Raw genomic sequence first — 57307 nt, 5'->3', positions numbered from 1 at the left:
TCCGGGTAGGGGTCCTGCCCGAGGACACCTCGTACCTCGACATCAACAGCGTTGAGCTCGCTCTGCAGCTCCGCAGGGACAAGCGGCGTCCTTACACCTACATCAACCAGCTCATCGCCATCGAGGACGAACTCGGCAGCGGGCGTCGTGAGGAAGACGTAGCCCGTGACTTCAACATCAAGACCAGTACGCTCCACCAGGACCGATGGGTCTACCAGCTGATCCGTGACGCCATCGACCGGAGTAGGACCGCCGGCGACGCGGCACTGCGGCTCGTGGACTTCGAGGATCACCAGGAGAAGCTTCGCGAGCTGTACCGCGACTTCACCAAGCTGTCCAAGACCGACCCCGATGCGGCGGAACAGCTCAAGGAATCGCGCCTGGCGATGGTGGTGCTGAACTACCCGAAGACAACCGTGCGTCTGGCCGAGTCCGACTTCCACATGCGTTACCTCAACGAGCGGCTGCCGGAGGAACTGCGCCCGTCTGAGCAGCAGTCTGCCGCAGTCGCGATCCCGGGACTGCCTGGTGTTGAAGTGCAGGACGGGACGGCGGCCGTGAAGACGACGCGAGCGCTTACGGATGCCCTCCTCCAGGCCAAGGCCGCTTCCCAGGCGAACGGCAGGCTGGATGACGCGTCGATCGCCGCCGCGGACAAGATAGTCAAGACGGCGCGCAAGACCTTTGACGTGGCGGTGAAGCTCGCCGGGCAGAACGCTGAGCTCAAGAAGCGCCAGATCGCTGTCCCGGAACGGCTTACGGACGCCTCGGACCATGTGGACCAGTGCGCCAAGGAGTTCGCTGACGCCAAGGCGAAGCGTGCCCTTGATGAGGACGCTTTCGACGATGCGCTGATTACTCTGCGCGCGAGCCTTGCCCGGCTGGCCAAACTGGCTGGCCGTACGTTCAGCTCGCCTGGAGACGGGGTGGCCTGGCTGCTCGACGCGACGCGGGAGAAGTGATGACGCCGGCATCCTCGCCCAGCCTGGAGATCGGCTTCGGTGACGGCGTTACCAAGGCCCGGCTGCGCGCGGGGGCTGGGTATGAGGGAGATCTGCGCCGTCTCGCGTTGCGCTTCCGCAGCAGCGTGCAGCGTCTGACGGGAACGATGGAGGTCGAGATCGACGACCTCCTGACGAACCTGGCCGCTCTCGGAACCTGGCCGGCTCCCGCAAGTGTCGCCTGGGACCCGCAGCTCGCCAGGCTGGCCACTGATTCCGCTCACGATGCGCAGGCTGTGGCCAGGCAGCTGGATCCCGCCGATGACAGTACTTCGGCAGTGGGCCCTGAACAGATCGGAGAGCTACTGGGCCCCGCCTGGACGGCGGATCTCACGGCTTTCCAGCGCAGGGACATCGCGAAGCTGCTGTCCCTGCGCCATGGTGCCAACTTCTCCGTGCCCGGCGCGGGCAAGACCCGTGTCGGTCTCGCCGTCTTCCAGGCCCTGCGGCACCGGGGAAGCGTTGAACGGCTCCTGATCATCGGCCCGAAGTCCTGCTACGAGTCCTGGCTGTATGAGAACTCGGCCTGCCTGGATGAGCCCCTGCGCATGGAGGTGTTCTCCCGCAACGTGGACCCGTCGGCCGACTCGCTGGTTGTCAACTACGAGAGCCTCAAGACGGAGGCCACGGTGACGCAGCTTGGCCAGTGGCTGGCCGCGAGGCCCTCCATGCTGCTGCTCGACGAAGCGCACCGTATGAAGCTCGGCGCGGACGGAACGTACGGCTCGGCCTGCCTCGCTCTCGGCCCCCGGAGTCGGCACCGGCTGATCCTGACCGGCACGCCCGCCCCGAACGGGGTTAAGGACCTGGAGAATCTCTTCGGCTTCGTCTGGCCTGGTCACGGACGGCAGAAGGTCACTCAGGCCGTGGCGGGCGGAGACCTCGCCAAGGCCAGCCAGGTCCTGCGCCCGCTGTTCACCCGCACCACCAAAGACGAGCTCGGGCTGCCGCCCGTCGCCACCCGCCTGGTGCCTGTGGAAATGCCGCCCCTCCATCACGAGGTGTACGAGGCGCTCATCGGGCGGTTCTCCGCCCGGGCCGCGGGGTCTGAGAGTGACTTCCAGACGCTCGGAAAGATCATCGTCTACATGCTGATGGCGGCTACGAGTCCGGCGCTGCTCGCCGTCGGCACGACACGGCACGAGCCGCTGTCGTACCAGGTGCCCCCGCTGGCCATTCCCGACGGCACCCCCCTGTACGAGCTGATGCGTGATTTGCCCAGCTACGAGATGTCGCCGAAGTACCGCGAAGTCCTCGCGATCGTCAACGAGAACGCCAGACGAGGCCGGAAGACCCTTGTCTGGTCGACCTTCATCCGCAGCCTTAATACGCTTGACCGGATACTCCGCGAGTTCTCGCCCGCCATGGTCCACGGCGGCACACAGGACTCTGACCGCCAGGCCGAGATCGATCGGTTCAGGAATGACCCGGACTGCATGGTGCTGCTCTCGAACCCCGCGACTCTCGGGGAGGGCATCAGCCTGCACCATCACTGCCATGACGCGGTGTACGTCGACCGGGATTTCGCCGCAGGCCGCTTCCTTCAGAGTCTCGACCGGATCCACAGGCTCGGTCTCGCTCAGGAGACCGAGACCCGGATCACCGTGCTCGCCTCTGAGGGCACCATCGACGAGGTTGTCGCTCAGCGCCTGAATGACAAGCTCCAGTTCATGGGCCGGATCCTTGATGACCCCACGGTTCAGCAGCTCGCCGATCTCGACGAGGAACCTGCCGTCGGCGGCGGCCTGGACCAGCGGGACCTCCAAGCGCTGATGGGGCACCTCCGTGCCCGTTCCGCCTGACCCGGTGCTCCGTGCGGCCGTCCGCTGGCTGGAGCGACTGCCAGACAGCGGTGCCGCGCGGCTCAGGGCCCTGTTCGCTACGCACAGCAAGTTCAGCGACATCACACCCACCCAGTACGAGGCTGCTTATGCGTGGATACAGGACACGGGACTCACGGACGATCTGAGGAGCGGAATCGCAGCACACCGCCGGGTCTTCGGCGCTGCGATGGCGCACAGCCACGCGCCCTGGCTACCGGACGCGGATCTGCTCATCCGTACCCCGGACGAGCTGCCCGAAGACGCTCTTCGCGCGGCCGCGTCCCTCGGTCTGAGTGAGGAGGAGGCGTTCGGTCAGCTCGGCGCGGTCTGGGGCAAGGTCGACGCACAGAAGCGCTCAAGGATCGGAGCGGCAGGCGAACTGGCTCTCGTCGAGCTTCTGAGGGCATCAACGAAGGCGCGAATCGAGCACGTCGCTATGTGGTCCGACGGCTTCGGCTACGACATCGCCGTTCACACGGTCGGCCACTCCGCGCACCTAGAGGTCAAGTCGACCACCCGTCGCAGCCGTCTCACGGTGTATATCTCGCGCAATGAGTATGAGACCGCGTGCCGCGACCCGCAGTGGGAACTCATCGCGATCCGTCTGACCCCAGAACTGGAGCTAGAGGCGGTCGCGACCATTCCCAAGGAATGGATCGCAGCTCAGGTCCCAGCCGACAGCGGTACGTACGGGCACTGGGAATCCTGTCGGCTGGAGGTACCCCCGGACGTACCCGTACCGGGCATCCCCCGTATCGCAGGGGCGCTGACCGACGAGGCTTCGGTGCTCCTCCGCGGTGACACACGGGGGCACGGCTAACGTGCTGAGTTTCTGACTCTGACGGCTGTGCTCAGACCCGTGCTCCGATTCCGGAGAGCGGGAACTCCTCGACGTCCGCCGGCCACTGCTCGTCCGTCGGCTCCGGGCACTCCTCAAGCGGCTGCACGTCGTCAAGCGCGTCTTTCACGACCGAACGCCACTGATCAAGCGAACCGCGAATCAAGAACGGCCCGACAGCGAAGGTGACACTGCCTTCGTCATCAACTCGCATGGAAGCCGACTCGTCTCCGACGGGGACGTCGCTTGCGAGACCAGCAGACGCCGCGTCCAGCGCCGTCTCAAGCTCAGTACGGCAGATCCAACCGACCCACTTGCTGTTCCTGACCTCGGCTTCGGCTACGAGCACTGTCCGGCCAGCGCTCGCGTACGCGGTAAGCACAAGGGAACGGTCTGCCTGGGTACGGACTGGCTCACTGCCCCCTGTGAGGAAGGCTGGTTTGAACTTGTCGAGGATCGCTGTGATCCGGTCGGCAAGCATCTCCCGACGGGCGGTCAGGAAACTGCGGTAGTTGTCGGCTTCCAGCAGGTCGGGGTCATCCGGAATCGCGTGTGCCGTGAGGTCGCTGGCTGAGACGGCCGATACGTAGGCGGCCGGCGAGCGGGTGCCGATCATGTTTTTCGCCGTGTCCTGCGAGACGAAGACGATGTTTGCGAGCTCGTTGATCTCAGCCGACGTGTACTTGCCCCGGTGACCTCGTAGCTTTGGCGCGGGGTGTACAAGGCTGTATTGCGGTTTGCCGGCTTCGTCGACCAGCTTTGAAACGGGCTCACCATCCCACCAGTCCGAAGCTCCCGCATGAGCAGCGGCCAGGAAGGAGAACATGAGGAACGGGCTCTGGTGACTCCGTCCGGCAAGATCCTGGGCCTTCACCGACAGCCCGCTCTCCGCGATACCCAGGTTCGAGATCAGGTCCTTCACCGGATCGTCGGAGTCCAGGGCCTTGATGTCCTGGGTCAGCGTGCTATCCGCGGCGCCGCCGTACCGGTTGCGGGCCGTGGCTGCCATGAACCAGTACAGGAGCCCCCTGTCGGTCCGGCTGTCGGCCGACGCGCTGTCTGGCTGACGGCCGTAGTAAACGATGAGCGGATGAAGGGCGGCGAGAGACGGGATCAGCGCCGCCGTGGCGACCAGTAGCTCCCCCTGGAGCAGAGGTACGACGCGCGACAAGCCACGGCGTACCTTCGCCCACGCAGCCTCGACCGATTCAGCGCTCGCGGCTGTCAGCTTCGCTACAGACGCGATGCGCTTGCTTGAGGTGGAGATATTCAGGGTCAGTGCTTTGACGAGGAAGTTGACGTCGAGTGCGCCGTAACCGCGTTCAGCCCAGAACGCCGACTCGGCTTCCAGCTGCCCCAGGAATCCCGGCACCCGGGCGGACAGCGTCGCGAGGGCAAGGTCTGTCGTCTTGAGCGCACGACCACCACTGTTGACGCGGACGAAGATCTGGGCGACCTCTTCGTAGTCGAAGTCTTGCAGGACTTCCATGTGGAAGTCCCGGTGGGTGATCTTCTGGAGTGCGCTGAGGCGCGGACCGATCTCGGCCTCGGGAATGCTGAGTCCGGCACTCTTGAGCTCGGCATGGATCGCGAAGACGTCCGCATTCGGGCCCGCGACATCGTAGACCTTGATCCATTTCTTGTTCCGCCGGGTGGCCGCACTCTGATTCTGAAAGACCTCTGTCTCGATGTTGAAGACGACTTGCGCCTCCGGGTGATCGGTGAGCACCCGGAAGAGCGAGGTGAGCCGCTGCTGGCCATCGAGGAGGTAGAGGGGCATGACGCTCGGCGGGGCCTGGGCCACGCCGATCGCGGCCTCACGGGTCTCAGCCAGCTGCCCTGTCTTCCAGAAGAGCAGCGAGCCTGCCGGATAACCTCGGTATAGCGACTCGATGAGCCGCGCTACCTGCGATGCCTTCCATACGTAGCCACGCTGGATCTCCGGCAGCCGGATCTCGCCAGACGCGATCTGGGTGATGAGAGTCCGTACGTCCCGGTTCGTGCGTTCAACTGCCATGTCCAGGTGCCCCCCACCTTCTTGCTTGAACGGGAAGCTGGCAGGGCCTCTCGCGTTCATCGTGCTGGCTTCGACCACGGCCGTGCTCTTTTGCCCCTGAGGGGCTGTTCGGCCGCAGTATCCGCAGGAGACATGGTATGTGAGGGTGCCGGGCTCCGGGTATGGGCCCTCAGCGCCTGTTCAGGCCGCGGGGCGGGCGCCTGCCGGGTGCCCTTCAGTGAAGGGGACGCCTCCGGTCAGGAGTCACGCGGACTCGTACGCCGTGCGAGCACCGTGGAGGCGATCTTCTGGGCGCACGTCCCGGATGGCTCGTGCTCCCAAAAGCGGAGCACGAGCCATCCAGCTTCTGTAAGGCGTTGATCGGTGTCGCGGTCCCGTTGGACATTGCGCACGATCTTTTGTGACCAGTATCCAGAATTAACCTTCGGCGCCACATAATGCTCAGGGCAGCCGTGCCAGTAGCAGCCATCGATGAAAACGGCGACCTTCACTGGCCGGAAGACCATGTCGGCCGTCCGGCGGAGGTCTGGAAGCGGGCGGGCGCAGACGCGGTAGCGCAACCCCTGCGCGTGAACGAGCCGACGGATCAGCTGCTCTGGCTTCGTGTCGCGACTGCGGATCGCCTGCATATTGCGTCGCCGTCCCGCAGACGACGCCCAGGAGCCTTCTGGTGCTTTCCACTGCGGATCATCGGGCACGATGTAGACCTAAACCTGCGCCTGCTTTGTCGGTAATCGGTTTTCGGGTTCGGGTTTTTATTCTGCTCGATCGTTAGTCGGCCCCATGGCATTCCCCATAAACCCGCCCCGACCCGCACCAGCAAGCGGCCCCTCGCTCCGGGGGCCACGCCACAGCCCGGCCCCGCGACGCCAGCGTCGTCGCGTACTGGGGCAGGAGCGTGGTGTCCGTCGGGGACGACGCCTCCGAGGCGGCGAAGGCCTCGTAGGAGGGGACCGTGCCCGTGACGATGCCCAGGTTCGGGGTGCCGGAGGCGGCCAGCTCGCGCAGGGCCTCCTCTATCGTCGCGAGGTGCCGCTCGTGGGACGGGTACTCCTCCGCCAGGGACGGATACGCCGCCAGCAGCTCCGCGAACTCGTCCGCGGGCCAGTGCAGGACCGCCACCGGGAACGGGCGCGACAGGGCCTGCCGGTAGGAGCCGAGCTCCGCCTGGAGGCGGGAGATCTCGGCGCGCAGCTCGGCCGGGTCGTCCGAGCCGAGGGACCACACGCGGGTGGGGTCGTGGAGCTCGTCGAGGGGGACCGACGCCGTGTGCAGGGCGTCGGCCTGCTCGTCCCGGGCGTCGTGCGCGACGCCGAGCATGCGGCGGACGCGGTGGCGGCCGAAGAGGACCGGACGCACCGCGTACGGAGGCTCCTCGCCGTCCGCCAGCAGCAGCTCCGCCGCCTCGGTGAACGTCTCGTGCGCGGCCTCCAGCTCGTCGTGCGCCTCCAGGGCCTCCGCGACGATCACCCAGGGCGCGGGGTCCCGGGGCGCCGCGGCCCGGACGCCGTCGATGATCGCGCGGGCCTCCGCCTCGTGGCCGTACTCCCACAGGTTGGCCGCCTTCAGCGCGCGGACCAGGTGCGGGTGGTCCAGGGGCTCGGCGGACGCCAGCAGGCGGTCGTAGAGCGTGCTGGCCCGCGGGCGGTCGCCGGCCAGTTCGAGATGGGCCGCGGCCTGCACGAGCAGCTGCTCGGCGTCCTCGGGGTAGAGGCCGGCGGTCCGTTCGAGGCGTGCCGCCTCGGCGTTGTGGTCGACGTACTCGGCAGACGTGTCGGGGCGCATGGATCACACCGTACTGCCGTCCGCCGACAAGAGAGGGGCCGCGGCAGGCCGGGAAATGAGAGGGGAGGGGAGAGGGCGGGGACAGGAGGAGAACTGCGGGGGGCCCGTGGCGGAACAGCAGCGGGACGGAAGCGGAACCGGGCGGGACGGCCGGCCCGGGAGGGAAGCGGAACCAGGCCGGGCGAGGCGAGGGGAGGCCGGGAAGGGGAGAGGGGAGCGGGGCGCGGCTCCGGGCGCTGGGTGGTGCGGGCCCCGGCCGCGGGGGACGGCCGGGCTCCGGGCAGCGGTGGCGGGGGCGGCGTGCGGGGCCGTGCGGGGTGCGCGGTCGCCGCGGGGGCAGGGCCTAGGGTCGGATCCCGTGAACGTACGCCGCCATCATCTCTGGCTCCTGGCCCCCTTCCTCCTCCAGCTCGCCGCGCTGCCCCTCGTGAACCGGGTGGAGCCGGTGCTGCTCGGACTGCCGTTCCTGTTCTTCTGGCTGCTGGTCTCGACCGTGCTCACGCCGTTCGCGGTGTGGCTGGCCCGGCGCGGGGACCGGCGCCGGACGGACCGGGCGAAGGGACGGGCGGGCGCGTGAACTCCACCGTCTCCACCACAGTCTTCGGTGTCTTCATGGTGGCCACCGTCGCCCTCGGGCTGCTCGCCGTGCGCCACCGCGGGAAGGGGGCCTCCGGCCCCTCCCGGCAGGGCGGCGGCGGGCTCGCCGAGTGGTCCGTGGGCGGGCGCAGCCTCGGCACCGTCTTCATCTGGGTGCTCATGGCGGGGGAGTCGTACACGAGCTTCAGCTACCTGGGAGCCGCCGGGTGGGGGTACAACTACGGCGCCCCCGTTCTCTACGTCGTCGCGTACATGTCCTGCGGTTACGCCGTCGGCTACCTCGTCGGCCCGATGCTGTGGGGGTACGCGCGGCGGCACGGCCTGGTCGGGATCACCGACATGGTGGCGCACCGCTACGGGCGGCCGTGGGCGGGCGCGCTGATCGCGGTCCTCGCCACCGTCTGCCTGCTGCCGTACATCCAGCTCCAGATCACCGGCATGGGCGTCGTCGTGTCGACGATCTCGTACGGCGCGATCAGCCTGAACTGGGCCTACTTCGTGGCCTTCGCCGTCACCACCGCCTTCGTGGTGGTCAGCGGGCTGCGCGGCAGCGCGTGGGTGTCCGTCCTGAAGGACGTGCTGGTCATCGGCACGCTCGCCTTCCTGGCGGTGTACGTGCCGCTGCACTACTTCGACGGGTACGGGGGCCTCCTCGACCGGCTCGTGGCGGAGAAGGGCGAATGGCTGACGCTGCCGGGGCACGGCGGGGAGGCGAGCGGGCTCGGCACCGGGTGGTTCGTGTCGACCTCGCTGCTCAACGCCCTCACCGTGGTGATCTTCCCGACCACCGTGGCGGGGTACCTGGGCGCGCGCAGCGGCGACGCCCTGCGGCGCAACGCGATCCTGCTGCCCGCCTACAACGTCCTGCTCTTCGTGCCGATGCTGCTCGGCATGGCGGCCCTCTTCGTCGTGCCGGGGCTGACCGGGGCGGACTCCAACCTGGCGCTGTTCCGGCTGGTCGTCGACTCGCTGCCGGCGTGGGCCGTCGGTGTGGTCGGGGTCGCCGCCGCGCTGTCGTCCATCGTGCCGATGGCCGTGTTCATGCTGGTCATCGGCACGATGTGGGGACGCAGCGTGCTGTCGCTCGTACCGGCCCTGCGAGCGCGGCAGAAGGGCGCCGCGCAGATCGTCGTGATCGTCGCGGGCACCCTCGCGCTGATCCTCACCTACGCGGCGCCCAACACCCTCGTACGGCTGTCGCTGATCTCCTACGAGGGGATGGCGCAGCTCGTGCCGATGCTGCTGCTCGGACTGGTGTGGCGCCGGCTGACCTGGGCGGGCGCGCTGAGCGGGCTCGCCGTCGGCGGGGTGCTGGTGTGCGTGCTCGTGTTCACCGGGCGCGACCCGGTGTTCGGCGTGAACGCCGGGATCGTCGCCCTCGCCGCCAACCTCGCCGTGGCGCTCGCCGTGACGTACGCGGGGCCGGCCGAGCGGGGCGACCGGCGGCCGGACGCGGACGTGCTGGCGGACCCCTTCGCGGACCTGGGAGAGGGGGTGGGAGAGGGATGGGCCGACGAGGAGGGCGCCGAGGGGGACGGTGCCGCGTCCGCCCGCGGCACGTCCGCGCGCTGAGGGCGTCCGTCCGCTGAGGGCTGAGGGCGTCCGTCCTGTATGCCGGGGGTGTCCGCTCGTCCGCATGCCGGGTGTCCGTCCGGCCGTGTCCTGAGGGCGTCCGCCCAGCCGCGCCCTGGGGACGTCCGCGTGTGCGCCGGGGCGTCCGCCCCTGCGCTGAGGGCGCCCCGCGGCGCCCTCCCGGCCGACGGTGTGTTCGATACCGGTCCGCGGACGGAGGCGCCGCGGGCGGCCCGTCCTGTATAACGGCAGGACGGGTCGTCTCCCCGCCGGACGCGGGAGCGGACGACGGACGACGGGCCACGGGCGAGAGACCGGCGGCCGTCGGGCCGGGACCCGGTGAGGACCAGGGAGAGGGGGCAGCCGGTGAAGCGGACGACTCCGCCGCCGTCGCGGCGGCCGCGCCTGCGGCTTCCCGTTCCCCCCGCCGTCCTGCTGCTCTTCCTCCTCGCCGACGTGGCCCTCGCCGACGCGGGCGGCCTGTCCGCCGTCGTGGCCCTCGCGGCGACCGCCGCGGCCGGGTCCGCGCTCGTCGCCTGCTCCGTCATCGCCGCGCGCCTGGCGCCCGCCGTGCCGCCCGACCGGGTCCGCACGGCCATCCGCGACCGCGAGCAGCGCACCGCGTTCCTGCCGCAGCGCGACCCCGACGCCTCCGGGCGCACCCGGCCCCGCGCACCCGGCCGTCCCCTCCCGACGGCCGCGTAGGGACGCGGGTCCACCACGGCGCCTCCGGCGGAACGAACCGTTCCCGGAGCAGCTCTTCCCAGCCGTCCCCTCGCGGGTCGTCATGCCGACGCACAGCACACCTCTTCCGGCGCGTCCGGGCCCCGGCACGTCCGGGCTACCCGGCCTGTCCGGGCCCCGGCACGACGAGACCCACGGAGGGCTCACCCATGTCCGTCTTCGCCACGCTGGTCGAGCGCCTGGCCGACCTGCTCCAGCCGCTCTTCCACGCCTCCGCGGCGGCCGCCGCGATCGTCCTGTTCACCGCCCTCGTACGGCTGCTCGTCCACCCCCTGTCGCGGGCCGCGGCGCGCGGGCAGCGGGCGCGCGTCCGGCTCCAGCCGCACCTGGCCGAGCTGCGGAGGAAGCACGCCAAGAACCCCGAGAAGCTCCAGCAGGCGATCATGGAGCTGCACGCCAAGGAGCAGGTCTCGCCGCTGTCCGGCTGCCTGCCGAGCCTGCTGCAGCTGCCCGCGTTCTTCCTGCTCTACCACCTGTTCTCCAGCTCCCGGATCGGCGGCGAGGCCAACGCGCTGCTGGAGCACCAGCTGTTCGCCGCGCCCCTCGGCGGCCGGTGGACCGACGCGCTGGGCGACGGCGGGGTGTTCGGGGCGGCGGGCCTGGTCTACCTCGGGCTCTTCGCGGTCGTGGCCACCGTCGCCACCTTCACCTACCGGCGGACCAAGCGGCAGCTGGCGGCCTCGCCGGTGCTGCCCGCGGCGGGCGGGGACCAGCAGGTGCCCGGGCTCGGCGCCGTCACCCGGTTCATGCCGCTGATGTCGTTCATGACCCTGTTCACCGTCGCCGTGGTGCCGCTGGCCGCCGCGCTGTACGTGGTGACCAGCACGGCGTGGAGCGCGGTCGAGCGTGCCGTGCTGTACCGGGACGTGCCGGGCGCGGCGGCCGCCGTTCCCGCCGCCTGAGGCGGGGAACCCGCCCGGTCCGGTCCGTGAACGCGGCCTTGCGGACCGGACGGGCGCCCTGGAGGATCGACCGGTCCTCCCGGCGGCCGCACCCGCCGGCGGGGCCGCCCCGTGAGCGAGGGAGAGGGACCATGAAGCTGCTGCGAGCCGGTACGGCGGGAGCGGAGCGGCCGGCGCTGCTGGACGCGGACGGGACCCTGCGGGACCTGTCGGGGCTGGTGCCGGACATCGACGGGCCGCTCCTCGCCGACGACGCGGCGCTCGACCGGATCCGCGTGGCCGCCGCGGCGGGCGGACTGCCGGTCCTGGACGCGGACGGGCTGCGCGTCGGCCCGCCCGTCGCCCGCGTCGGCAAGGTCGTCTGCATCGGCCTCAACTACCACGACCACGCCGCCGAGACGGGTGCCGAGCCGCCCGCCGAGCCCGTCGTCTTCCTCAAGGCGGCGGACACCGTGGTCGGGCCGGACGACACGGTGCTCGTGCCGAGGGGCTCGCGGAAGACCGACTGGGAGGTCGAGCTCGCGGTCGTCATCGGGCGTACGGCGCGCCGCGTGGAGACGGACGAGGAGGCGCTCGCGCACGTCGCCGGGTACGCGGTGGCGAACGACGTCTCGGAGCGCGCGTTCCAGACCGAGCACGGCGGTACCTGGGACAAGGGCAAGAACTGCGAGACGTTCTGCCCGCTGGGCCCGTGGCTGGTGACCGCCGACGAGGTCCCGGACCCGCAGGCGCTCGCACTGCGGCTGTGGGTGAACGGCGAGCTGATGCAGGACGGCAGCACCGCCGACCAGATCTTCCCGGTCGCCGAGGTCGTCCGGTACGTCAGCCGGTTCATGACCCTCTACCCGGGCGACGTCATCAGCACGGGGACGCCGGCCGGGGTCGCCCTGGGCCGGCCCGAGCCGAAGCCGTACCTGCGGGCCGGCGACGTGGTGGAGCTGGAGATCGAGGGGCTGGGGCGGCAGCGGCAGGTGCTGAAGGACGCGTAGGGCCCGCCCGGCGAACCGGGCGGGCCCGAGCGGCCGCCCGGACGACAGCCGGCCGTTGGTCAGCGGCCACCGGCCGCCTGCCGCCTGCCGTCGGCCGCCTGCCGCCTGCCGCCTGCCGCCGGCCGCCCGCCGCCGGCCACCGGTCGCCGGCCCGCCCGTCGTCCGGCTGTCGGCCGGGCGTCGGCCGGGCGTCGGCCGGACGACAGCCGGGCGTCGGCCGGACGACAGCCGGACGACAGCCGGACGGGAGCCGGACGGGAGGCGGAGGGGGCAGCCCGTTCCGTTGCCCCGGACGGGCCCGGCCCCCCGGCTCCGGGGCGGGCTCAGCCCTTGAAGCGCTCCAGGGCCTCCACCACCAGCGCGTGGTCCTCGATCTGCGGCAGGCCGGAGACGACGACCGTGCCGATCACCCCGGCGCCCTCGACCGCGATCGGGAAGGCGCCGCCGTGGGCCGCGTACACGTCCGGGTCCAGGCGCGAGCCCTCCTCGAACGTCGTGCCCTTGGCCCGGAACCGCGAGCCGACCAGGTACGACGAGCATCCGTAGCGCTCGACGACCCGGCGCTTGCGGTCGATCCAGGCGTCGTTGTCCGGGGCCGAGCCGGGCAGCGCCGCGTGGAAGAGCTGCTGGCCGCCGCGGCGGATGTCGATCGCGACGGGGGCCCCGCGCTCGCGGGCCAGTTCGACGAGCAGGGTGCCGAGCGCCCACGCGTCGTCGTACGTGAAGTGCGGCAGGACCAGCCGGCGCTCCTGCTCCTCCAGCTCGGGGATGCCGGGCGCGCCGGCGGGGTTCGGGTTCACGGCCTTCGACGTCTCCGGGGTGTTGTCCGGAGAGTCCGGGGAGTCCGGGGTGCTCACAGGGACACCGCCACGCCGTCGCGGGCCGAGCGGCGCGCGGCCTCCAGGACGTCGAGCGCGGCGGCCGCCTCCAGGGCGGTGACCGGGTTGCCGCCGGTGCCGCGCAGGGCGGCGGCCACGGCCGCGTAGTAGGCGGGGTAGTCGCCGGGCTCGCTCGGGACGGGGCGGCCGCCGCCGGTCACCGGGGACTCGCCGGAGCCGAGGCGGCCCCACAGCTCCTCGGGCTCACGGCCCCAGCCGTCGCCCCCGGCGCCCGGGCGCCTGCCCTCGCGCAGCGCCGCCTCCTGCGGGTCGAGGCCGTACTTCACGTACCCGGCCCGCGAGCCCAGGGCGCGGAAGCGGGGGCCGAGCTGGGCGGTGGTCGCGGAGACGTACAGGTGGGAGCGGACACCGCCGGCGTGCGTGATCGCGACGAAGGTGTCGTCGTCGGCCTCGGCGCCGGGGCGGCGCACGTCCGACTCGGCGTAGACGGAGACGGCCGGGCCGAAGAGGACGAGCGCCTGGTCGACGACATGGCTGCCGAGGTCGTACAGCAGGCCGCCGATCTCGGCCGGGTCGCCGGACTCGCGCCAGCCGCCCTTGGGCTTCGGGCGCCAGCGCTCGAAGCGGGACTCGAAGCGCCACACGTCGCCCAGCTCGCCCGCGTCCAGCAGCGCGCGCAGGGTCAGGAAGTCGTTGTCCCAGCGGCGGTTCTGGAAGACGGAGAGCAGCAGGCCGCGCTCGTCGGCCAGGGCGGCCAGCTCGCGCGCCTCGGCGGCCGTGCCCGCGACCGGCTTGTCGACCACGACCGGCAGGCCCGCCTTGAGGGCGGCCGTCGCGAGCGGTACGTGGGTCCTGTTCGGGGAGGCGATGACGATCAGGTCCAGCTCGTCCGCGCGCGGCCACAGCTCGTCGGCCGAGGCGGCGACGCGCACGCCCGGGAACTCGGCGCGGGCCTGCTCCTGCCGCTCGGGGCGGGACGTGACGACCGTGTCGAGGACGAGGCCCTCGGTCGCGGCGATCAGCGGGGCGTGGAAGACGGAGCCCGCCAGACCGTAGCCGACGAGGCCCACGCGGAGGGGGGAGTCAGTGCCTGTACCAGTCATACGCCCACTTAAGCAACGCTGTTGCCAAAGTGCAAGCGCAGTGGACAATGCCTCTGTGAACAGGACCAACGCGGGCGCCGGGGTGAATCTGCTCGCCCTGCGCAGCCACAACGCCGCCCTCGTGCTCGAACTGCTCCGCCTCGCCGGGCCGCCCGGCATCACGCGGCTCGAACTGGCCGAGCGCACCGGGCTGACCCCGCAGGCCGTCAGCAAGATCACGGCCCGGCTGCGCTCCGACGGGCTGGTGACGGAGGCGGGCCGGCAGGCGTCCACGGGAGGCAAGCCGCGGACGGCGCTGCGGCTGGTGCCGGGGGCCGGGCACGCGGTCGGCGTCCACCTGGACCGCGACGAGATGCGCCTCGTCCTGCTCGACCTCACCGGCGCGGCGGTGGCGGAGCGGCGGGCGGCGCTGGACCTGGGCGCGGGCGCGGCGGCGGTGGTCGGGACGGCGGCGCGGGAGGTCGGGGCGCTGGCCGGTGTGCTGGGGGAGGGGGCCGCCCGGTCCTCCGTCCTGGGCGTCGGGGTGGCCATGCCCGGCCCCCTCGACCACGTGCACGGCGTCCTGCAGCGGGTGACCGGGTTCCCGGAGTGGGACGGCTTCCCGCTGCGCGACGCGCTGGCCCGGCGCCTCGACCTGCCGGTGGTGCTGGACAAGGACACCAACGCGGCCGCCCTCGGACTGGCCGTCGGCAGCGAGGGCGGCTCCTTCGCCTACCTCCACCTCGGTACGGGGCTGGGGGCCGGGCTCGTCCTGAACGGGGCCGTGCACCGGGGCGCCCGCACCGGCGCGGGCGAGTTCGGGCACCAGGTGGTCCAGCTCGACGGGCCGCCGTGCGGCTGCGGCGGCAGGGGCTGCGTCGAGGCGCTGTGCCTGGGCGCCGTCGCCCGGGGCGCCGTCGACGAGGCGGCCCGGGTGCTGGGCACGGGCGCCGCGAACCTCGTGGCGCTCCTCGACATCGACCTCGTCCTGCTGGGCGGGCGCACCGTCGCCTCGGACCCGGACCGCTTCGTCCGCGGCGTCGGCACCGTGCTCGACGCCCGGGCCCGCCGCGAGGGCGTATGCAGCCCGGTGCCGGTCCGGCTCGCCCCGGGCGGGCCCCACCTGGTCGCGGAGGGTGCGGCCCAACTGCTGCTCGCGCCGCTCTTCGGACGCGCGGAGGGCTGACGGAGGCGGGCCGGGAGCGGGCGGCCCGCCCGTCCGGGCCCGAGCCGTCCCCTAGGTCCGGCGCCGTCGTCCCCTGAGGTCCGGCGCCGTCGTCTTTCCCGAGACCCCGGACACGGCCCGCACTGCGCCGAACGAGGGCTGCTGCGCCGCCGATCGAGTCGCACGGCGGCGGGACCGGGGTGTCGGCGGGCGGAACGGTCAAGGTCTCTGCTCCATGCGACTGCCCAAGCCGGGGAACCCCGCCGCCGCGGCCGTGACCCTGGCCGCGACCGCCCTCGTCCTCGCGCCCGTGCCGGCCCCGGCCGCCGCGCCCGGGACCGCCCGGACGACAGCCGCACCGACGCGACCGGCGGCCCGGACGCAACCGGCCGCCCCGGCGAAGCCGATCCCCCTGGCGACCGCCGTACGAGCCGCGCCCGCGGCCCCCGGCCGGGCGACCGCCGCACGAGCCGCGCCCACAGCACCCGTCCCGCCGGCCGCCGACCCCCCGGCCCCCACTGCGCGAACCGCGCAAGCGTCTCCCCTCCTCGCCGCCGAATACGTCCCCACCTGCGGCGACGTCGGTGATGCCGTCGATCCGGGCAGCCGCGACTTCCCCCTCCGCGCGCGTCTGCGCGGCGGGCCGGACGCGTACGAGGCGGGCGGCGAGCCCGTCGCCTGGTCGCTCGACCTCACCAACACCACCCGTACCGCCTGCGGGAACATCCACCCCGTCCTCGTCCTCGTGGACGAGGCGCGCACGCTGCGCCCGGAGCAGCTCCGGGTGGAGTTCACCGCGGACGGCCGCACGCACCCCGTGTTCTTCGAGCGGACCGACCGGGACGAGAACGTCGGCGTCTTCGACGACGGCTTCCCCGGCTTCACCGTGGCGCCCGGCGAGACCGTCACCGTGCCCGTGCGCATGGCCGTGGCCTCCGGCACCGTGCCCGGCGAGGTCGTGGCGAGCGCCGCCGTCGTGCAGCGCCGCGAGGACGACGGCGACTGGGTCGGCGAGTCCGGCGACCACCGCTTCCGCGTCGTCGACGAGGTGCCCGACCGGGAGCCGGGCGACGCCCCCGGCCGCCCCGGCGACGTCCCGCCGTCCGCGGACGGCCTGGCGCGGACGGGCGGCCCCGCCCCGCGCGCACTGCTCGGCACCGCGACGGCCGCGCTCGCCCTCCTCGCCGCCGGCACCCTCCTGGTGCGGCGCGCCCGGCGCTGACCACCCGCCGCCGCGGCGGGCCACCGGCACGTCCGCCGCGTACACCCACGGGCCGCACACGGTTCCCGGCCAGGCATTCTCCAAGATCGGACGGGTGGTTAGGCTGAGTGCGCCGGCACACCGCACGGCACAGGCGGCACCGCGTACGGCAGGAGACGGCACACATGGCAGAGCGCAAGCCCATCGAATCGTGGCTCACCGACATGGACGGCGTGCTGATCCACGAGGGGGTGCCGATCCCCGGCGCCGACGCGTTCGTCAGGAAGCTCAGGGACTCCGGCAAGCCCTTCCTGGTCCTCACCAACAACTCCATCTACACCGCCCGCGACCTGCACGCCCGGCTGAAGCGCATGGGCCTGGACGTGCCCGTCGAGAACATCTGGACCTCCGCCCTGGCCACCGCGGAGTTCCTCGACGACCAGCGGCCCGGCGGCACGGCGTACGTCATCGGCGAGGCGGGCCTGACCACCGCGCTGCACGACATCGGGTACGTGCTCACCGACCACGACCCCGACTACGTGGTGCTGGGCGAGACCCGTACGTACTCCTTCGAGGCGATGACCAAGGCGGTCCGGCTGATCAACGGCGGGGCCCGCTTCATCTGCACCAACCCCGACGAGACCGGCCCGTCCACCGAGGGCCCGCTGCCCGCCACCGGCGCCGTCGCCGCGCTGATCACCAAGGCGACCGGCAAGAACCCGTACTTCGCGGGCAAGCCCAACCCGCTGATGATGCGCACCGGCCTGAACGCCATCGGGGCGCACTCCGAGACCAGCGCCATGATCGGCGACCGCATGGACACCGACGTGCTGGCCGGCCTGGAGGCCGGGATGCAGACCTTCCTGGTGCTGACCGGGCTGACCACGCCCGCGGAGATCGAGCGGCACCCGTTCCGGCCCTCGGAGGTCGTGGACTCCATCGCGGACCTCGTCGACCGGATCTGAACCCGGCGCGGACCTCGTCGGCCGGATCCGGCCCCCGGCCGGGTCCGGTCCGCCGATGAGAACCCGTTCGGCGCAGCCGCGCCCCTCAGCGGGTGCGGCGCCGGGGCCGCGGGAGGAGCCTCCGAAAGGTCTGGAGGTTTTTCACGATGGGTTCTCTGCGACTCACTCTCTGCGCCGGGGCGGTGTGCGCCACCGCGCTGACGCCCGTGGCCGCGGCGCACGCGGACGAGGCGGACGTCCAGGTGTCCTCGTCGTCCCCGGCGCCCGGCGACGAACTGGGCCTGCGGGTGCGCGGCTGCGCCGCGCGCGCGGCCACCGCCGAGTCGGCGGCGTTCGTCGCGGACACCCGGCTGACCGGCGAGGACGGCGTCCTCGCCGGTGCGGCCCGGGTCCGTTCCCCGCTCCGGCCCGGCACCTATCCCGTACGGGTCCACTGCGGCGGCGCCGTCACCGACAGCCGCTTCGACGTCGTGCGGGAGGAGCGGCCGGCGGACCGTTCGCAGGACCGCCGGGGGCCGGAGCGGGAGCCGGCCGCGCCCGCCTCGCCCGTGGCCCCCGTGCGGGCCGGCGGCGGCGGGACCGCGCGGCTGTCGGTCTCCGAGGCGCGTGCCACCGGGCCCGGAACCCCGCATGCGGTGGTCGGTCTCGTCCTCGCGGGCGTCGCGGCGGTCGCCGTGGCGGTGCGCAGCGCCCGCCGGGGGCGCGGCGGCGTCGACTGACGTGTCCGGCCGGAGGTTCTCCGTCGGCGCGGGACGGCTGCTCGCCGGGGTCGCCTGGGTGGTGCTGCTGCTCGGGCTGTGGCTGTGGGGCCGGGACATTCCGGGCCTGCGCACGGGCCTGTCCGCGCCGACCACGGGAGACGTGGCGGCGGTCGGCCGGCCGCTCGGCGTCGCCCGGCCGAACGCGGTGCGCCCGCTGGCCGCCGCGCCGCCGCGCCGCGTGGAGATCCCCGCGCTGCGCGTACGGGCCCCCGTGGTGGGCCGGGGCCTGGACCGGGACGGGGCGATCGAGCCGCCGTCGTACGACACCCCGGACACCGTCGCCTGGTACGACCGCGGGGTGACGCCGGGCGCGGCCGGGACCGCGCTGCTCGTGGCGCACGTCGACACCGAGACCGGGCCCGCGGTCTTCAGCCGGCTCGGCGGGATGCGGCCGGGGCAGAGGATCCGGGTCCTGCGCGAGGACGGGCGGACCGCCGAGTTCACCGTGGACGACGTACGGGTCTTCGCCCGCGACCGGTTCGACGCGCAGAAGGCGTACGGCCCCCGGCTGGCCGGCCGCGCCGAACTGCGGCTGATCACCTGCGGTGGCGCCTTCGACCGCGCCGAGCACCGCTACACGGCGAACGTCGTGGTCTCCGCGTATCTCTCGGGGGTCGGGGCGTGACGCGTACGGTGCGGCTGCGTGCGCGGCCCGGCGTGACGCGTACGCGGTCGCGGTGCCGCGTCCTGCCGTCGGACGGGGTCCCGGCTCGTACCAGGCCCGGTCGACGACCCGCTCCCCCCGGAGTCGCCGACCGGGCTGGTCCTCGACCGCGCGCGCTCGGGCTGCGGGAGTAACCCGGCGACCGGCGCGGGAGGTTCTGGGCCCTTCCGGAATGCTGGAAAGCCTCGACAGCCGGGGACCGGGGCGTCAGAGACGACTTTAGAACGGATGCGCGCTCCGGCCTAGGGGGCGAATGACGCCAAGTCCCCGCGCGATGGCGCAGCGTCATCCCCGCAGGTGGTGTGGGACGGTCGGAGCGGTTCCGGCGCGCCGGGGCGTACGCCGGACGCCCGCCGGAGGCGGTGTGCGGCGGCGCGTGCGGCGGTCGGGCGGCCCGGCGCGCGGCGGCGCCCGGAAGCCGTGCGGAGGCGGGCGGACGACGCGGCGCGGGGTGCCGCGGCAGGTGACCGGCGGGAAGCGAACGACCTCGTGGGCGCGGCGGCGGCTGTGTCAGGATTGGGGCTTCGAAGAGTGCACCCAAGGGGGAGTTGGATGTACGGGAGCAGGGGGGTCGGCGCGAGGGCGTCCGCCGCGGTGGCCGGGGCGGTGCTGCTCCTCGCGGGGTGCTCCTCGTCCGACGGCGACGGCGGGGACGGCGCCGGAGCGGCCGTCACCCAGCAGCCGCGCGGTACGGACCCGTTCTGGGTCAACCCGGAGGGCACCGCGGCCGAGCAGGTCGCCGCCTACGAGAGGGACGGGAAGAAGGACGAGGCCGAGCAGATCCGCAAGATCGCCCAGCAGCCGACCGGCGAGTGGATCGGCCCCGAGGACCCCGAGCAGGAGGCGAGAGGCTTCACCGAGGCCGCCGAGAAGGCCGACCGCGACGCGGTTCTCGTGCTCTACAACATCCCGCACCGCGACTGCGGCCAGTACTCGGGCGGCGGCGCCGCGGACGGCGACGCCTACCGCGCCTGGATCGACGGGGTGGCCGAGGGCATCGGCGACCGCCGGGCCACGGTGGTCCTGGAGCCGGACGCGGTCCTGCACCTCGTCGACGGCTGCACGCCCGACGAGTTCCACGAGGAGCGCTACGACCTGCTCAAGGGGGCGGTCCAGCGGCTCGGGGCGCTGGAGAACACGAAGGTGTACCTGGACGCGGGCAACGCCGGGTGGGGCAGGCCCGACCAGATCTTCGAGCCGCTGACCCGGGCGGGGATCGAGCAGGCCGACGGCTTCGCGGTCAACGTCTCCAACTTCTACACGACCGAGGACAGCATCCGGTACGGCAAGGAGCTGTCGGCGAAGGTCGGGAACAAGCCGTTCGTGATCGACACCAGCCGCAACGGCAACGGCCCCTACACCGAGGGCGACGAGAGCGAGCGCTGGTGCAACCCGCCGGGCCGCGCGCTCGGCGAGACGCCCACCACGAAGACGGACGACCGGCTGGTCGACGCCTATCTGTGGATCAAGCGCCCGGGTGAGTCGGACGGCGAGTGCAAGGGCGGTCCGAAGGCCGGGCAGTGGTGGCCGGAGTACGCGCTGTCGCTGGCGCGGGCCAGCGGCTGACCACCGGCACGGCCCGCGGAGGCGGACGGCCGGGGGAGCCCTCCGCCAGGAGGGCGCCCCCGGCCGTCCGGCCGCGGGAGCGGGCCCGTCAGGGCACCCGCACCCACTGCGCCTTGCTCGGCGTGCCCTGGTCGTCCGTCACGAACAGCATGTACCAGCCCGACTGGACGAGGTTGCGGTTCTTCGGGACGGTGACCGTCACCCCGTTTGCCGTCTTCTCCACGTCCAGCGCGATGGAGCGCTGGTCGACGTCCGTGACGTGGGTGGAGGCGCTGGGCCGGATCAGCCGCGCCGTCCTGACGGCCGACGCGTGCTGCGACGTGAAGGTCGCCGACTCGCCGCGCGCGATCGTCTTCGGGCCGCCGGACAGCGTGGGCCGCGAGTCGCGGTACAGGTACGGCGGCGTGTAGATCTCGATGCGCTGCTCGAACGTGCCCGGCTTGGTGTTGGCCTTGTCCGCGTAGAGCGAGTCGGAGCCGAAGAACATCACGCGGCCGTCGGGCAGCAGGATCGAGCCCGAGTGGTAGTTGCGCCCCACCAGCGGGTCGGCGACCCGCTTCATGGTGTCGTCCTTCGCGTCGTACAGCCGCGCCTGGAGGATGTCGGAGTCGCCGCGCCCGCGGTAGTCCTCGGAGCCGCCGGAGATCAGCACGGTGTCGTCGGGCAGGATCGAGGACTGCGGGTAGCGGGTGCCCTTCTCCAGCTCGGGCCCGTCCCTGAACTTCGGGTCGTCCTCCAGCAGGTCGATGATCCGCGTCTTGTTGCTGGACTGCCGGGACTCGCCGACCCCGCCGCCGCCGATCACCATGTACCGCTCCTTCTGCGCGGGCGGCAGCAGCACCGTGCCCGAGGTCTCCAGCAGCTTCGGGTCGCTCAGGCCCGGCACCTTGGTGAACTTGTTGGTGTCCAGGTCCCAGATGCCGGGGTCGCGGCCCACGTCGTCCGGCCCGTAGCCCGCGTTGGAGCCCGAATAGAAGAGCTTGCCGTTCTGCATCAGCGAGATCGCCGGGTACGTCGGGAACTGGCGGACGCCCTCGGTGTACGTCCACTTCTTGGTCTCCGGGTCGAAGACCTCGTTCTTGCCCGGCACCAGCTGGCCGATCTCGTCCAGGCCCGACAGGCTCAGGACCTTCCCGTCCGACAGCGTGGTCAGCGTCGGGTACCAGCGCGCCTCGTTCATCGGGTCGACCTTGATGTACTTCTCGGCGACCGGGTCGAACTCGTAGGCGTCGCGGATGCCCTGGAAGTCCTTCTTGTCCAGGGCGAGCTTCTGCGCGATGCCGTACGTGTTGCGCGCGTCGCCGCCCGACAGGCCCTGCACCCGGTAGTTGTCCTGGGTGCCCGTCTCGTACTTCGCGCCGCTCTTCTGCGCCTCGACGTAGATACGGCCGAGGCCCGGGTCGTTGCGCAGGAAGGCGCCGGTGGCCTTGTCGAAGACCTTCTTCGCGCGCGGCACGAGCACCGGGTCCTTGGAGACGAAGGTCTTGCCGTTGTCCCGGCCGGTGAACCGCGTGCCCGCGGGCAGCGTGATCGGCTTGTCCGGGTTCTCGTTGTGCACGATCATCAGGCCGCCGGCCTTGGTGACGTCGCCCTTGAGCTTCTCGTAGCGCTTGGTGCCGCCCGCGATCAGCAGCTTGCCGTCGGCGAGCTGCGTGTGGCCCGTGCAGAACAGGTCGGTGGGCGTCGGCACCTTCTTGATCGTGCCCTTGACCGGGTCCCAGATCCGGGTGTCGAACCTCTTGGCGTCGAAGTTGTCCTGGTTGTTGCCCGAACCCGCGATGAGCAGCACCTTGCCGGTGTGCAGCAGGGCCGCGTGGATGGTGTTCTGCCGGTACTCCTCCGGGAACTCCACGATGTCCCACTTGCCGTTGGCGGCCTTGTACTCGGGCTGGTTGATCTTGTACTCGTGGTACTGCTGCGATCCGAAGCGGTACAGCGCCGGCCCGTTCATCCCGGCCAGCGCGAGCACCACCGCCGCGCCTATGGCGATGCGGCGGGCACGGCGGCGGCTGGAACCGTCTTTCACGTCATATCCCGTCTGACTTCGTCATCGTCCGTGGTCGCCGGCGCCGGGAGGCGGCCGTCGGGGCGGCCTCCCGGCGGCCCGTCCGGGTCACTGCCCGGGCGGCCGCCGGCGCGCTCCGAGGGCGATCTGCATGGTCTGTTCGCTGTCCCCGCCGGCCCGGCTCCCGCCCGGGCCGGCGGTGCCGTGGTGTCCGTCCCGGCCGCCGGCCGGGCTCCCGGCCGGGCCGGCGGCGGCCTGCCCCTCGGTCACCCAGCTCGGCCTGCGCTGCGGTGCGTGGGCCGCGTGCGCGCCGGACGCCCCGGGCCCGGGGCCGTGCGAGCCGTGCGGCGTGTACTGGTGCGGCACGGTGGGGGCGGGCTCCGCCTCCGCCGGACCCGCGTGCCGTCCGCGGGACGGCGCGGCCGCCCGCTTCCTGCGCTCCTGCCGCATGGTCCAGCGCCAGGCGAACATCGGCGAGGCGGTGATCAGCAGGGCGAAGGTGGCCCAGACGATCATCGCGGGGTGGGAGTGGCCGAAGACGAAGCCGGCGGCGATCGAGGCCGCGAAGACCAGGATGAAGTACCAGTGGTACCGGAAGGTCCCGAACCAGGTGTCCGGGCTCGCGGAGTCGCCCTTCGGCGTGACCACGAACTTGCTCTTGCGGCGCAGCACCGAGTCGATCAGCGCCTTCGCGTACAGCGGCGCCGACAGCGCGGACATGATCATGCCGGCCACGCCGCCGGAGCCCTCCGGCTCGTGCGGCGAGACGTTGTGGCGGCGGTTCCATACGTAGAGGCCGATCTGCAGCGCGGAGGCGTTGCCGTAGAGCATCAGCCAGATCGCCGGGTCGATGTTCACGCCCGAGGCGCCAAGGCCCAGGAACAGCGCGCAGCTCAGCGCCGCGAGCAGCCAGTTGAGGGCCGACATCGGATAGAAGATGATCATCATCGTGTAGTTGAAGAGCTTGCTCGGCGGCAGCGAGTACCAGCCCTTCCAGTACTGCTTCAGGATCGTCTCGTACGTACCCCGCGACCAGCGCATCTGCTGGGTGAAGAAGTCCGTCCAGGCGTTGGGGCCCTCGCCGACCGCGAGCACGTCGGGCGTGTAGACCGAGCGCCACTTGTTCCCCGTCGCCGGGTTCTTGTGGCGGTGGATCTCGAAGCCCGTGGCCATGTCCTCGGTGATCGAGTCGTACAGGCCGCCGATCTGCTTCAGGGCCTTGATCCGCACCGCGTTCGAGGTGCCCACGAACATCGGCCCGCCGTAGGCGTTGCCGGCCCGCTGGATCAGGGCGTGGAAGAGGAACTGCTGCGACTCGGCGGCCTTGGTGATGGGGTTGTCGTAGTTGCCGTACACCTGCGGGCCGATGACGAAGCCGACGTCCGGGTCGCGGAAGAAGCCGAGCATCCGCTCCAGGTAGTTGGGCAGCGGCACGTGGTCGGTGTCGACCGAGGCGAAGTAGTCGTAGGCGTCGCCGTGCGCGTCCAGCCAGGCGTTGTAGTTGCCGTGCTTGGTCTTGGCGCGGTGCGGGCCCTTGGGCTGGTTCCACCTCGCCACGCCCTTGCGGGAGAAGTGGTGCACGCCGAGCCGCTCGCAGACCGCCTTGACCTCGGGGTCGTTCCCCTCGTCGAGCAGCCACACGTGCAGGAGCCCGCGGTGGCGGAGCTTCACCGCGGCCTCCAGGGTCTTCGTCACCATCTCCAGCGGCTCCTTGCCGGGCACGAAGGAGGTGAGGAAGGCCACTCTGGTGCCGGTCTCGGGCACCACCGGGACCGGGTCGCGGGCCACGAGCGTGGCGTGCGCGTTGGACAGCACGTTCATGCAGCGGAAGAACTCGATCAGGCCGATCGAAACGAGCATGACAATGTCGAGCGCGGGCAGGAAGTCGTACGCCGGATAGTCGCGCTCGGTCCAGTGCTCGGGCTGCAGCAGCCACGCGAGCAGGACGAGCGAGAGGAGGGGTGCCGCGCCGAGCATCAGCGCCGCCCGGACGCGGTGCGGCTCCTGCGAGAGCAGCGAGCGGTACTGCACCTTGTACGGCCGGGACGGGTCGGGCTGCGTGAGGGGGCCCGCGAGCCTGCTGTAGTGCTCGTAGTCGTATCTGGGCAGCGCCTTCTTGATTCTGCGGAAACTGCCCGTCCGGTGGGACGGCAGCCGCAGCTGCGTGGTGTCCGACGGATCGAAGTCCGGCCGGGCGCCCTTCGGCGTCGACGTCATGAGTCATTCCCCCCACGCGCTGGTCAAGCGCGTTTCGTCGGTCTTCCGCCCGCCGTCGGTCCCCCTCGACCGGCACGGGCGCGTCAGCGGCAGGCCACTGTCGCCACGTCGTCCACACTTTATAGAGACATGGAACGCCTGCCCTCCGGTTGCATGATGCCCCCCTCGGCACCACAGCAGGAACGGGGCCCCCACCCCCGTCGAGTACGCAACCGGACCGCATCCCCGACCGCCGCGTATCCGCAGCCTCCGGCACACCAGAGTTCTACGGCGTTCCTCTTGATCGCAAGGTGGGCAACAGCGTGCTTAACGGTCAAAGCAGCTAAATGGGTCGAGCGTTGGCGTCCAGGGGTGCGGTTGTGGCCACGCGGGCGCGGATGTTGCCGAAGTGCTCCCTCATGGCCGCCTCGGCCCGCATGACGTCGCCGGACCGCACCGCGTCGACGATCTCCCGGTGCTGACGGCACGTCACCCCGGGGTCCTGCGGCACGTCCACCAGATCGGTGCGTACGCGGTGGAAGGCGTCCCAGAACGCCTCCAGGACCTCGCCGAGGAGCCGGTTGCCCGGACCCCGGTACAGGGTGGCGTGAAACGCCCGGTCGGTCTCCGCCAGGCCCGCGCCCGCGGCGGCCTCCGCCTCCATGCGGTCGACCAGCGCGTCCAGCTCGGCGAGGTCGGCCTCCGGGACCCGGCCCGCCAGCCGCGAGACCAGCCCCGTCTCCACGGCCTCGCGCAGCTCCAGAAGCTGCAGCAGGCTGTCCTCGCCCCGGTAGTGCCCGGCGACGGTGCGGAAGGCCAGGCCGTCGATCATCGGAGCCAGGGACATCGTCCCGACATAGGTCCCGAAGCCGTGCCGGATCTCCACGATGCCCATCGCCTGGAGGGCCTTCAGCGCCTCCCGCACGGAGTTCCGGCTGGCGCCGAGGAGCTGCATCAGCTCGGGCTCGGTCGGCAGGCCGGCGCCGGAGGGCAGCCGGCGGTCGATGATGAGCTTCTTGATCCGTTCCTGCAGGTCGCGCGCCATGGCGAGAGGGTATCCGGCCATACGCGAGAAGGCCCCCGCTCTCGCGAGGGGCTTCCCACCGTCTGTGCGCCGCCAGGGACTCGAACCCCGGACCCGCTGATTAAGAGTCAGCTGCTCTAACCAACTGAGCTAGCGGCGCCTGCTGACACGAGAACTCTACCCGACGCCGGAGGGTGCTCCCGACCGCCCGCACCGGGCCGTCGCCCGCACGGAGGGTCCGATTACATCATTCGGACCGTCAACATGCGTCACTCCCCGGAAGTTGGGAAACTGGCGACCGTACAAAGAGGTGGACATTTCCGGCTGGAGTGTGAGGGGAATCGCATGGAGGCTCCGGTATTCGAGGAATTCGACCCCGCGGGCGGCTGCGACTGCCCCGGGTGTGTCCACTGGCGGCGTGTCGCCCCCTTTTCCCTCCCGGTGCGGGGCGGCGGTCACCCGGCCTCCCGCGCGGCGCACCGGACGCTGGCGCTGGCGGCCGCGGCGGGCACGGCCCTCGCCGCGGGCCAGGCCCTCCCGGCCGCCGCCGCGCACGCCCCGGCGCTGCCGGGCGCGGACGCGGCCGGCGAGCCGGCCGCGCCGCGGGGCGCCGCGGCTCCGCTGCAGGTCTCCGCCACCGCGGCGACCAGGGCGAAGTTTCCCGAGACCACCCGTGCGGAGATCATCAAGAGGGCCAAGAAGTGGGTCGCCGCGCGGGTGCCGTACGACATGGACAAGTACTGGTCCGACGGCTACCGCCAGGACTGCTCGGGGTTCATCTCCATGGCCTGGAACCTCGGCACGAACCAATGGACCGGCAGTCTCGCCGCCTACGGGGAACGCATTACGAAGGAGGAATTGCAGCCCGGCGACATGCTGCTTTTCCATAATTCCGCCGACCCGCAGAAAGGGTCGCACGTCGTCATTTTCGGCGGCTGGACGGACTACACGCACAAGTCCTACACCGCCTATGAACAGGCCAGGCCGCACGCCCGCAAGCAGGCCACTCCGTACGCCTACTGGAGCAATTCCGCTCGCTATGTGCCCTACCGCTACAAGGGGCTGGCCCCGTCGTCCGGCGGCTCGGGCGGGCAGACGGCGACGGCGTTCCCCGGCCGGAAGTACTTCGGCCCGGGCGCGGACAACAAGTACGTCACCCAGCTGGGCCGGATGCTGGTGGAGCGGGGTGCCGGGGGCCACTACCGCTCCGGGCCCGGCCCGCGCTGGACGGACGCGGACCGGCGGGCGACCCGGGCCTTCCAGCTGGCCCAGGGCTGGACCGGCGCCGACGCGGACGGCCTGCCCGGCCCGGCGACCTGGTCGTACCTGGTCAAGGGCAAGGGCAAGGACGTCAAGGGCGGCTCGGACACGTCCGGGGGCTCCGCCTCCCACGGCGTCCCCGCCTTCCCCGGCCGTGGCCTGTTCCGCCCCGGCGCGGAGAACCGGTACGTGACCCTGCTGGGCGAGCGGCTCGTGAAGAAAGGGTTCGGCAGGCACTACGAGGAGGGCCCGGGCCCGCGCTGGACCGAGGCCGACCGCCGCAACGTCGAGGCGTTCCAGCGGGCCCAGGGCTGGCGCGGCGGCGCGGCGGACGGCTACCCCGGACCGGAGACGTGGCGACGCCTGTTCACCTGAGCGGACGACGGGACCACGCCGCCCGGCCCGGCACCGGCGGCTTTACCCGGCGCGGGCCGCGCCCGGCGGCGCCCGTGCCCGGCGATGGCCCGTGCCCGGCGCCGCCTGCGCCCGGCACCAGCTCATGCCCGGCACCGGCTGCATCCTCGCCGCCCGCGTCCGGTGCCGCCTGCGTCCGGCGGCCGCGTTCGACGGCGGCCGTGCCCGGCACTGGTCATGTCCGGCGGCGGCACCCGGCCGGGCCGGCGGACGGGGCGGACCGGCTCCGCCCCGCGGGCCGCTGCCGTTGTCCGGCGGGTCGGGGCGCCTGCCCGTGCCGTCGCCGGGGGCATGGGCAGGCGCCCTGTGTCGCCCGTGCCCGGAACGGGTGGCCCGTGTCGCTCACCCGGTCGGGGCGATCGGCCCGTGCCGTCGCCCGGGCGGTGGTGCCGGCGGGGGCGCCGTCCCGTGTCGGCCGCCCGGAACGACCCTGTCGTCGTCCGGGCGCGGGACGCGGTTCCGGGGCGGCCGTCCGGCCGGTCGGGGTGCCCGGCCGGTCCGGGTGGTCGGACCGTGTCACCCGTCCGGACGACGGGACGGGCCTGGGTCCGCCCCTTCGGGGCAGAGAACCGGTATGACCTGTCCGATATGTCCTATCGGTTGCCGGTGAGGCGAGACGTTCCCGTCCTCGCCCTCCCGGTCTTCCGGTGGTGATCCCCACGCGGCCGGCCGCCGGTCATCGCGGCGGCGCCCGCCCGCTACCCACGACCCGTACGACACCTCTCCCGGCGCGGAGGCATGGAGGCACGGTTGAGCACGACGACTTCGCAGTCCGAGCAGGAACCGGGGCAGGACGAGGTCCGGGCGGCCGACGCCGTTCCGGAGCCCGGTGCCCGCTCGGCGCGGCTGATCCACAACGAGTCCACCAACGAGATCCCCGTCCACATGCTCTTCCGTGACGAGCCCGAACCGGTTCCCGTACCGCTCGCGCCCGCCGTCGTCGGCAGCCGCCGCGGCACGGGCGAGCAGCCCCGGGTGCCCCTCCCCGCGCCGCAGTCCGGCGCTCCCGAGCGGTCCGCGCCGCGCCCCGTGCCGGAGGTCGACCCGGAGCTGGCCGAACGGCCGGGCCGGGTGCTCCCGGCCACCGCCGGGGTGCTGGCCGGGACGGCCGGCCTGGCCGGCTGCGCGGTCTCGGCGTGGTGGACGCAGGCCGCACTGCCGGCGCTCGCCGCGTACGCCCCGGTCCTGCCCTCGCACGCGGCGGCCGGCGTCGGGCCGGCGCAGTGGGCGGCGCTGGCCGGCTCGGGCGCGCTCGCGCTGTTCGGCTTCGGCGGCCTGGCCCGCGGCCGTGCCGGCCGCGCCTGGGTGCTCGGCCTCTTCGGCCGCTACCGCGGCACGGTCCGCCGCACCGGCCTGATGTGGGTGAACCCGCTCCTGCTGCGGCGGCGCGTCGACGTCCGCCTGCGGCACTGGCGCAGCGAGCCGATGGCCGCGGTCGACGCGAACGGCGTCGCGCTGCGCGTCGTCGTCCTCGTCGTGTGGCGGGTGCGGGACACCGCGCGGGCGGTGCTCGGCGTCGAGGACCACGAGCGCTACCTGCGCGAGTGCGTGGAGGCGGGGCTGGCCCGCGCCCTCGCCCGGATGCCGGCCGACGTCTCGCCCGACGACGGGACGGCGACCCTGCGGAACGCGGAGGCGGTCGGCGACGCGCTGACCCGCGTCCTCGCCGCGGACGCGGGGGCGGCGGGCCTGGAGGTGTACTCGGCGCAGCCGGTGCGCATCGACTACGCGCCCGAGATGGCGGCGGTGATGCGGCGCCGCCGGATCGCGGCCCTGGACGCCCAGCACCGCGCCTCGCTGCTCAGCTCCGTCGTCGACTCGGTCGAGGACACCGTGACCCGGCTCACCGCGCGCGGCCTCGTCGAACTGGACGACTACGAGCGCAAGGCCCTGGTGAAGGACCTGACGGTGGCGTTCTGCGCGGCCCGCGGCGGCGAGGCGCCGTAGCCCGCGGCCGCAGCCCCCGGGGGGGACAGGCCCCCGCACCCGGCCCGCTTCGCCGGACGGCTCTCCCGCCGCCGGTGAAGCGGGCCGGCTATTGGTATGGACATGTTCAATGGCTGGCCATAATCTGCTACTTGGTCTAGACCTGCATCCGCCCGGCGCGGCCGGGCGGATGCAGCGCGACGCACGGCGCACGGAACTTCCCCCACGTTCTCCAGGAGCGGCAGCATGCGCATACGTACGACGACCAGGAAGACGAAGGTGTACGCGGCGGCCGTCGGCATCGCCGCCACGGGAGCCCTCGTGCTCTCCAGCGGCGGGGCCAGCGGCCACGGCTACACCGACCTGCCGATCAGCCGGCAGAAGCTCTGCGCCAACGGCACCGTCGCCAACTGCGGCGCCATCCAGTGGGAGCCCCAGAGCGTCGAGGGTCCCAAGGGCTTCCCCGCCGCCGGGCCCGCCGACGGCCAGATCTGCTCCGGCAACCACACCAACTTCAGCGCGCTCGACCAGCCGAAGACGCCCTCGGGCGGCGCCTGGCCGACGACCAAGGTCACCGGCGGGCAGAGCTACACCTTCCGGTGGCAGTTCACCGCCCGCCACTCCACGACGGACTTCAAGTACTTCATCACCAAGAACGGCTGGAACCAGAACCACGCCCTGGCCAGGTCCGACCTGGAGACCACGCCGTTCCTGACCGTGCCCTACAGCGGGCAGCCGCCGGCCACGCTCTCGCACAGCGGCACGCTGCCGTCGGGCAAGAGCGGCCACCACGTGATCGTCGCGGTGTGGACGATCGCGGACACGGCCAACGCGTTCTACGCCTGCTCCGACGTCACCTTCTGACCCCGGGGCCGGCGGCCGGGCGCGGACGCGCGCACCGGGCGACGCGTGAGGGTCCTCCCGGACGAACCGGGAGGACCCTCATCACTGTGCGCCGCCAGGGACTCGAACCCCGGACCCGCTGATTAAGAGTCAGCTGCTCTAACCAACTGAGCTAGCGGCGCATGACTCCCGCCTTCCGCGTTCCCGCGGCCGGCGACGAAGAAAATAATACCTGGTCCGCAGGGGTGCTTCCGACCACGGGCGGCCGGCCGGACGGTGCGGCCCGATGCGGGACGCGGCCGGGCGGCCCTGTGCCGGGGTGCCGGGGTCGCCGGGGAGCCGGGGCTCAGAGCGTCAGCGACAGCAGGACCGGCGCCGCCCCGCGGTTCAGCGTGCGGGCCGCCTCCCGCAGCCGGTGGGCGTGGCGCACCGGCAGGGACAGGGCCAGGCAGCCGACCGTGGACCCGGCGGTGACCGGCACCGCCGCGCAGACCGTGCCGACCGCGTACTCCTGGAGGTCGAGGACCGGCACCGTCGGCGCCTGCGCGTCGAGCCGGGACAGCAGCACCTTCTCGCTGGTGATCGTCCGGGAGGTCAGCCGGGCGGGTTTGTGGCGGGCGAGGTGGTCGCGCCGGCCGTCGAGGTCGAGCTGGGCGAGCAGGCTCTTGCCGACCGCGCTGGCGTGCGCGGAGGAGCGGAAGTCGACCCACTCGTTGACCGCGGGGGTCGCGGGGCCCTCGGCGACCTGGGTGACCTGGACCTCGCCGTCGATGTAGCGGCTCATGTAGACGGCGGCGCCGACGGTGTCGCGCAGCCGGACCAGGGTGTCACGGAGCTGGGCGTTCAGCGCCTCGTCGCGGCCCGCGGCGGTGGAGAGGCGGCCCAGGGAGGACCCGGGGACGTACGCGCCGTCGGCTGTCTGTTCGACGTAGCCCTCGCGGCGCAGCATGGTCAGGAGAGGTGTGAGGCGGTCCGTCCGCAGACCGGTCCGCCGGGCGAGGTCGGTGTCGGTGACACCGGTGGAGTGGCGCGCCACCGTCTCCAGGACGCGCAGGGCGTCCTGGGCCGAGTGGTGCGGAACGGTCGGCTCGTGCTTCAGCGCCACGGTTCCCCCTGCGCTTCTTGACCGGTTCTCTTGTGGAGGGTGGCCCGGTTCCGGCCGGGCTCCTCCACGATAGCGGCCAGGAGGTGCCGGAAAAGGGGCTGTCGGCACATTCGGATGGCGCATTCCGGCCTTCTCATCAGGAACGCGCCACCATGGCATATGCCAGAGTCATGGTCCACCGGGCCGACCTCGGACGTCCTTCCCCTTGCGGAGCGTTTTCCCGCCGCCATATACGGGGCGCGTGCCGGTACGGATGCATTTCGCGTCGACACACCCCCGAACGCGACGGCGCGCCCCCTGATCACGGGGACGCGCCGCCGCTCACGGCAGGGGCCGCTCCTCACCGCACCGCGCCGAGGAACTCCCGGGTCCGCTCGTGCTCCGGATCGGAGAAGATCCTCTCCGGCGGGCCCGACTCGATCACGCGCCCGGAGTCGAACATCAGCACCTGGTCGGAGATGTCCCGGGCGAAGTTCATCTCGTGGGTCACGCAGAGCATCGTGATGTCGGTCGAGCGGGCGATGTCGCGCAGCACGTCGAGGACGCCCGCGACCAGCTCCGGGTCGAGCGCCGAGGTCACCTCGTCGAGCAGCAGCACCTGCGGGCGCATGGCCAGGGCCCGCGCGATCGCCACCCGCTGCTGCTGCCCGCCGGACAGCTGCGTCGGGTAGGCGTCGCAGCGGTCGCCGAGGCCGACCATGTCGAGCAGCTCGCGCGCCCGCGCCTCGGCCTCGTCCTTGGACAGGCCGAGGACGGTGACCGGCGCCTCGGTGACGTTGCGCAGCACCTTCATGTTCGGGAAGAGGTTGAACTGCTGGAAGACCATCCCGATGTTCCTGCGGACCTCGCGGACGTGCTTCTCGCCCGCCGGGACGAGCCTGCCGTTCCTCTCCTCGTGGGTCAGGTACTGCCCGCCGACCCTGATCGTGCCCTCGTCGGGCTTGGTCAGGGTCATCAGCAGCCGCAGGATCGTGGTCTTGCCGGAGCCGGACGGGCCGATCAGCGTGACGTGCTTGCCGGAGTCGACCGAGAAGTCCAGCCGGTCCAGGACGGTGTTCGTGCCGAAGCGCTTGGTGACGTGGTCGAAGCGGATCAGCTCCGAGCCGTCGACCGGGGGGTTGCCGGTGCCGGTGGCCCCGGGGTCCTTGGCGGGGGTGGTGTCAGCGGACAAGACGTCGCTCCAGGGCTCGCATGAGGAGGGAGGCGGGGTAGGAGATGAGCACGAAGGCCACGCCGATCACCGTGAGGGGCTCGGTGAACTGGAAGTTCTGCTGCGAGAAGAGCCGCGCCTCGCCGAGCATGTCCAGCACCGTGATCGCCATCAGCAGGGGCGTGTCCTTGAGCATCGAGATGACGTAGTTGCCGAGGGCGGGCACGACCCGGCGGATCGCCTGCGGCAGGATCACCGCGGTCCAGGTGCGCCGCAACGGCAGGTTCAGCGCCGTGGCCGCCTCCCACTGGCCGACGGGCACCGCCTCGATGCCGGCCCGGTAGACCTGCATCGTGTACGTCGAGTAGTGCAGGCCGATCGCGACCACGCCCGTGGTCAGCGCGGAGAACGTGATGTCCCACTCCGGCAGCACGTAGAAGAGGAAGAAGAGCTGCACCAGCAGCGGGGTGTTGCGGACGAACTCCGTGGCCGCGCCGACCGGCCAGCGCACCCAGCGGGAAGGCGCGCGCATCAGCAGCGCCCACACCAGGCCGAGCACGAAGGAGATCAGCGAGCCGAGGACGAGGGCCTGCAGGGTGACCAGCAGCCCGTCCCGGAAGTGCGGCATGAAGTCGGCGACGGCGCCCCAGTCCCACGTCATCGGGCACCTCCCGGCGCGCCGGCGCCGGCCGTCGCCGCGGTCTCGGTGCGGCTGACCTCCAGCCTGCTCCTGCGCCTCACGGGCGCCCTGCCCAGACCGGCCTGCAGCTTCCGCTCCAGACCGCGCATCACCCGGGTCAGCAGGAAGGCGATCACGAAGTAGATCAGCAGGATGTACGTGTAGATCTCCGCGCTCTCCTGGAGCGCGAGCCGCACCAGGTTGCCGCTGAACGCCAGGTCGCCCATGCCCATGATGGAGACCAGGGCCGTGCCCTTGAGCAGCTCGATCAGCAGGTTGGAGAAGGGCGGGACCATCTCCGGCACCGCCTGCGGCAGCAGGATCAGCCGCATCCGCTGCCAGGGCGTGAAGTTGAGGGCGATGCCGGCCTCGCGCTGCGCCGGGGCGACCGCGTCGAGCGCGCCGCGCACGATCTCCGAGCCGTACGCCCCGTACGTCAGGCCGAGCGCGAGCGTGCCCGCCCACAGCGGCACCAGCTGCCAGCCGAAGGCGGGCGGCAGCACGAAGAAGACCCAGAAGATCATGATCAGCGCGGAGGTGCCGCGGAACACCTCGGTGTAGAAGCCCGCCAGGAAGCGGACGATCCACAGCCGGTGGGTGCGGGCGATGCCGACGGCGAAGGAGACGGCGGCGGCCAGCAGCGCGCTGAGGACCAGCAGCTGGACGGTGATCCAGACGCCCTTGAGGACGAGTTCCCAGAGTCCCGCTGTCATCCGTGGCAGAGCTCCTTCGCGGTCATGCCGGTCATCTCGTCCTCGGTGAACCCGAAGGGCTTGAGGATCCGCAGGAGCTCGCCGCTGTCCTTCAGTCTGTGCAGTTCGGTGTTGAAGGCGTCCCGCAGGTTCGTCTCGGTCGGGCGGAAGGCGAAGCCGCCGCCGTCGACGTGCTCCTCGCCGTCCACCAGCGGGGCGAAGGGCTCGGTGGCCTCGGCCTTCGCGGACTTCTTGACCACCTCGCGCACGGTGAGCGCGGTGCCCGCGAAGACGTCCACGCGGCCGGCCTCGACGGCGTTCAGGCCGGCGACCTGGTCCGGGACGATCAGGATGTCGCCCTCCTCGTATCCGGCCTCCACCGCGTACTGGATCTCCGCGTAACCGGTGCCGGTGGCGAACTTCGCCCCGCTCCTCACCACGTCGGCGTAGGAGCGCAGGTTCTTCGGGTTTCCCTTGCGCACGATGAACGCGTCGAGCATCTGGTAATCGGGGTCGGAGAAGATCACCTGCGCGCAGCGTTCCGGATTGATGTACATCCCGGCGGAGACGACGTCGAACTGCTGGGAGTTCAGGCCCGGGATCAGTGAGCCGAATTCCGTCGGCACCGGCTGCACCCGGTCCACCCCCAGCCGCTTGAAGATCACCTTCGCCAGTTCCGGGGCCTCCCCGGTCAGTTCGCCGTTCCTGTCGATGTAACCGAAGGGGATCTCCCCCGCGATGCCCAGCCGTGCGACGCCCTGTGCCCGGAGCCGGTCGAGGAGGTCACCGCCCTTCGTCTCGGCGGAGGTCGCCACGCGGCTGCATCCTGTCGCTCCCAGCGCGCCGATCGCGCCCAGGGCCCCCGCGCCCGCGATCAGTGATCGCCGGCTGAAGTCGGATATCGGCGGTCTTGTTCTGACTGTTCCGTTCTCAGGAGGTGAAGCCATGGGCGCGCGCATACCCGAAAGGATGCGGATCATGCAGATCGATTTCGGCCCTTGTCGCCAGTGGGGCGTCCTTGGCCGCCGGGGGAGCATGAGGCCATGACGGACCGGCATGTCCGGGTCCCCTCACCGCGCCGGGAAGTCCACCGCACGGCGGAACTGCTCGACGACCGCGCGCCGATCACCTGTGAGGCGCTGTGGAACGCGTTGCCCCTGGGGGGCGACGTCCATCACACGCAATACGCGCAATGAGGTCTACGCGCTTTCCCGGCCGCCGCGTCGGAGCCGCCGCCGGAGAATCCGACCGCGACGTCCATTCCGGGCGGCCTCTGCCGTTCCTCCTTCTCCGGCACCCGGCTGGGGAACCGCTCGCACGGCTACGGGGACGCCGGACAGGTCCGCCCCGGCACCCCGCCCGTGGACCCGGCGCTCTTCTGCGAGCGCGACAACCTGCTCCTCGACGCCGACGTCGGCCGGGTCCCCGGCATCGTCGGGGGCCGGAGCCGAGCCGCCTGCGGCCCCCGGGCCCCCGCGGCTACGGCGCCGGCGGGGCGACGCCCGCCGCGCCCGCCTCGTACAGGGCGTGGGCCGTGCGCAGCACCAGGTCGTCGCGGTGCCGGGCCGCCACCAGGTGCAGCCCCACCGGGAGCCCGTCCTCGTCCGTGCCCACGGGCACGCTCGCCGCGGGCTGCTGCGTCATGTTGAAGGGGTAGGTGAACGGGGTCCAGCCCGTCCAGCGGCGCAGCCCCGACCCGGCCGGCACCTCCGCCCCCGCCTCGAACGCGGTCAGCGGCAGCGTCGGCGTCACCAGCACGTCGTACGTCCGGTGGAAGAGGCCCATGCGGCGGCCCAGGTCCATGCGGACGTCGACGGCGGCGAGGTAGTCGAGCGCGGACAGGCGCGCGCCCGCCGCGCGGACCTCCCGCAGCCCCGGGTCGAGGAGTTCGGCCTGGCGCGGCCCGAAGTGCTGCGTCACGCGCGCGGCCCCGGCGAACCACAGCGCCTGGAACGCCTCCACCGGGTCCGCGAAGTCCGGGTCGGCCTCCTCCACGTACGCCCCGAGCGCGGCGAGCCGCTCCACGGCCCGCCGCACCGCCGCCGCGACCGCGGGCCGCACCGCCACCTGCCCGCCGAGCGTGGGCGAGTACGCGACCCGCAGGCCCCGCACCCCGCCCGCCAGTCCGTCCGTGAAGGAGCCGGGGACCGGGGCCGAGCCCGACCAGTCGCGCGGGTCCGGGCCGCCGATCACGTCCAGCGCGAGCGCCGCGTCCGCCGCGTCCCGCGTCATCGGGCCCACGTGCGCCAGCGTCCCGAACGCGCTCGCCGGATACAGCGGCACCCGCCCGTACGTCGGCTTCAGCGCGAAGACCCCGCAGAAGGCGGCCGGGATGCGGACGCTGCCGCCGCCGTCGGTGCCCAGCGCCAGCGGCCCCGCGCCCAGCGCCACGGCCGCCGCCGCGCCGCCGCTGGAGCCGCCCGCCGTGCGCGTCACGTCGTACGGGTTGCGGGTCACGCCCGTCAGGGGCGAGTCGGTGACGCCCTTCCAGCCGAACTCGGACGTCGTCGTCTTCCCCAGGAAGACGGCACCGTGCTCGCGCAGCCGCGCCACCGACGGCGCGTCCTCGTCCCAGCGGCCCTGCGCCGGCACCGCCCGCGACCCCTTCCGCGTGGGCCCGCCGCGCAGCAGCAGGATGTCCTTCACCGTGACCGGCACGCCGTCCACGAGGCCCGCGGGCTCGCCCCGCCGCCAGCGCTCGGCGGACCGCCGGGCCTGCGCGAGCGCCTCCTCCGCGTCGATGCGGACGAAGGCGTTCACCGCCGGCTGCGCCTCCTCGGCCCGCCGCAGCGCCTCCTCCGTCACCTCCACGGGGCCGAACTCGCCCTTGCGGTAGCCCTCGACGAGCCGTACGCCGGTCAGTGAGCCCAGTCCGGTCATCCCGCCCTCCAGGATCGGTGCGTTCAGTGTCCGGGTACGTATCCGCGCTTCTTGTCCACCACGTTCCGCAGCTGCCGGCCCGCCGCCCAGCGCTCGTACAGCTCCACGAACTGGGCGCCGAGCTCGTCCCGCCAGCCGACGACGTCGCCGCTCATGTGCGGCGAGACGATCAGCCCCGGCAGCCCCCACAAGGGGCTCTCCGGGCCGAGGGGTTCGTCCCGGAAGACGTCGAGCGCGGCTCCGGCGATCCACCGCTTCGCCAGCGCCTCGGCGAGCGCGTCCTCGTCGACGAGGGCGCCCCGCCCGACGTTGACGAACCGCGCCGACGGCTGCATCGTCCCGAACCGCCGGGCGTCGAACATGCCGCGCGTGCTCTCGGTCAGCGGCGCCGCGCTCACCACCCAGTCGGCGCGCGCCATCAGCCGGTCCAGGTCCGCCGGCCCGTGGATGCCGGTCTTCGGGACGCGTCCCACCAGTGCCGTCGTGATGCCGAGCGCCTTCAGCGTCGCCACGACCGCCCGGCCGATGGGGCCCGAGCCCACGACGACCGCGCGCGTGCCCGCCACCCGTTGGGTCTCCCGGTGCCGCCACCGCCGCTCGCGCTGGAGGTCCCAGGTGCGCGGCAGGTCCTTGGCCATGGCGAGCACCAGCGCGGCGACGTACTCGGCCACGGGCCGGTCGAAGACGCCGCGCGCGTTTGTCACCACCGTGTCGGAGGCGGCGAGTTCGGGGCACAGCACGTGGTCCACGCCCGCGCTCGCGGTGTGCACCCAGCGCGGCCGCGGCCCCTCGCCGGGCCAGGCGCGGCGCACCGCGTGCGAGGTGAAGTCCCACACCAGCAGGACGTCCGCCGTGGGCAGCAGCCGCGGCAGGCCCTCCTCGTCCGTGTGCACGATCCGGGCGCGGCCGGTGAGCCGGCCGAGCCGCGGTGGCGGGTCGGCGTCCAGGACGAGGAGGGTCGTTCCGGCCGTGCGCCGGCCGGCGGGAGCGGTCGTCGGGGGGAAACCGTTTCGCACTGCGGGTCCGCTTCTCTGGTCGTGACACGCCTGAGGGACACCGGCCGGAAGCCGTCCGGAATGATCGGTACGCGCGGATCGACCACGTTCGCATTCGAACCCACTGTCGTCAACAGGGGCCCCGTACCGGTCCGTTCCTGTTCCGGCGTCCCGGCAAGCGCCGCACACCCGTCCCCGCGGGACGCCGGCCGGCGTCCGCCGCACCCGAACCCGTCCGGGAGCCCGCTCATGGACGTCTCCTTTCCGGGCGGGCCGCATCCGCAGCGCGGGGCGGGCGTCGTCGCCCCCTTCGACTTCGCCCTCGACCGCGAACTGTGGCGCCGGGTCCCGGACGGGATCTCGCTGCATCTCACCCGCACTCCCTTCGTACCGGTGGAGGTGGGCCTCGACCTCGCGCGCCTGGTCAGCGAGCACGAGACGCTCGGCGGGGCGGTGCGCGCCCTGCGGACCGTCGCACCCGGGGCCGTCGCGTACGCCTGCGCCTGCGGCGGCTTCGTCGGCGGGACCGCCGGGGAGCGCGGGCCGTGCGCGGCGACGGCCCGGGCGGGCGCGCCCCGTCCGCTCGCCACCTCCGGCGCGCTCCCGGAGGCCCTCCAGGAGCTGGACGCCCGGCGGATCGCCCTGGTCACCCCGTACACCCTGTCCGTCAGCCGGTCCCTGGAGGAGTACCTCACCGAGGCCGGCGTCCGGATCACGGGACGCGTCCGCCCGGGGCCGATCCGGCGCATCCGGAGGGTCCCCTGCCGGGACGTGGTCGGCATGGCCCGGCGCGCGGCCGGCCCGCCCGGCGCGGACGCCCTCTTCATCGGCTGCACCAACCTTCCCACCTACGACGTGATCCCGCAGCTGGAGGCGGAACTGCGCATACCGGTCGTCTCGGCCAATCAGGCCGCCATGTGGGCCGCGCCGCGCCGACTGGGTACCCGTGCGATGGGCCCCTGCCAGGCGCTGACCGACGAGACGGCGCGGCGACCGGGGCCCGCACCGCCGGAAGAACAGGAAGGGTGGGCATGACGGCTCTCGGAATCCTCTACCCGGGCCACGCGGCCGAGGACGACTATCCGCGCATCGAGCAGATCATCGCGAGCGACATCCGGTTGCCGCTGGTCCACACGGACATCGGCGAGGACGCGCACCGGGTCGACGCCCTGCTGGAGCTGGGCTCGGCGCAGCGGCTGGCCGCCGGGACCGAGGAGCTGCGGCTGTCCGGTGCCGAGGCGGTGGTCTGGGCGTGCACCAGCGGCAGCTTCGTGTACGGCTGGGAGGGCGCCCACGAGCAGGTCCGCGCCCTGGCGCTGGCGGCCGGGCTGCCCGCCTCCTCCACCTCCTTCGCCTTCGCGCACGCCGTCGCCGAGCTGGGCGTGCGGCGGGTCGCGGTCGCGGCGACGTACCCGGACGACGTGACCGCCCTGTTCGCCGCGTTCCTCAAGGACGCGGGCGCGGAGGTGGTGGCCTCGACCGGAAGCGGCGCCGGCACGGCCGCGGAGGTCGCCGCCTGGGGCGAGGAGGAGGTCATGGCGCTGGCCCGGCGGGGCGACCACCCCGACGCGGAGGCGGTCCTGCTGCCCGACACGGCCCTGCACACCGCCGCCCACGTCGCCGACCTGGAGGCGGCCCTGGGCAAGCCGGTGCTCACCGCCAACCAGGTCACCGTCTGGGAGGCGCTGCGCCTGGCGGACCGCCGCGTGCACGAGCCGGCCCTCGGGGCCCTCTTCACCAGGGAGCCGGTGGTCCAGGCGTAGCCACGGGCGCCCGTGCGGAACGGCCCCGGACACCGCGGGGGCGACGGCCCGGACACCGCGGGGGCGACGGCCCGGACACCGCGGGGGCGACGGCCCGGACACCGCGGGGAATAAGCGGAGACCGCCTCCTGTTCGTACGACGGAACCCCACGACGTACGAAGCAGGAGGCCCCCGTGGCGGCAGCGGAACCGACGCCCGACGAGATCCGAGGCACGGCGCTGGGCGGCGCCCCCGTGCCGCTCTCCGTGCTCGACCTGGTCACGGTCGGCGCGGGAAGCACGGCGACCGAGGCCCTGGGAACGGCCGTGAAGCTGTCCCGCCTCGCGGAGTCCCGCGGCTTCCACCGCTACTGGGTCGCCGAGCACCACTCGATGCCGGGCGTCGCCTCGTCCTCGCCCGCGGTGATCCTCGCGCACCTGGCCGCGCACACCGGGCGCATCCGGCTCGGCTCGGGCGGCGTCATGCTGCCCAACCACGCCCCGCTGGTCATCGCCGAGCAGTTCGGCACGCTGGAGGCCATGGCCCCCGGCCGCGTCGACCTGGGCCTGGGCCGCGCGCCCGGCACGGACGGCGCCACCGCCGCCGCCCTGCGCCGCACCGACCGGCTCCACGAGGGCGCCGACGACTTCCCGCAGCAGCTCGCCGAGCTGACCCGCTTCCTGGACGACGACTTCCCGGACGGCCACCCCTACTCCCGCATCCACGCGGTGCCGGGCCCGGTCCAGGCCACGTCGCCGGGCGGCGTGCAGTCCCCGCACCGCCCGCCGATCTGGCTCCTCGGCTCCTCCGGCTTCAGCGCGCGCCTCGCCGGCGTGCTCGGCCTGCCGTTCGCCTTCGCGCACCACTTCTCGGCGCAGAACACCATCCCGGCGCTGGACCTGTACCGCGAGTCCTTCCAGCCCTCCGAGGTGCTCGACGCCCCGTACGCCCTGATCGGCGTCTCGGCGCTCGCCACCGACGACGAGAAGGAGGCCCGCCGCCAGGTGCTGGCCGCCGCGCTGAACATGGTCCGGCTGCGCACCGGCCGCCCCGGCCTGGTGCCCACCCCGGAGGAGGCGGAGAGCTACCCCTTCAGCCAGCTGGAGCAGGAGTTCATCGACTCCTGGAACGCTAACGTGATCTTCGGTACCTCCGACGAGGTCCGCGCGGGCCTCGACGACCTGCAGAAGCGCACCGGGGCCGACGAGCTGATGATCACCGCCAACGCGCACGGCGGCGACGTCCGCCTCCGCTCCTACGAGCTGATCGCCGACGCCTACGGGCTGCCGAAGGCATAGGGCTGAGGCGCGGGCGGGCTCAGGGCTGCGGGCAGCCCGCCGCGAGCAGCGCGGAGATACGATCCGGCGTCACCGGCCGCGAGTACAGCCACCCCTGGCCGGTGTCGCAGCCGATGCGGCGCAGCCGGGCGGCCTGGCCGGTGGTCTCCACGCACTCGGCGGTCACGGTGATGCCGAGCCGGTGGGCGAGCTTGACCAGCGCCTCGACGATCACCTCGTCGGCGGGGCCGGCCGGCCCGCCCGTGTCCTCGTACGGGAAGCCGCGCACGAACGCCCCGTCCAGCTTCAGCACCTTCACCGGCAGCCGGCTCAGATAGGCCAGGTTGGAGTAGCCGGTCCCGAAGTCGTCGATGGCGATGTGCACGCCCATGTCGCTGAGCGCCTGGAGCACCTGCAGCGGCCGGCCCGCCGAGCCCATCACCGCGGACTCCGTGAGTTCCAGCTGGAGCAGGTGCGGCGGCAGCCCGGTCTCGGCGAGGACCGCGGCCACGTCCGCGACCAGGTCGGAGTCCCACAGCTGGCGCACCGCCACGTTCACGCTGACGAAGAGCGGCGGCACGCCGGGGTGCTCCAGGTGCCAGCGGCGTGCCTGCCGGCAGGCGGTGGCCAGCACCCAGCGGCCCAGCTGCACGATCGAGCCGTCCTCCTCGGCCAGTGCGATGAACCGATTCGGCGCCAGCGTGCCGAACTGCGGGTGGTGCCAGCGCACCAGCGCCTCGACCCCGCGCACCTGGCCGTCCTCCATGCCGACCAGCGGCTGGTACTCCAGGGCGAACTCGCCCCGCTCCACGGCGGACCGCAGGGTGCGCGAGAGCGCCTGCCGGGTCATGCGGTGGGCGTTGCGCTCGGGGTCGAAGAGCGTCCAGCGGGCCCTGCCGTCCGCCTTCGCCCAGTACAGCGTCGTGTCGGCGTCCTGCATCAGACCGGTCGCCGTGGTCCCGGCGGTACGGCGCTCCACCACTCCGATCGACGCCGAGACCGACAGCGGCTGCCCGGCGATGTCGAAGGGCGTCTGCAGCGCCGCGAGGACCGACTCGGCGAGATCCGCCAGCTGCTCCGTACCGGTGGAGTCCTCCACGAGCAGCGCGAACTCGTCGCCGCCCAGCCGGGCCACCAGCGGCGTGGCCGCTCTGGAGCGGCCCGCCTCGTCCGCGCAGCGGGTCAGGCGCTCGGCGACGGCCGCGAGCAGCTTGTCGCCGACGCGGTGCCCGAGGGTGTCGTTGACCGCCTTGAAGCCGTCCAGGTCGAGGTAGCACAGGCCGATGCGGCCGGTGCCGGCCTCCTCGTACGCCTCCGCCTCCAGGGCGGCCGCGAGGCGCTCGAAGAACAGCGTGCGGTTGGGCAGCCGGGTCACGGGGTCGTGCATCCGCAGATGGCGCAGGCGCGCCTGGAGCTCCCGGCGCGCGCTGACGTCGGCCACGGAGAGCAGGACGGCGTTCTCGTCCGGGGGGAGCGGGCCGACGGTCACCTGGGCCCACAGGGAGTGCCCGTCGGGGTGCTTGAGGCGGCGCGTGCAGCGCAGCTGCGCCTGCCGGCCGCGCAGGACCTCGCGGTACGCGTGCCAGGTGCGGGCGTCGGAGGCCAGGTCCACCAGGTCGGCGGCGACCTGCCCGACGACACCGTCCGGGCCCGCGCCGAGCAGCGCGGCCATGCTGTCGTTGGCGGCGACCACCAGCCCGTCGCGGTCGACGACCGCCATCGCCAGCGGTGCCGCGGCGAAGGCCGTGCGGTAGGCGGACCCCGGGGCGTCCGAGGGGAGGCCCGTGCCGCCGGGGGCGCCCGTGGCGCCGACCGGGCCCGCGTCCGTCCCCGGGCAGGACCCGGCCACCCCGGAGGAGGCCCCGAGGGAGGGCCCGGAGCGGTCCGGGAACCCGGGGGCGGCAGAGGCCCTGTCGTTACTGTCCGTCACGGTCGGCCGGACGAGATCCGCCGCGGGCGTCGGCCCATCGGACGTTCCGCTCACCGTTCGCTCCCGCAGTGCACTCGTTCGTCGTACAGGTCTCGTCGGAGGGCCGGCCGGGGTGGTGGCCGTTCTGGCCGTGATTCGTGCAGGAAAGTGTGCCGATCATAGAGGCTGGCCTCCTGGCCTTCCAGCCGCCGGCCGCCGTTCCCTGGCGGCCGGGGCATCCGGCAGATCGTTTCTGCCCACACCTGGGCGGGTTCCTTCGTCTGCCGATCGATTGTGACGTTCCGTGAGTGGTCGGGGTGTCGCGCGATGCCTACGTGTATGACCGTTCTCACTCTTTCGGTGCAGACAAACAAGGCATAGACCAGCCAACCATCACAGGCTGGGTGCGGTGTCCTGAATTCCGCATCCGGAGGTCGACGTGCCGCGTCCGCTCCCCCGCAAGGGGCCGACCAGGGACGGGACGCGGCCCCGGTGGCTGGGTCCCGCGGCGGCGTTCACCTCGATGACGGCGTTCGTCGCGACCTCCCTGGTCACGGGCCCCGCGGTGGCGGTTCCCCTGGCGCGCGCCTGTGCCCTGGAGCGGACCGGCGCCCACCACTCCGAGGGCGTGGACACCTGGAACGCGGCCTATCCGCGCCCGACCCGCGCGCTGGACGCCGTGATGGTCTTCCTGTCCTTCCCCGACTCCGTGCCGATGGCCACGCCCGCCGAGCTGGCCGCCGACCACTTCCCCGTGACCAGCCAGTACTTCGAGCGCGCCTCGTACGGCAGGTTCACGCTGCGCCCGCACCCGCTGGGCAGGTGGGTCGGCATGCCGCGCGCCTCGACCGCGTACGCCATACGGCGCGACTGGAGCCCGGAGCGGCGCTCGGCGTACCTGCGCGACGCGCTCGCCGCCGCCGACGCGCGGGTCGACTTCTCGCGCTACGACGTCGTGTACTTCGTCGCCGACCCGGACGCGCCGGGCGTCGACTCGGACGCGACCAAGGTCGTGAACCTGGACACCCCGCTGAGGGCCGACGGCAGGAAGATCCGCCGCGTCGTCACGGTCTTCGAGAAGCACCCGCCCGACCGGCTGGTGCTGGCCCACGAGACCGGGCACGTCTTCGACCTGCCGGACCTCTACCACCGGCCCGAGGACGGCAAGGGCGACTGGGACACGCACGTCGGCGACTGGGACCTCATGGGCAGCCAGTTCGGACTGGCCCCGGACCTCTTCGGCTGGCACAAGTGGAGGCTGGGCTGGCTGGAACCGCGCCAGGTGGTCTGCGTGACCGGGCCGGGGGACACCCGGCTGACCCTGGAGCCGCTGGGGGCGGTGCCCGCGCGGGCCGGCGCCGCCGGGGCCTGGTCCGCCGGCTCGTGGGCCCCCGCCGGCGAGGGGTTCCCCGGAGCGGGCGCGCAGGTTTTCGGCGCCGGCCGCGGGACCAAGCTGGCGGTGGTGCGCACGGGGCCGGCCGGTGCGATCGCGCTGGAGGCGCGGGTGCCGGTCGGGAACGACGCGGCGGCCTGCGCCCAGGGCGTGCTCGTCTACCGGGTGCGCACCGGGACCGCGTCCGGCGGCGGCCCGATCGAGGTGCTCGACGCCCACCCGGACACCGAGGGCTGCTGGAACGAGTCGGTGTACCCGCCCCTCGCGGACGCGCCGGTGGGCGTCGGGGAGAGCTTCACCGTGCCGGGCGGGAACGTGCGCGTGGAGGTGGAGGACCGGACGGCCTCCGGGGCCTGGACGGTGAAGATCTCGACCGAGGGCTGAGGCGGGTGCCGGGTGCCCGGCGGACGGGCGCCGGGAGCCGGACGGGTGCCCGAGCGGCCGGGCGTCGGACGGGCAGGGAGCCGGACGGGCGGCCGGCGCGGAGCGGGCGGGCACCGGGAGCCGGACGGGCGAGGCGCCGGACGGGAGGGCCGGCCCCGGGCGGGTGCGTGCGCGGTCCCGCCCCGGCCGGTCGTACGGGGGCCGCAGGGCCCCGGCACGCAGGAAGCCCCTCGCTCTCGCGAGGGGCTTCCCACCGTCTGTGCGCCGCCAGGGACTCGAACCCCGGACCCGCTGATTAAGAGTCAGCTGCTCTAACCAACTGAGCTAGCGGCGCCTGCTGACGTCGTAGACCTTAGCACCCTGATCGGCGGGACGAGAAATCGATATCCGCGCCGCCGCGGAGGCCGTCGAGCGCGCCGCGCGGACGGCCGCCCACAGCAGGATCTCGGGACCGGGGAGCCAGGGGTGCCGGGTGTCCGGGGCGACCAGCCAGCGGGACTCCGGCCGGACGGCCGAGGGGCCGACGGGGGCGGAGGCGGAGTCCGCGGGGGCGCCCGCCGCGGGGCCCGGGCGCGCCGCCGCCGGGCTCGGGAGGCGGTCGGCGTGCAGGGCGGGGACCGTGACCGCGTCGCCGGTGCCGTGGCACAGGAGCGGCGGGACGGTGCGGCTGCGGCCCTCGCCCGTGCCGGCGCCCCACTCCTCCCACGCCAGCAGGGACGGCAGCCGCCCGGCGGTGCCGGGGGCGGCGAACAGGAGCATGCGCCCGCGGTGGGTGGCGACCGGGCCCGAGCCCGGGCCCTCGTTCCACAGCCGGTCGAGCATCCGGCGGCCGAAGATCGCGGGAGCGCTCACCACGTCGAACGCGGAGCCGCAGGGGAGGACGACGGGGGCGGACGGGTGATCGGCCCAGAGGGAGAGCGTGCTGCGCGGATACGTTCCTGCGGAGGCGAGCCAGGCGGCACCCTCGCGGGTGACGTCCGAGACGTCGTACCGGTGCGGAAACGGCTCTCCGGGGACTTGGGAGACAGTGCTTGCCGGGTTCCGTGTGCTGCTCATGGGTCCATGTCTACCGGTGGTGAGCGAACGGTTCCCCAGAGTTGCGGGAAATCGGGACACAGGAACGTCGTGTCAGGTATCTTGCCCACTTGGCATATGCCAGACCGGGCGGGCCGGGAGCGGAGGGCCGCACGGCGCGAAGCCCTCGGCACGGCCGGCCGGGTGGACCCGGCGAGCCCGCTGGGCCCGGTGGGCCTAGAGCCGGTCGGCGCGGCCCGGGCCCTCGGTGCCGCGCATCAGGTCGCGGCCGAACTCGACCATCTTCTTCGCGTAGTCCTCGGTCCACTCCGCGCGCTCCGCGATCGCGGCGGGCGTCAGCCGGTCGAAGCGGCGCGGGTCGGCGAGCTGCGCGGCGGCGATCGCCTGGAACTCCACGGCGCGGTCGGTCGCCGCGCGGAACGCGTGGGTCAGCTCGGTGGCGCGGGCCAGCAGGGCCCTCGGGTCGTCGATCGACTCCAGGTCGAAGAAGTGCTCCGGGTCGGCGGCGGCCTCCGCCGGCTCGAACAGCAGGGGCGCGGGGCGAAGCCGCGGTTCGTTGCGACGCGGCGTGTGCTCCGCCATGACATGTCCTCCTCGTACGGTACGACGGCTCCGCCTCGCGAGCGGGCCGTCGTCCATTGTCCCTCGGTGGCGCAAGAGGGCCTCGGGCCCCGGTCCGGGCCATCGGCGCGATCCGCGCGGGCCCTCTCTCCCGGGACGGGGAGGGCCCCTCCGGACCACGGCCGCCGCCCGCTTCCTCCGCCCCTCCGGACCACGGCCGCCCGGCTCCTCCGCCCCTCCGGACCACGGCCGCCCGGCTCCTCCGTCTCTCCGGATCACGGCCGCCAGGTGACCCGGTGCTCCGCCAGGTGCGAGAGGACCGCGTGGTTCGCCTCCCAGCCGTCGGGGAACTTCACGGTGACGCCGAGCTGGACCGGTTCCGTGGACGGGTGGTCGTCTAGCAGGGCCTCGACGCCCTCGCGGCACACCACGATGCAGGCGTGCCGGTGCCGGGAGGCCAGCACGCACAGCCGGCCGGTCTCCAGGTGGAACGCGGTGGCGTCCGGGCGGCCCGACAGCGGGTGCAGCACGACCGTCACGTCGTACTCCCGGCCCTGCAGCCGGTTCGCCGTGTCCACCGTCACGTCAGCGACGCCCAGCTCGGCGAGCGCGGCGCGCACCGCCGCCGCCTGGTCGCGGTGCGCCGTGCCGACGGCGATCCGGCCGGCGGTCAGCGGCACCGGGTCCGGCGAGCGCTCCGAGACGGCCGCCCCGCCGCGGTCCAGGAGGCGGCGTACGACCTGGGCGACGGCCCGGACCGCCTCCGGGTCCGTGCGCGGGGTGTGCCGGGCCGGCAGCTGCAGCAGTCCCCAGCCCGACGCGGCCGCCTCGTCGACGACCCGGTCGGGGCCCGACCCGTCCGAGGGGACGGCGAAGGCCAGCCGGCGGTCGCCGTGGTCCGTGCCGCTGCGGAAGGGCGTGTACGGGTAGAAGGCGGCCGACACCAGCGGGGCCGCCGAGGCGGGCAGCCGCCAGGACACCGGCAGGCGGTGCTGCGGCAGCTCGGGGTTGTGCGCGAGCAGCGTCGACACCGCCGAGGCCGACGGATCGTACGACAGGCCCGCCCACTGCTCCGAACCCACGATCGAGAACGGGTCCAGCTGGCCCGGGTCGCCCACGAACAGCGCCCGCTCGAACAGCCCGGCCACCGCGAGGAGCGCGTCCGAGCGCATCTGGTACGCCTCGTCGACGATCGCGTGCCGCCACGGTTCGACGTTCTTGACGTGCGCCCACTTGGCGGCCGTCGAGATGACCACGTCGAGCCCGGCGAGGTCGCCCGCCTTGGCGGACTTGCGCACGTTCGGCAGCGCGTCGAGCGCCTTGTCGTAGGGGTCGGCGTCGCTGCTGTGCAGACGCCCGACGGGCAGCCCGGGCTCCTTCTCGGCGAGCCGGACCACCAGGTCGTCCACCTGGGCGTTGGTCTGCGCGACGACCATCAGGGGGCGCCCAGCGGCGGCCAGTTCGAGGGCGGCGCGCACCACGAGCGTGGACTTGCCGGCGCCGGGAGGCGAGTCCACGACGACGCCGCGGTGGGCGCCGTGCAGCGTGTCCCGCAGGATCGCGTCGGTGGCCCGGCCGGCCTCGGCCCCCGGGTCGAAGGCGGGCCGCGCGGCCGCGCCCCGGCCGGCCTCGGGAGCGGAGCGGATGGTCACAGCAGGTCCTCCTCGGTCACCGGGTCGGCCGCCGGCGGGCCCTCCGCCGCGACGGGCGGTCCGCCGTGCGTCCAGGGCGTCCGCTCGGGGTCGGGCAGCTTCGCGCCGCCCCGCTGCTCGTGCTCGAAGAGCGTGAAGCAGACGCGGTCGCCCTTCTCGGGCACGGACCCCTCCTCCGGCTCCTTGCCGCGGCCCATCTTGTCGACGACGCGCAGCACCACCAGCGCCCCGCCCCCGCCGGTCCCGTCGCCCGCCTCGCCGTCCTCGTACCGGACGAACTCGGCGGCCTGCGGCTTGCCGCCCAGCGACCGGTACACCTTCACGCGCTCGTCCAGGTGCGGGCGGTCGTCGGTGCGCACCGTCACCAGCGGGCGCGGACTCGGCCGCCTGCCCTCGCCGTACGCCATCACGACGTCCGTGACCTCGCCCGCGAACGCCTCCCCCGCGAGCCGCCGCCCGGCCATGACCAGCGGGTCGTCGAGCGCCTCCTGGGCGTCCAGGCGGGCCTGCTCGCGCTCGCGCGTGGCCAGCTTGCCGGCGGCCGTGACCGCGTCGTCGCGGCGCGGCTGCGGCGGCTCCCCTGCGAGCACGCGGTCCCGGTGCCCGGTGAACGACCAGCGGTCCCGGGTCCAGCGGTCCTCCACGTGCGCGCCCTCGGGCAGCGCGCGCAGCAGGTCCAGGCTCCGCCACACCGCGTCCCAGGTGGGGCGCGTACAACCCTCGACCAGGTCCCGGATGCGCCGCTCGGCGGCGGTCACCTCGCCGGACCGGTCGTCGGCCTCGACGCCGTCCTCGGCGGCGGCGAGCGCCGTCCGCGCGCGGTCGTAGCGCTCGATGGCGGGCGCCAGCAGCTTGTTGTCGAACGCCGGGTCGGTGGCCGGTCCGGCGGGCGGCCACAGCAGCTGTCCCCGCTCGTCCCGCGCCCGCTCCGCCCGGTGCGCCGCCTCGGCGCCCGACTCGCCCCCGGGCGGGTCGATCCACGCGAGCAGCGCCCCCAGGTGCTGGTCCTCCAGACTGCTCTGGCCGGTCGCCCAGTGCCGCGACAGCAGGTCCGTGCAGGCGAGCAGCAGCGCGGAGCCGGGCACCCGGGCCCGCTCCCCGAAGTGCGTCAGCCACCGGCCGAGCAGCGGCACCCGGGGCGGCGCCGGATGCGGCGCCTCGGGCTCCTGCTCCGCGGTGCGCCGGAACCGCATGGAGCGCCCCAGCAGCCGTACGAGGTCCAGGCCCGCCCGGCTCGGCACGATCAGCTGCGGGGCGTCCGTGCACAGGTCGACCTCGACCTTGACGCGCTTGCCGGTCTCCGGGTCGGTCTCGCTGCGCTCGGCGGTCTCGACGGACTCCCCGTAGGCGTCGATGTACGGCAGGACGACGTCGGCCAGTTCGGCGAGGAAGGCGAAGCGCTGGTCCCGGTCGCGCGGCTGCGGCACGACCAGCAGGCGCGGCGCGTCCCGGTCGGTGCCGACGAGCGCCCCGAGCGGGGCGCCGGCCTCACCGGCGGTGGTCAGCGGCACGAACACCAGCGGGTGCTCGGAGAGATGGCGGTGCCGCACGGTGGCCGCGGGCTGCGCCCGCCCGCTGCTGACGGCCTCGAGGCGGGCGAGCGTGGTGATCAGCGACATGCGGCGCCCTCCCGGACGGGGTACGGCGTGGACCTGGTTCGGCTCCCGGTCCCGGTCCTGGTCCCGGTCCGGGGGAGGCGGGCGGCGGCCGCCGGAGGGCACCCGTGCGGGGGAGCGCCCGCCCGGCTCCGGCGGCGGTCGGAGACGAGTACGGACCGGGACATGAGCACGGGCACGGGCGCCGGTGCGGATACGAGCACGGAGGCGGACGTGGAGGCGGGTGCGGGCGTGGACACGAGCACGGGTGCGGATGCGGGGCCGGGCACGCGTACCGGCGCGGGAGCGAGGGGCGCGGTCAGCACGGCGCACCCCCCAGTGCCTCCGCCCGGAGCGCCGACGCCCTGCGCAGCGCGGCGACCGCCGGGTCGTCGGGGTCGCCCGCCCTGCCGTGGGCGGCCGCCAGCACCTCGTCCACCGTGGTCAGTCCGCCCAGTTCGGCGCGGAGCGAGCGGCCCAGCGACGTCACCGCGCCCTCCCCGCGGGACCGCGCACGGCAGTGGAACGCCAGCTCGCAGGCGGCGAGGCACTCCGGCGCGTACGTCGCGGGGATCGCCTCGACCGCGGCCGTCAGCTCCTCGGGCGGCAGGTCCGGGGCGAAGCAGGTGCCCTCGGGCAGCGTGTCGGCGATCTCCTCGATCCGGGTCAGCCGCTCCAGCTGACGGCGCGTCACCGCGCGCTGCTTGCGCACGTCGACGGCGGACGCGGCGGGCAGGTTCGAGAAGTCCTTGGGACAGACCAGCAGCACCCGGTGGCGCACCTCGGGCGCCGGGTCGAGCTGCGCGGCCACCCGCTCCAGCGCCAGGACGTACACCGCGGCCTGCCGCGCCGCCGCGCCCACCTTCGCCGCGTCGGCCGAACCGTCCAGCATCGGGAAGGACTTGATCTCCACGACGGTCCAGCTCCCGTCCGGGTGCACGACCACCGCGTCCGGCTCCAGGAAGGCGACCGAGCCCGCCACGTCCAGGGCGAGCATCGGGTGGTCGAGCAGCGCCCACGTGCCCGTCCCGGTGGCCTCGCGCAGCGCCAGCGCCGTACGGGCCGTGCGGCCCTCGGGGCCCACGGCGGACAGGTCGGGCACCGCCGCGGACCCGGGCGGCGCGGCGGCCGGGTCCAGCCTCTCGTGCACGAGGCGCAGCAACTCCGCGCCGCCGTCCGCCTTCACGCGCGCCTCGAAGGAATTGCCCCGCACGAGCGCGAACTGCGACTGGCCGAAGGCGGACGGCGCGCCCAGCGCGTCCGCCAGCGCCGTCTTGTCCACGCCCGCGCCGTCCAGCAGCGCGCGGCGCCTGCAGCCGGGGTTCGCGGCCAGCGCGGCCAGTGCCCGGGCGTCCAGCGGCTTCGGCTGCACGGCCGGGCCGCGCACCTCAGCGAGCCGCTGCCGCAGCGCCGCCGCCCGCGTCGGCGGGACTCGCTCCTGGACCGGCTCCCTGCTCGACGGCACGGACCTTGGGCTGTCGGGGAAATCGCTCACCCGCGGAAGTGTGGCATCCGGCACCGACAATCGGTGAACCCGCGTCGTGAGCGGCAGTTGTGGCGACCGGTGCGAACAGATCCGCGGAGGCCGGCGCGGCCGGCAGCCCGAGCCGGAACCGGGCGGTGTCCGCGAGCCGCAGCACCGGCCGCGTCAGCAGCAGCCCGGCGCCCATCACCGCGGCGCCCGCGGCCGCGTCCAGGAAGTAGTGGTTGGCGGTGCCCATCACCACGACGACGGTCACCAGCGGGTAGACGACCCCCGCCGTCCTCGTCAGGCGCGTGCCGCCGTACTGCCACAGGATCACCCCGCACCACAGCGCCCAGCCCACGTGCAGGCTCGGCATCGCGGCGTACTGGTTGGTCATGCCGCCCAGGCCGCGCGGCGCGCTCGCCTCGCCGCCCCACCAGCCGTAGTCGCTGTACTGCGCCATCGTGTCGACGAACCCGTGGGCGGCCGACAGCAGCCGGGGCGGGCACGTCGGCAGCAGCGTGAAGCCGATCAGACCGATGAACGTCGAGGTCAGCAGCCAGGTGCGGGCCGCGCGGTAGCGCACGGCGCGGAACCGGAACACCCATACGAGCAGGACCGGCGTGACCAGGTAGTGCAGCGACGCGTACCAGAAGTCGGCCGGTACGCCGAGCCAGGGCTCGCGGGTGAAGAGGCGGTTGAGCGGGTGCTCCGCGTTCAGGCTCAGGAACTTCTCGACGCGCAGGATCGCCAGGCCGTGGTCGACGGCGGTGGAGACGTCCCCGCGCGCGAGCAGACGGCCCGCGGAGTAGGCGCCGTACACCAGGAGGACCAGCGGCAGCTCCGTCCACCAGCGCAGCCGGGTGCGGTGCGGCGTCTCCTCGGTGCCTGGTGCATCGGTCTGCGGCATCCGATCGCCCTCCCCCTTCTGCTGTCGTGGCCGGACGGTCCCGGACAATCTATGTGCTGCCCCGTGTCCCTCATGGGACGCCTCGGTCGTGACAGACGCGAAGATCGCCCGGTGGGTTGCCGTGAACGGGAGTGAGTGATGATGGGAGCGATCCACCCGCACTCGTCCCGGAAGGTCCCCCTCATGGCACCGCGCATCCTGCTGGCCCGGCACGGACAGACGGAATGGTCACTGTCCGGCAAGCACACCGGCAGGACCGACGTCCCCCTTCTGGAGGAGGGCCGGCGCGGCGCGAAACTGCTCGGCGAGCGCCTGCACCGCGCGCCCTTCGACGGGCTGTCCGGTGCCGAGGTGCGCACGAGCCCGCTCTCCCGCGCGCGCGAGACGTGCGACCTCGCGGGCTTCGGGGAGCGCGCCACCGAGTGGGACGCCCTGATGGAGTGGGACTACGGGGCGTACGAGGGCATGACCCCGGCCGAGATCCAGGCGGTGCGGCCCGGCTGGCTCATCTGGCGGGACGGGGTCCCCGAGGGCGAGTCCCTCGCCGCGCTCTCCGCGCGCGCGGACGAGGTGGTCGCCTGGGCCCGGTCCGCCGACCGCGACGTCCTCGTCTTCGCCCACGGCCACATCCTGCGCGCGATCGGCGCCCGCTGGCTGGGCTTCGGCGTCGACTTCGCCTCCCGCGTCCGGCTCAACCCGACGTCCCTGTCGGTCCTCGGCTGGGCCTACGGCGAACCCGCGATCCTGACCTGGAACGACTGCGGGCACTTGACGGCGTAGCCGGATTCGGGTCCGGCCCGGCCGTCGGCCCCGGGGCCGACGGCCGGGCCGGACGTGCTCCGTAGGCCGTGCCCGGCATGCCGGGCACGCCGGGTCGTGCCTCGTAGGCCCTGCCCGCCGAGCCGTGCCCGTCACGCCGTGCCCGTAGGCCGAGCGGCGGGCCGTGTCCGTCACGCGGTGCGCGCAGGGGTCGCGTGGCGGTCCAGGAACGCCGCCACCGCGGCCGTCCTCCGGTGCGGCCGCAGCACCCGGGCCGTGCCGTCCAGCATCGACCGCACCCGGGAGGACCGCACCGTGTCCAGCAGGTCCAGCACGACCTCGCCCGCGGCGGCCGCCTCGTCCGGACGGCCCCCGCGCGCCAGGTCGTCGGCGAGCTCCGCCGTGTACAGGGCGGTGTTCCGGGCGAAGTGCGGGTCCTGGAGGCGGGCCGCCCGGCGGGCCCGGCGGGCCGCGCGCGGCCAGTCGCCCAGGGCGGACCAGCACTGGGCCTCGAGCCCCGCGAGTTCGGCCTCTCCGTAGAAGCTCATCCACTCCGGGTCGGCGTCCCTCGGGCCGTGCCCGTAGAGGGTCTGCGCGCGGGCGAGCGCGTGTTCACTGCCCGCGCGGTCGCCGAGCCCCGCCAGGCCGCCCGCCTCGCGCAGCGCGAGCAGCGACAGCAGCCGGGCCGAGCCCAGCCGGCGTGCCGCCCGCTGCCCGGCCTGCGCCGCCCGCACCGCCTCGCGCGGCCGCCCGGCGTCGCGCGCGAGGAACGACATGTTGCAGAAGGCGTGCGCCTCCAGAGCGGGGTCCCCGGACAGCCGGGACGTCGCGAGGGCCTCGGCGTAGTGCGAGCGCGCGTCGCCGAAGCGGCCCGAGTCGTGCGCCAGCCACCCCACGGACAGGGCCAGCTCACCGGCGCCCGCGTACAGCCGGTCGGTGGTCGCCTGCCGGCCGGTGCCCGCGTCGAGCAGGGCGTACGCGGTGTGCAGCGGGGCGGTGGCCCGCTGGTACAGGGCGTCGGCGCCGTGCCGGTCGTCCAGCAGCCGGATGCGCCGGACGGCCTCCTCCACGGCGTCGGCCCCGGTCCGCCCGGCCCGGCGCCCGCTCTCGGGCACGGCCGCGGCCGGGAAGGCCGCGAGCCCGAAGGGGACCAGCGAGGCGGCCGCCACGGTGGCGGTGCCGCCGGTCATGAATGCGCGACGCTGCACGTCGCTCTCCTCGTGGTTCCGGGGGTGGCTCTCGAAGGGGTCGTACGGGTCGTGCAGATCGTGCGGGTCGTACGCATCGGGGACAGGGCGGGTGCCGTCCGGGCCGCGGGTGCGGCAGGCGCCGTCCGGACCGTGTGCCGCGTCCGTCCCGGACGGGGCGTGCGGCGGGCTCCCGGTGCGCGGGGAAGGCACCTCGGTGTCGGCGCGCGCTCCCCGGCCGCGTACCGACGAGCGGGGCGCGAACCCGAGGTCGGCCAGCGTCCTGCCGGGGAACATGTGCAGGAACACCCGCTCGTAGGCGTAGTTGGGACAGCGGATCTCGCCCGCCTCGACCCGCCCGATGTACCGGGCGTCGCAGCTGACGCGCTCCCCGATCTCCCGGCCGGCCCGCCGCACCGCCGCGGCGAACTCGCCCGGCGACCGCGCCCCGCGCAGCCGCCGGAAGGCGAGGTTCGGCCGCGGTGGCCGGGGCGGGCGGGACGACGAGGTCACCGTCGACGACGTCATGGCCGGGTCCTCTCTCGCGAACCGTCGAACCATGCCGGGAACGAAGCGACTTGTGGCATTTCCGTGGTTCGAGGACGTCCGTCCCCGGCGGCAGAAAACGTACCTGCTGTGCCGGGTTCACCACACCCTGTTTGGTTACAAATCGGATATCTCCCCCTCGATCCGCCATGAACTGCCATCCTTTGCGGCCGACTTTCGCCGTAGCCGTTGACGCTCCGGCGCGTTGAACCCTTCGGCGAGCGTCGATGCGAGGAGGGCTTCCATGGTGGAGACCGGGACGGGGACCAGACAGGGCGTGTCGTTCCCCGCGATGCGGCACAGGGCGGGCCGGGAGCACGGCACGGCCTGCGAGCACGGTGCGCCGCCGGCGCGCTCCGCCGCCGGCCGCGGCCCCGGCTGCGACCTCGTCACCGTGCCCACACGCCAGGGCCTGGAGGCGGTCGACATCCTGCGCCGCAACGCGGGCGACCTGGTCGGGCCCGTCCTGCACGACGGGAGCCGCGACACCCTCGGCTTCCTCGTGCCGCCGGGCACGGCGGACGCCTGGGACGTGCCGGGCAGCACCTGTACGCAGACCGACGGCCGCGGCACGGCCCTGGCCGCCGGTGACCCGGAGCCCCCGGTCCGCGGCACCGGCTGGCTGTTCCCGCCGGGGGAGACGGAGCCGGCCACCGACCCCGTGGTGCTCCGCGCGGCGCTCGGCGAGGCGGCCCGGCTGATCGAGGCGGCGGACAACTGCCGCTGAGCGGCACGCGCCGCACCGGAACCCGGGACCTCCGGCTCCCGGCCCCTTCCGGTCGCTTCCGGCCCTTCGGGTCCCCCGCCTCTCCGGCCCCGGTCCCCGGGCCCCGCGGTGCACCGCCACCGCGCGCCGTCCCGTCCGTACGCAGCGATAATGGACGGATGGCGAAGGCGAGGAACAAGCGGTCCGGCGACCGGCGGGCGGCCGCGGAACCCGTCGTGGAGACGGTCGACGGAGGTCTCGCCGAACTGGTGCCCGACCGGGACCGGCCGCGCGCCCGGACCCTGCTCCTCGACGGGGCCCCGCAGTCGCACGTCGACCTCGACGACCCCACGTACCTGGCCTTCGAGTACCAGCGCAGGCTCGGTCACGTCATCGACCTCGTCGCCCCGCCCGGCCGGCCCGTGCACGCGGTGCACCTCGGCGGCGGCGCCCTCACCCTCGCCCGCTACACCGCCGCCACCCGGCCCCGCTCCACCCAGCAGGTCGTCGAACGGGACGCGGCACTGGTCCGGTTGGTGCGGCGCGAGCTGCCCCTGGACCCGGGCGCCCGGATCCGGGTGCGCTCGGCCGACGCCCGCGAAGGGCTCGCGAAGGTGCCGGACGGCTGGGCGGACCTGCTCATCGCGGACGTCTTCGGCGGGGCGCGCACACCGGCCCATCTGACCAGCACGGAGTTCCTCGGCGAGGTGCGCCGGGTGGTCGGGCCGGGCGGCGTGTACGCGGCCAACGTGGCCGACGGCCCGCCGCTGGCGCACCTGCGCGGCCAGATCGCCACCGCCGCGGCCGTCTTCCCCGAACTCGCCCTGGTCGCCGACCCGGCGGTGCTGCGCGGCAAGCGGTTCGGCAACGCCGTCCTCGTCGCCTCCGACCGGCCGCTGCCCGTCGCCGAGCTGACCCGGCGCGCCGCCTCCGACCCGCACCCCGGACGGGTCGAGCACGGCAGGGCGCTGGCCGACTTCACCGGCGGGGCCGCACCGGTGACGGACGCCTCCGCGACCGCGTCGCCGGCCCCGCCGCCGTCCGTGTTCCAGTAGGGCGGCTCCGGCCCCGGTCACGCCGGGGCCCGGTGGCCGTCGGGCTCCGCTAGTGCCGTGCCGGGCGTCGTGAGCCGGTGAACCTTTCCGGTCAGGGCACTAGTAGTTGTTGATCTCCACGCGGGGCGCGCTGTCGTGCCAGGTACAGAAGACCGAGACCCGGTCGGAGCCCGCGGCGAAGTCCACCCGGATCCAGGTGTCGGTGTTCCACACCTGCATCGACCAGCCCGAGCCCGGCGTCGCCGACACCAGCGTGGCCGAGGAGGGGCCGAGGTCGAAGACGACCCGGCCGCCCTTGGTGTCGTAGCTCTCGACGCCGCTCGCCGTGTCCGCGGCGGAACCGGCGCCCGCCGGGGGCGACTTCGCGGGCGACGGGCTCCTCGCCGGCCGCTCGGAGGTGCTCGCGGAGGGTTCGGAGGTCTTCGACGTCCCGGCGGTCTGCGGTGTCTCGGCCCTCTCGGACGGGCTCTTCGACGGCCGGGGCCGGCTCGTCGACGAGGCCATCGGCTCCGGCGCCGCGCCGGCCTGGTCCACCGTGACCGGCAGCGCGCGCGGCGGGTCGTACGCCGTGCCCGTCATCACGGTGCGGACACCCCACCACGACAGCGTGACCGCCGCGCCCGTGGCGAGCGACCATGCCAACACGTGTACGACTCCCCTGTGCATCGCGGCCATACTGCCCCACGCGTCCCACCGGTGTCTCGGGCGGGGCGGACTGCGAAGGATGTCCACAGGGTCGGCCGCGGGGTTGTCCACAGGTTCAGGCCAATATCGCCCGCATGGCGTACGGTGCCGCCCATGGCAAGTGTGCTCGTGGTCGAGGACGACCAGTTCGTGCGCTCCGCCCTGATCCGCCATCTGACCGAGGCGGCGCACCTCGTGCGCAGCGTCGGCACGGCGCTCGAGGCGCTGCGCGAGGTCGCCCATTTCCGCTTCGACGTCGTGATCCTGGACCTCGGCCTGCCCGACCTGGACGGGGCCGAGGCGCTGAAGATGCTGCGCGGCATCACCGACGTGCCCGTGATCGTCGCGACCGCGCGGGACGACGAGACGGAGATCGTCCGGCTGCTCAACGACGGCGCGGACGACTATCTGACCAAGCCGTTCTCGGTGGAGCACCTGTCCGCGCGGATGGCGGCGGTGCTGCGCCGCGCCCGTTCCGCCGGGGAGGCCCCGCCCTCGCGGGAGATCCGCGTCGGGGGCCTCGCCATCGACCCCCTGCGGCGCCAGGCCGAACTGGACGGCGTCCGCCTGGACCTGACCCGGCGCGAGTTCGACCTGCTGGCCTTCCTGGCCGGGCGGCCCGGCGTCGTCGTGCCGCGCAAGGAGCTGCTCGCCGAGGTGTGGCAGCAGTCGTACGGGGACGACCAGACCATCGACGTCCACCTGTCCTGGCTGCGGCGGAAGCTGGGGGAGACCGCGGCCCGGCCGCGCTATCTGCACACGCTGC

49 protein-coding genes, 3 tRNA genes and 1 pseudogene (2 of these 53 cut by a window edge) are annotated in these 57307 nt (G+C 73.5%); 26 read left to right on the top strand and 27 right to left on the bottom strand.

Annotation, left to right across the window (positions count from 1 at the left end):
- The 3 genes in view from IE271_RS09410 to IE271_RS09400 are tightly spaced (each overlapping or abutting the next) and all read left to right on the top strand, a layout consistent with a single transcriptional unit that may run on beyond the window.
- Positions 1–962 carry the 3' portion of a ParB/RepB/Spo0J family partition protein gene (locus tag IE271_RS09410; protein WP_190189743.1) on the top strand. Its footprint begins 448 nt before the window's first position, so 962 of the gene's 1410 nt are visible here — the last part of the coding sequence; its start codon lies off the left edge, out of view; the stop codon is at positions 960–962.
- Positions 962–2803 (top strand): DEAD/DEAH box helicase, encoded by a 1842-nt coding sequence (locus IE271_RS09405; protein WP_190189742.1) that lies wholly within the window; start codon positions 962–964, stop codon positions 2801–2803. Before IE271_RS09410 ends, IE271_RS09405 begins: the two co-directional genes overlap by 1 nt.
- Positions 2787–3644: a protein NO VEIN domain-containing protein gene (locus tag IE271_RS09400; RefSeq protein ID WP_190189741.1), complete on the top strand. Its 858-nt coding sequence runs from the start codon at positions 2787–2789 to the stop codon at positions 3642–3644. The genes IE271_RS09405 and IE271_RS09400 overlap by 17 nt, the downstream gene beginning before the upstream one ends.
- A 31-nt stretch (positions 3645–3675) precedes the next feature.
- Here the strand turns inward: IE271_RS09400 and IE271_RS09395 are convergent, their stop codons facing one another.
- The 3 genes from IE271_RS09395 to IE271_RS09385 form a co-directional block, all read right to left on the bottom strand.
- Entirely contained in the window at positions 3676–5757 is a 2082-nt protein-coding gene (locus IE271_RS09395) for a GmrSD restriction endonuclease domain-containing protein (protein WP_190189740.1), read from the bottom strand.
- 158 nt (positions 5758–5915) lie between these two features.
- On the bottom strand, positions 5916–6377 hold the full coding sequence (locus tag IE271_RS09390; RefSeq protein ID WP_190189739.1) for a very short patch repair endonuclease: 462 nt from the start codon (positions 6375–6377) through the stop codon (positions 5916–5918).
- A gap of 73 nt (positions 6378–6450) precedes the next feature.
- Entirely contained in the window at positions 6451–7464 is a 1014-nt protein-coding gene (locus IE271_RS09385) for an SEC-C domain-containing protein (protein WP_190189738.1), read from the bottom strand.
- A 358-nt stretch (positions 7465–7822) separates the two neighbouring features.
- Between IE271_RS09385 and IE271_RS09380 the strand changes: the two genes are divergently transcribed.
- The 5 genes from IE271_RS09380 to IE271_RS09360 all read left to right on the top strand — a co-directional run bounded on the left by IE271_RS09380 (position 7823) and on the right by IE271_RS09360 (position 12268).
- The gene (locus IE271_RS09380; RefSeq protein WP_190189737.1) at positions 7823–8041 is read left to right on the top strand and encodes a DUF3311 domain-containing protein; all 219 of its coding nucleotides are present in this window, start codon (positions 7823–7825) and stop codon (positions 8039–8041) included.
- Complete coding sequence (locus IE271_RS09375; RefSeq protein WP_190189736.1) at positions 8038–9633, top strand: sodium:solute symporter family protein; 1596 nt, start codon at positions 8038–8040, stop codon at positions 9631–9633. Before IE271_RS09380 ends, IE271_RS09375 begins: the two co-directional genes overlap by 4 nt.
- Before the next feature lie 405 nt (positions 9634–10038).
- Complete coding sequence (locus IE271_RS09370) at positions 10039–10338, top strand: DUF6412 domain-containing protein (RefSeq protein WP_190189866.1); 300 nt, start codon at positions 10039–10041, stop codon at positions 10336–10338.
- Positions 10339–10526: 188 nt separating this feature from the next.
- On the top strand, positions 10527–11279 hold the full coding sequence (locus IE271_RS09365) for a YidC/Oxa1 family membrane protein insertase (protein ID WP_190189735.1): 753 nt from the start codon (positions 10527–10529) through the stop codon (positions 11277–11279).
- 131 nt (positions 11280–11410) lie between these two features.
- On the top strand, positions 11411–12268 hold the full coding sequence (locus IE271_RS09360; protein ID WP_190189734.1) for a fumarylacetoacetate hydrolase family protein: 858 nt from the start codon (positions 11411–11413) through the stop codon (positions 12266–12268).
- A 323-nt stretch (positions 12269–12591) separates the two neighbouring features.
- Here IE271_RS09360 and IE271_RS09355 read toward each other — a convergent pair whose 3' ends face one another.
- Both IE271_RS09355 and IE271_RS09350 read right to left on the bottom strand, forming a co-directional pair.
- A complete protein-coding gene (locus IE271_RS09355; protein ID WP_190189865.1) occupies positions 12592–13068 on the bottom strand; it encodes a heme-degrading domain-containing protein in 477 nt (158 codons plus the stop codon).
- Positions 13069–13121: 53 nt separating this feature from the next.
- A complete protein-coding gene (locus IE271_RS09350) occupies positions 13122–14210 on the bottom strand; it encodes a Gfo/Idh/MocA family protein (protein ID WP_190189733.1) in 1089 nt (362 codons plus the stop codon).
- A 55-nt stretch (positions 14211–14265) separates the two neighbouring features.
- Between IE271_RS09350 and IE271_RS09345 the strand changes: the two genes are divergently transcribed.
- From IE271_RS09345 to IE271_RS09320, 6 genes are all read left to right on the top strand, one after another.
- Positions 14266–15375 (top strand): ROK family transcriptional regulator, encoded by a 1110-nt coding sequence (locus tag IE271_RS09345; protein ID WP_229919214.1) that lies wholly within the window; start codon positions 14266–14268, stop codon positions 15373–15375.
- Between the two features lie 214 nt (positions 15376–15589).
- A complete protein-coding gene (locus IE271_RS09340) occupies positions 15590–16576 on the top strand; it encodes a hypothetical protein (protein ID WP_229919213.1) in 987 nt (328 codons plus the stop codon).
- 164 nt (positions 16577–16740) lie between these two features.
- Complete coding sequence (locus IE271_RS09335) at positions 16741–17520, top strand: HAD-IIA family hydrolase (RefSeq protein WP_190189731.1); 780 nt, start codon at positions 16741–16743, stop codon at positions 17518–17520.
- A gap of 146 nt (positions 17521–17666) precedes the next feature.
- The gene (locus IE271_RS09330; protein ID WP_190189730.1) at positions 17667–18239 is read left to right on the top strand and encodes a hypothetical protein; all 573 of its coding nucleotides are present in this window, start codon (positions 17667–17669) and stop codon (positions 18237–18239) included.
- A 1-nt stretch (position 18240) separates the two neighbouring features.
- Complete coding sequence (locus tag IE271_RS09325; RefSeq protein WP_229919212.1) at positions 18241–18906, top strand: class F sortase; 666 nt, start codon at positions 18241–18243, stop codon at positions 18904–18906.
- Positions 18907–19497: 591 nt separating this feature from the next.
- Positions 19498–20511 carry a glycoside hydrolase family 6 protein gene (locus IE271_RS09320; protein WP_190189728.1) on the top strand — a complete coding sequence of 338 codons (1014 nt, stop codon included), beginning with the start codon at positions 19498–19500 and terminating at the stop codon, positions 20509–20511.
- Positions 20512–20599: 88 nt separating this feature from the next.
- Here IE271_RS09320 and glxA read toward each other — a convergent pair whose 3' ends face one another.
- The 4 genes from glxA to IE271_RS09300 all read right to left on the bottom strand — a co-directional run bounded on the left by glxA (position 20600) and on the right by IE271_RS09300 (position 25896).
- Entirely contained in the window at positions 20600–22537 is a 1938-nt protein-coding gene (gene glxA, locus IE271_RS09315) for a radical copper oxidase GlxA (RefSeq protein WP_190189727.1), read from the bottom strand.
- Positions 22538–22624: 87 nt separating this feature from the next.
- Entirely contained in the window at positions 22625–24733 is a 2109-nt protein-coding gene (locus IE271_RS09310; protein ID WP_190189726.1) for a glycosyltransferase family 2 protein, read from the bottom strand.
- A 322-nt stretch (positions 24734–25055) separates the two neighbouring features.
- Positions 25056–25757 (bottom strand): FadR/GntR family transcriptional regulator, encoded by a 702-nt coding sequence (locus tag IE271_RS09305; RefSeq protein ID WP_190189725.1) that lies wholly within the window; start codon positions 25755–25757, stop codon positions 25056–25058.
- A 65-nt stretch (positions 25758–25822) separates the two neighbouring features.
- A tRNA-Lys gene (locus IE271_RS09300) sits at positions 25823–25896 on the bottom strand.
- 185 nt (positions 25897–26081) lie between these two features.
- Here IE271_RS09300 and IE271_RS09295 point away from each other — a divergent pair.
- From IE271_RS09295 to IE271_RS09285, 3 genes are all read left to right on the top strand, one after another.
- Positions 26082–27371 carry a peptidoglycan-binding protein gene (locus tag IE271_RS09295; protein WP_190189724.1) on the top strand — a complete coding sequence of 430 codons (1290 nt, stop codon included), beginning with the start codon at positions 26082–26084 and terminating at the stop codon, positions 27369–27371.
- 789 nt (positions 27372–28160) lie between these two features.
- A complete protein-coding gene (locus IE271_RS09290; RefSeq protein WP_373308738.1) occupies positions 28161–29357 on the top strand; it encodes an SPFH domain-containing protein in 1197 nt (398 codons plus the stop codon).
- A gap of 225 nt (positions 29358–29582) precedes the next feature.
- Positions 29583–30200 (top strand): lytic polysaccharide monooxygenase auxiliary activity family 9 protein, encoded by a 618-nt coding sequence (locus tag IE271_RS09285; protein ID WP_373308737.1) that lies wholly within the window; start codon positions 29583–29585, stop codon positions 30198–30200.
- Positions 30201–30287: 87 nt separating this feature from the next.
- Here IE271_RS09285 and IE271_RS09280 read toward each other — a convergent pair.
- From IE271_RS09280 to ehuB, 6 genes are all read right to left on the bottom strand, one after another.
- Positions 30288–30361: transfer RNA gene (locus tag IE271_RS09280), tRNA-Lys, on the bottom strand.
- 164 nt (positions 30362–30525) lie between these two features.
- Positions 30526–31284, bottom strand: a complete 759-nt coding sequence (locus IE271_RS09275) for an IclR family transcriptional regulator (RefSeq protein WP_190189722.1) — start codon at positions 31282–31284, stop codon at positions 30526–30528.
- 340 nt (positions 31285–31624) lie between these two features.
- The gene (gene ehuA / locus IE271_RS09270; RefSeq protein ID WP_190189721.1) at positions 31625–32455 is read right to left on the bottom strand and encodes an ectoine/hydroxyectoine ABC transporter ATP-binding protein EhuA; all 831 of its coding nucleotides are present in this window, start codon (positions 32453–32455) and stop codon (positions 31625–31627) included.
- Positions 32445–33095, bottom strand: coding sequence for an ectoine/hydroxyectoine ABC transporter permease subunit EhuD (gene ehuD, locus IE271_RS09265; protein WP_190189720.1), 651 nt, complete (start codon positions 33093–33095; stop codon positions 32445–32447). Before ehuD ends, ehuA begins: the two co-directional genes overlap by 11 nt.
- Entirely contained in the window at positions 33092–33826 is a 735-nt protein-coding gene (gene ehuC / locus IE271_RS09260) for an ectoine/hydroxyectoine ABC transporter permease subunit EhuC (protein WP_190189719.1), read from the bottom strand. The genes ehuD and ehuC overlap by 4 nt, the downstream gene beginning before the upstream one ends.
- On the bottom strand, positions 33823–34752 hold the full coding sequence (ehuB, locus tag IE271_RS09255) for an ectoine/hydroxyectoine ABC transporter substrate-binding protein EhuB (protein WP_190189718.1): 930 nt from the start codon (positions 34750–34752) through the stop codon (positions 33823–33825). The genes ehuC and ehuB overlap by 4 nt, the downstream gene beginning before the upstream one ends.
- Positions 34753–34848: 96 nt before the next feature.
- Between ehuB and IE271_RS09250 the strand changes: the two are divergent.
- Positions 34849–35238 (top strand): annotated as a pseudogene (locus IE271_RS09250) (DUF3830 family protein); the annotation flags it as partial.
- Positions 35239–35284: 46 nt separating this feature from the next.
- On the opposite strand, the gene IE271_RS09245 reads toward IE271_RS09250, so the two are convergent.
- Complete coding sequence (locus IE271_RS09245; protein WP_190189717.1) at positions 35285–36685, bottom strand: amidase; 1401 nt, start codon at positions 36683–36685, stop codon at positions 35285–35287.
- Between the two features lie 23 nt (positions 36686–36708).
- Positions 36709–37701: a D-2-hydroxyacid dehydrogenase gene (locus IE271_RS09240; protein WP_190189716.1), complete on the bottom strand. Its 993-nt coding sequence runs from the start codon at positions 37699–37701 to the stop codon at positions 36709–36711.
- 228 nt (positions 37702–37929) lie between these two features.
- Here IE271_RS09240 and IE271_RS09235 point away from each other — a divergent pair, with 228 nt between their 5' ends.
- The 3 genes from IE271_RS09235 to IE271_RS09225 all read left to right on the top strand — a co-directional run bounded on the left by IE271_RS09235 (position 37930) and on the right by IE271_RS09225 (position 40721).
- Positions 37930–38715, top strand: coding sequence for a maleate cis-trans isomerase family protein (locus IE271_RS09235; protein WP_190189715.1), 786 nt, complete (start codon positions 37930–37932; stop codon positions 38713–38715).
- On the top strand, positions 38712–39443 hold the full coding sequence (locus IE271_RS09230; protein ID WP_190189714.1) for a maleate cis-trans isomerase family protein: 732 nt from the start codon (positions 38712–38714) through the stop codon (positions 39441–39443). Before IE271_RS09235 ends, IE271_RS09230 begins: the two co-directional genes overlap by 4 nt.
- A 174-nt stretch (positions 39444–39617) precedes the next feature.
- A complete protein-coding gene (locus tag IE271_RS09225) occupies positions 39618–40721 on the top strand; it encodes an LLM class flavin-dependent oxidoreductase (RefSeq protein ID WP_190189713.1) in 1104 nt (367 codons plus the stop codon).
- A 19-nt stretch (positions 40722–40740) separates the two neighbouring features.
- Here the strand turns inward: IE271_RS09225 and IE271_RS09220 are convergent, their stop codons facing one another.
- Positions 40741–42684 (bottom strand): putative bifunctional diguanylate cyclase/phosphodiesterase, encoded by a 1944-nt coding sequence (locus IE271_RS09220; RefSeq protein ID WP_190189712.1) that lies wholly within the window; start codon positions 42682–42684, stop codon positions 40741–40743.
- Between the two features lie 364 nt (positions 42685–43048).
- Here IE271_RS09220 and IE271_RS09215 point away from each other — a divergent pair, with 364 nt between their 5' ends.
- Positions 43049–44386 (top strand): M6 family metalloprotease domain-containing protein, encoded by a 1338-nt coding sequence (locus IE271_RS09215; RefSeq protein WP_373308736.1) that lies wholly within the window; start codon positions 43049–43051, stop codon positions 44384–44386.
- Between the two features lie 260 nt (positions 44387–44646).
- On the opposite strand, the gene IE271_RS09210 is transcribed toward IE271_RS09215, so the two are convergent.
- The 7 genes from IE271_RS09210 to IE271_RS09180 form a co-directional block, all read right to left on the bottom strand.
- Positions 44647–44720 (bottom strand) — tRNA-Lys (locus tag IE271_RS09210).
- Positions 44711–45442 carry a bifunctional DNA primase/polymerase gene (locus IE271_RS09205; RefSeq protein WP_190189711.1) on the bottom strand — a complete coding sequence of 244 codons (732 nt, stop codon included), beginning with the start codon at positions 45440–45442 and terminating at the stop codon, positions 44711–44713. Before IE271_RS09205 ends, IE271_RS09210 begins: the two co-directional genes overlap by 10 nt.
- Before the next feature lie 195 nt (positions 45443–45637).
- The gene (locus IE271_RS09200) at positions 45638–46003 is read right to left on the bottom strand and encodes a DUF8844 domain-containing protein (RefSeq protein WP_190189710.1); all 366 of its coding nucleotides are present in this window, start codon (positions 46001–46003) and stop codon (positions 45638–45640) included.
- 254 nt (positions 46004–46257) lie between these two features.
- Positions 46258–47628 carry an AAA domain-containing protein gene (locus tag IE271_RS09195; RefSeq protein WP_190189861.1) on the bottom strand — a complete coding sequence of 457 codons (1371 nt, stop codon included), beginning with the start codon at positions 47626–47628 and terminating at the stop codon, positions 46258–46260.
- 2 nt (positions 47629–47630) lie between these two features.
- Entirely contained in the window at positions 47631–49253 is a 1623-nt protein-coding gene (locus IE271_RS09190) for a hypothetical protein (protein ID WP_190189709.1), read from the bottom strand.
- 295 nt (positions 49254–49548) lie between these two features.
- A complete protein-coding gene (locus IE271_RS09185) occupies positions 49549–50694 on the bottom strand; it encodes a hypothetical protein (protein ID WP_190189860.1) in 1146 nt (381 codons plus the stop codon).
- On the bottom strand, positions 50618–51604 hold the full coding sequence (locus tag IE271_RS09180; protein WP_190189708.1) for a phosphatase PAP2 family protein: 987 nt from the start codon (positions 51602–51604) through the stop codon (positions 50618–50620). The genes IE271_RS09185 and IE271_RS09180 overlap by 77 nt, the downstream gene beginning before the upstream one ends.
- Before the next feature lie 183 nt (positions 51605–51787).
- Between IE271_RS09180 and IE271_RS09175 the strand changes: the two genes are divergently transcribed.
- Positions 51788–52384 (top strand): histidine phosphatase family protein, encoded by a 597-nt coding sequence (locus IE271_RS09175; protein WP_190189707.1) that lies wholly within the window; start codon positions 51788–51790, stop codon positions 52382–52384.
- Between the two features lie 170 nt (positions 52385–52554).
- Here the strand turns inward: IE271_RS09175 and IE271_RS09170 are convergent, their stop codons facing one another.
- The gene (locus tag IE271_RS09170; RefSeq protein WP_190189706.1) at positions 52555–54078 is read right to left on the bottom strand and encodes an NsdA family TPR-like regulatory protein; all 1524 of its coding nucleotides are present in this window, start codon (positions 54076–54078) and stop codon (positions 52555–52557) included.
- A gap of 262 nt (positions 54079–54340) precedes the next feature.
- On the opposite strand from IE271_RS09170, the gene IE271_RS09165 reads away from it, so the two are divergent.
- Both IE271_RS09165 and IE271_RS09160 read left to right on the top strand, forming a co-directional pair.
- The gene (locus IE271_RS09165; protein WP_190189705.1) at positions 54341–54823 is read left to right on the top strand and encodes a hypothetical protein; all 483 of its coding nucleotides are present in this window, start codon (positions 54341–54343) and stop codon (positions 54821–54823) included.
- A gap of 158 nt (positions 54824–54981) precedes the next feature.
- Positions 54982–55857 (top strand): spermidine synthase, encoded by an 876-nt coding sequence (locus IE271_RS09160; protein WP_190189704.1) that lies wholly within the window; start codon positions 54982–54984, stop codon positions 55855–55857.
- A gap of 99 nt (positions 55858–55956) precedes the next feature.
- Here the strand turns inward: IE271_RS09160 and IE271_RS09155 are convergent, their stop codons facing one another.
- Positions 55957–56532: a hypothetical protein gene (locus IE271_RS09155; RefSeq protein WP_190189703.1), complete on the bottom strand. Its 576-nt coding sequence runs from the start codon at positions 56530–56532 to the stop codon at positions 55957–55959.
- A gap of 123 nt (positions 56533–56655) precedes the next feature.
- On the opposite strand from IE271_RS09155, the gene IE271_RS09150 reads away from it, so the two are divergent.
- Positions 56656–57307, top strand: partial view of a response regulator transcription factor gene (locus IE271_RS09150; RefSeq protein WP_190189702.1) — the 5' portion only. 50 nt of this gene lie beyond the right edge of the window; 652 of the gene's 702 nt are visible here — the first part of the coding sequence; the start codon lies at positions 56656–56658; its stop codon lies off the right edge, out of view.

Source organism: Streptomyces minutiscleroticus, from assembly GCF_014650875.1.
GTDB lineage: Bacteria > Actinomycetota > Actinomycetes > Streptomycetales > Streptomycetaceae > Streptomyces > Streptomyces minutiscleroticus.
Note: the sequence above shows the minus strand (reverse complement) of the source record. Positions and strands in the feature narration are given on the sequence as shown.

Coding starts and splice junctions, on each gene's coding strand:
- IE271_RS09245 (WP_190189717.1), bottom strand. CDS start 36,685: ATGACCGGACTGGGCTCACTGACCGGCGTACGGCTCGTCGAGGGCTAC.
- IE271_RS09330 (WP_190189730.1), top strand. CDS start 17,667: ATGGGTTCTCTGCGACTCACTCTCTGCGCCGGGGCGGTGTGCGCCACC.
- IE271_RS09305 (WP_190189725.1), bottom strand. CDS start 25,757: ATGGCGCGCGACCTGCAGGAACGGATCAAGAAGCTCATCATCGACCGC.
- IE271_RS09180 (WP_190189708.1), bottom strand. CDS start 51,604: ATGCCGCAGACCGATGCACCAGGCACCGAGGAGACGCCGCACCGCACC.
- IE271_RS09160 (WP_190189704.1), top strand. CDS start 54,982: ATGGCGAAGGCGAGGAACAAGCGGTCCGGCGACCGGCGGGCGGCCGCG.
- IE271_RS09155 (WP_190189703.1), bottom strand. CDS start 56,532: ATGGCCGCGATGCACAGGGGAGTCGTACACGTGTTGGCATGGTCGCTC.
- IE271_RS09200 (WP_190189710.1), bottom strand. CDS start 46,003: ATGGCGGAGCACACGCCGCGTCGCAACGAACCGCGGCTTCGCCCCGCG.
- IE271_RS09335 (WP_190189731.1), top strand. CDS start 16,741: ATGGCAGAGCGCAAGCCCATCGAATCGTGGCTCACCGACATGGACGGC.
- IE271_RS09170 (WP_190189706.1), bottom strand. CDS start 54,078: ATGACGTCGTCGACGGTGACCTCGTCGTCCCGCCCGCCCCGGCCACCG.
- IE271_RS09405 (WP_190189742.1), top strand. CDS start 962: ATGACGCCGGCATCCTCGCCCAGCCTGGAGATCGGCTTCGGTGACGGC.
- IE271_RS09385 (WP_190189738.1), bottom strand. CDS start 7,464: ATGCGCCCCGACACGTCTGCCGAGTACGTCGACCACAACGCCGAGGCG.
- IE271_RS09365 (WP_190189735.1), top strand. CDS start 10,527: ATGTCCGTCTTCGCCACGCTGGTCGAGCGCCTGGCCGACCTGCTCCAG.
- ehuD (WP_190189720.1), bottom strand. CDS start 33,095: ATGACGTGGGACTGGGGCGCCGTCGCCGACTTCATGCCGCACTTCCGG.
- IE271_RS09205 (WP_190189711.1), bottom strand. CDS start 45,442: ATGAGCAGCACACGGAACCCGGCAAGCACTGTCTCCCAAGTCCCCGGA.
- IE271_RS09340 (WP_229919213.1), top strand. CDS start 15,590: ATGCGACTGCCCAAGCCGGGGAACCCCGCCGCCGCGGCCGTGACCCTG.
- IE271_RS09285 (WP_373308737.1), top strand. CDS start 29,583: ATGCGCATACGTACGACGACCAGGAAGACGAAGGTGTACGCGGCGGCC.
- IE271_RS09360 (WP_190189734.1), top strand. CDS start 11,411: ATGAAGCTGCTGCGAGCCGGTACGGCGGGAGCGGAGCGGCCGGCGCTG.
- IE271_RS09310 (WP_190189726.1), bottom strand. CDS start 24,733: ATGACGTCGACGCCGAAGGGCGCCCGGCCGGACTTCGATCCGTCGGAC.
- IE271_RS09350 (WP_190189733.1), bottom strand. CDS start 14,210: ATGACTGGTACAGGCACTGACTCCCCCCTCCGCGTGGGCCTCGTCGGC.
- IE271_RS09295 (WP_190189724.1), top strand. CDS start 26,082: ATGGAGGCTCCGGTATTCGAGGAATTCGACCCCGCGGGCGGCTGCGAC.
- IE271_RS09165 (WP_190189705.1), top strand. CDS start 54,341: ATGGTGGAGACCGGGACGGGGACCAGACAGGGCGTGTCGTTCCCCGCG.
- ehuB (WP_190189718.1), bottom strand. CDS start 34,752: ATGGCTTCACCTCCTGAGAACGGAACAGTCAGAACAAGACCGCCGATA.
- IE271_RS09320 (WP_190189728.1), top strand. CDS start 19,498: ATGTACGGGAGCAGGGGGGTCGGCGCGAGGGCGTCCGCCGCGGTGGCC.
- ehuC (WP_190189719.1), bottom strand. CDS start 33,826: ATGACAGCGGGACTCTGGGAACTCGTCCTCAAGGGCGTCTGGATCACC.
- IE271_RS09230 (WP_190189714.1), top strand. CDS start 38,712: ATGACGGCTCTCGGAATCCTCTACCCGGGCCACGCGGCCGAGGACGAC.
- IE271_RS09190 (WP_190189709.1), bottom strand. CDS start 49,253: ATGTCGCTGATCACCACGCTCGCCCGCCTCGAGGCCGTCAGCAGCGGG.
- IE271_RS09235 (WP_190189715.1), top strand. CDS start 37,930: ATGGACGTCTCCTTTCCGGGCGGGCCGCATCCGCAGCGCGGGGCGGGC.
- IE271_RS09175 (WP_190189707.1), top strand. CDS start 51,788: ATGGCACCGCGCATCCTGCTGGCCCGGCACGGACAGACGGAATGGTCA.